The 55,494-nt window shown below is 48.7% G+C and carries 64 protein-coding genes and 2 pseudogenes (2 of these 66 only partly in view); 54 read left to right on the top strand and 12 right to left on the bottom strand.

All coding sequences use genetic code 11. The features are described from left to right. The 15 genes in view from cobT to HJV72_RS05260 are tightly spaced (at most 33 nt apart) and all read left to right on the top strand, a layout consistent with a single transcriptional unit that may run on beyond the window. A protein-coding gene (gene cobT, locus HJV72_RS05330) for a nicotinate-nucleotide--dimethylbenzimidazole phosphoribosyltransferase (protein WP_208069311.1) crosses the window boundary here: on the top strand, positions 1-674 show its 3' portion. The gene continues 424 nt to the left of window position 1, outside the view; 674 of the gene's 1,098 nt are visible here — the last part of the coding sequence; the start codon falls outside the window, past its left edge; its stop codon occupies positions 672-674. Positions 675-684: 10 nt separating this feature from the next. Beyond that, positions 685-1,446 carry an adenosylcobinamide-GDP ribazoletransferase gene (locus HJV72_RS05325; protein ID WP_208069309.1) on the top strand — a complete coding sequence of 254 codons (762 nt, stop codon included), beginning with the start codon at positions 685-687 and terminating at the stop codon, positions 1,444-1,446. Next, positions 1,443-2,048, top strand: a complete 606-nt coding sequence (locus HJV72_RS05320; protein WP_208069307.1) for a histidine phosphatase family protein — start codon at positions 1,443-1,445, stop codon at positions 2,046-2,048. Before HJV72_RS05325 ends, HJV72_RS05320 begins: the two co-directional genes overlap by 4 nt. Beyond that, positions 2,045-3,010, top strand: coding sequence for an adenosylcobinamide-phosphate synthase CbiB (gene cbiB, locus HJV72_RS05315; RefSeq protein WP_208069305.1), 966 nt, complete (start codon positions 2,045-2,047; stop codon positions 3,008-3,010). The genes HJV72_RS05320 and cbiB overlap by 4 nt, the downstream gene beginning before the upstream one ends. A 27-nt stretch (positions 3,011-3,037) precedes the next feature. Next, a complete protein-coding gene (locus HJV72_RS05310) occupies positions 3,038-4,105 on the top strand; it encodes a pyridoxal phosphate-dependent aminotransferase (RefSeq protein WP_208069303.1) in 1,068 nt (355 codons plus the stop codon). A gap of 3 nt (positions 4,106-4,108) precedes the next feature. After that, the gene (locus tag HJV72_RS05305; protein ID WP_208069301.1) at positions 4,109-5,635 is read left to right on the top strand and encodes a cobyric acid synthase; all 1,527 of its coding nucleotides are present in this window, start codon (positions 4,109-4,111) and stop codon (positions 5,633-5,635) included. After that, positions 5,623-6,498, top strand: a complete 876-nt coding sequence (gene hemC, locus HJV72_RS05300) for a hydroxymethylbilane synthase (protein ID WP_208069299.1) — start codon at positions 5,623-5,625, stop codon at positions 6,496-6,498. The genes HJV72_RS05305 and hemC overlap by 13 nt, the downstream gene beginning before the upstream one ends. A 4-nt stretch (positions 6,499-6,502) precedes the next feature. After that, complete coding sequence (cobA, locus tag HJV72_RS05295) at positions 6,503-8,044, top strand: uroporphyrinogen-III C-methyltransferase (RefSeq protein ID WP_208069297.1); 1,542 nt, start codon at positions 6,503-6,505, stop codon at positions 8,042-8,044. A gap of 33 nt (positions 8,045-8,077) precedes the next feature. Further along, positions 8,078-8,998, top strand: coding sequence for an ABC transporter permease (locus HJV72_RS05290; protein ID WP_208069295.1), 921 nt, complete (start codon positions 8,078-8,080; stop codon positions 8,996-8,998). Next, positions 8,995-9,822, top strand: coding sequence for an ABC transporter permease (locus tag HJV72_RS05285; RefSeq protein WP_243765525.1), 828 nt, complete (start codon positions 8,995-8,997; stop codon positions 9,820-9,822). Before HJV72_RS05290 ends, HJV72_RS05285 begins: the two co-directional genes overlap by 4 nt. Position 9,823: 1 nt before the next feature. Then, positions 9,824-11,647, top strand: coding sequence for an ABC transporter ATP-binding protein (locus tag HJV72_RS05280; protein ID WP_208069291.1), 1,824 nt, complete (start codon positions 9,824-9,826; stop codon positions 11,645-11,647). 11 nt (positions 11,648-11,658) lie between these two features. Further along, positions 11,659-13,305, top strand: coding sequence for a peptide ABC transporter substrate-binding protein (locus HJV72_RS05275; protein WP_208069289.1), 1,647 nt, complete (start codon positions 11,659-11,661; stop codon positions 13,303-13,305). Positions 13,306-13,309: 4 nt separating this feature from the next. Then, complete coding sequence (locus HJV72_RS05270) at positions 13,310-14,290, top strand: bifunctional adenosylcobinamide kinase/adenosylcobinamide-phosphate guanylyltransferase (RefSeq protein WP_208069287.1); 981 nt, start codon at positions 13,310-13,312, stop codon at positions 14,288-14,290. Beyond that, the gene (locus HJV72_RS05265) at positions 14,287-14,946 is read left to right on the top strand and encodes a precorrin-8X methylmutase (protein ID WP_208069284.1); all 660 of its coding nucleotides are present in this window, start codon (positions 14,287-14,289) and stop codon (positions 14,944-14,946) included. The genes HJV72_RS05270 and HJV72_RS05265 overlap by 4 nt, the downstream gene beginning before the upstream one ends. Beyond that, complete coding sequence (locus HJV72_RS05260; protein WP_208069282.1) at positions 14,939-15,409, top strand: precorrin-2 dehydrogenase/sirohydrochlorin ferrochelatase family protein; 471 nt, start codon at positions 14,939-14,941, stop codon at positions 15,407-15,409. Before HJV72_RS05265 ends, HJV72_RS05260 begins: the two co-directional genes overlap by 8 nt. A 20-nt stretch (positions 15,410-15,429) precedes the next feature. Here HJV72_RS05260 and HJV72_RS05255 read toward each other — a convergent pair whose 3' ends face one another. Next, complete coding sequence (locus HJV72_RS05255) at positions 15,430-15,795, bottom strand: ACT domain-containing protein (RefSeq protein WP_117770902.1); 366 nt, start codon at positions 15,793-15,795, stop codon at positions 15,430-15,432. 196 nt (positions 15,796-15,991) lie between these two features. Between HJV72_RS05255 and HJV72_RS05250 the strand changes: the two genes are divergently transcribed. Genes HJV72_RS05250 through HJV72_RS05230 form a run of 5 tightly spaced genes read left to right on the top strand, consistent with a single transcriptional unit; the run spans position 15,992 to position 20,609 of the window. Further along, complete coding sequence (locus HJV72_RS05250; protein WP_208069280.1) at positions 15,992-16,468, top strand: hypothetical protein; 477 nt, start codon at positions 15,992-15,994, stop codon at positions 16,466-16,468. Continuing rightward, positions 16,465-17,805 carry a TrkH family potassium uptake protein gene (locus HJV72_RS05245; RefSeq protein ID WP_208069279.1) on the top strand — a complete coding sequence of 447 codons (1,341 nt, stop codon included), beginning with the start codon at positions 16,465-16,467 and terminating at the stop codon, positions 17,803-17,805. The genes HJV72_RS05250 and HJV72_RS05245 overlap by 4 nt, the downstream gene beginning before the upstream one ends. Before the next feature lie 16 nt (positions 17,806-17,821). Further along, complete coding sequence (locus HJV72_RS05240) at positions 17,822-18,475, top strand: potassium channel family protein (RefSeq protein WP_208069278.1); 654 nt, start codon at positions 17,822-17,824, stop codon at positions 18,473-18,475. A 17-nt stretch (positions 18,476-18,492) separates the two neighbouring features. Beyond that, positions 18,493-19,920 carry a sensor histidine kinase gene (locus HJV72_RS05235; protein ID WP_208069277.1) on the top strand — a complete coding sequence of 476 codons (1,428 nt, stop codon included), beginning with the start codon at positions 18,493-18,495 and terminating at the stop codon, positions 19,918-19,920. Beyond that, positions 19,917-20,609, top strand: a complete 693-nt coding sequence (locus HJV72_RS05230) for a response regulator (RefSeq protein WP_208069276.1) — start codon at positions 19,917-19,919, stop codon at positions 20,607-20,609. Before HJV72_RS05235 ends, HJV72_RS05230 begins: the two co-directional genes overlap by 4 nt. Positions 20,610-20,638: 29 nt before the next feature. Here the strand turns inward: HJV72_RS05230 and HJV72_RS05225 are convergent, their stop codons facing one another. From HJV72_RS05225 to HJV72_RS05205, 5 genes are read right to left on the bottom strand one after another with little or no spacing between them, the layout of a single operon-like run. Beyond that, positions 20,639-21,376, bottom strand: coding sequence for a PHP domain-containing protein (locus HJV72_RS05225; protein WP_208069275.1), 738 nt, complete (start codon positions 21,374-21,376; stop codon positions 20,639-20,641). Continuing rightward, positions 21,373-21,702 carry a hypothetical protein gene (locus HJV72_RS05220; RefSeq protein WP_208069274.1) on the bottom strand — a complete coding sequence of 110 codons (330 nt, stop codon included), beginning with the start codon at positions 21,700-21,702 and terminating at the stop codon, positions 21,373-21,375. The genes HJV72_RS05225 and HJV72_RS05220 overlap by 4 nt, the downstream gene beginning before the upstream one ends. A 2-nt stretch (positions 21,703-21,704) precedes the next feature. Continuing rightward, positions 21,705-23,087 (bottom strand): [Fe-Fe] hydrogenase large subunit C-terminal domain-containing protein, encoded by a 1,383-nt coding sequence (locus HJV72_RS05215; protein ID WP_208069272.1) that lies wholly within the window; start codon positions 23,085-23,087, stop codon positions 21,705-21,707. 21 nt (positions 23,088-23,108) lie between these two features. After that, positions 23,109-23,531: an ATP-binding protein gene (locus HJV72_RS05210; RefSeq protein WP_049727308.1), complete on the bottom strand. Its 423-nt coding sequence runs from the start codon at positions 23,529-23,531 to the stop codon at positions 23,109-23,111. A 3-nt stretch (positions 23,532-23,534) separates the two neighbouring features. Continuing rightward, a complete protein-coding gene (locus tag HJV72_RS05205) occupies positions 23,535-23,879 on the bottom strand; it encodes a DRTGG domain-containing protein (protein ID WP_208069270.1) in 345 nt (114 codons plus the stop codon). A 276-nt stretch (positions 23,880-24,155) separates the two neighbouring features. On the opposite strand from HJV72_RS05205, the gene HJV72_RS05200 reads away from it, so the two are divergent. The 11 genes from HJV72_RS05200 to guaA all read left to right on the top strand — a co-directional run bounded on the left by HJV72_RS05200 (position 24,156) and on the right by guaA (position 35,675). Continuing rightward, positions 24,156-24,650 (top strand): NADH-quinone oxidoreductase subunit NuoE family protein, encoded by a 495-nt coding sequence (locus HJV72_RS05200; protein ID WP_006442449.1) that lies wholly within the window; start codon positions 24,156-24,158, stop codon positions 24,648-24,650. Between the two features lie 2 nt (positions 24,651-24,652). Continuing rightward, the gene (locus tag HJV72_RS05195) at positions 24,653-25,210 is read left to right on the top strand and encodes a sensor histidine kinase (protein ID WP_208069268.1); all 558 of its coding nucleotides are present in this window, start codon (positions 24,653-24,655) and stop codon (positions 25,208-25,210) included. A 22-nt stretch (positions 25,211-25,232) separates the two neighbouring features. Beyond that, positions 25,233-25,607, top strand: a complete 375-nt coding sequence (locus HJV72_RS05190; RefSeq protein ID WP_049727311.1) for a (2Fe-2S) ferredoxin domain-containing protein — start codon at positions 25,233-25,235, stop codon at positions 25,605-25,607. A 20-nt stretch (positions 25,608-25,627) separates the two neighbouring features. Beyond that, positions 25,628-27,415, top strand: coding sequence for an NADH-quinone oxidoreductase subunit NuoF (gene nuoF / locus HJV72_RS05185; protein WP_208069266.1), 1,788 nt, complete (start codon positions 25,628-25,630; stop codon positions 27,413-27,415). Between the two features lie 15 nt (positions 27,416-27,430). Continuing rightward, positions 27,431-29,173: an NADH-dependent [FeFe] hydrogenase, group A6 gene (locus HJV72_RS05180; protein ID WP_208069264.1), complete on the top strand. Its 1,743-nt coding sequence runs from the start codon at positions 27,431-27,433 to the stop codon at positions 29,171-29,173. Positions 29,174-29,343: 170 nt separating this feature from the next. Continuing rightward, positions 29,344-30,438 (top strand): glycerol dehydrogenase, encoded by a 1,095-nt coding sequence (locus HJV72_RS05175; protein ID WP_208069262.1) that lies wholly within the window; start codon positions 29,344-29,346, stop codon positions 30,436-30,438. Between the two features lie 14 nt (positions 30,439-30,452). Beyond that, positions 30,453-31,100, top strand: a complete 648-nt coding sequence (locus tag HJV72_RS05170) for an HAD family hydrolase (protein WP_208069260.1) — start codon at positions 30,453-30,455, stop codon at positions 31,098-31,100. A gap of 146 nt (positions 31,101-31,246) precedes the next feature. Then, positions 31,247-32,125, top strand: a complete 879-nt coding sequence (locus tag HJV72_RS05165) for a helix-turn-helix domain-containing protein (RefSeq protein WP_256435905.1) — start codon at positions 31,247-31,249, stop codon at positions 32,123-32,125. A gap of 352 nt (positions 32,126-32,477) precedes the next feature. Then, a complete protein-coding gene (locus HJV72_RS05160; protein WP_208069258.1) occupies positions 32,478-33,674 on the top strand; it encodes a coenzyme F420-0:L-glutamate ligase in 1,197 nt (398 codons plus the stop codon). Between the two features lie 51 nt (positions 33,675-33,725). Next, positions 33,726-34,334, top strand: a complete 609-nt coding sequence (locus HJV72_RS05155) for a hypothetical protein (RefSeq protein WP_208069257.1) — start codon at positions 33,726-33,728, stop codon at positions 34,332-34,334. Between the two features lie 48 nt (positions 34,335-34,382). Next, entirely contained in the window at positions 34,383-35,675 is a 1,293-nt protein-coding gene (gene guaA, locus HJV72_RS05150) for a glutamine-hydrolyzing GMP synthase (protein ID WP_208069256.1), read from the top strand. Positions 35,676-35,880: 205 nt separating this feature from the next. Here the strand turns inward: guaA and HJV72_RS05145 are convergent, their stop codons facing one another. Further along, on the bottom strand, positions 35,881-36,399 hold the full coding sequence (locus HJV72_RS05145; RefSeq protein WP_208069255.1) for a helix-turn-helix domain-containing protein: 519 nt from the start codon (positions 36,397-36,399) through the stop codon (positions 35,881-35,883). A gap of 234 nt (positions 36,400-36,633) precedes the next feature. Between HJV72_RS05145 and HJV72_RS05140 the strand changes: the two genes are divergently transcribed. The 8 genes and pseudogenes from HJV72_RS05140 (at position 36,634) to HJV72_RS05110 (ending at position 41,782) form a co-directional block, all read left to right on the top strand. Next, positions 36,634-36,828, top strand: coding sequence for a DNA-binding protein (locus HJV72_RS05140; protein ID WP_208069254.1), 195 nt, complete (start codon positions 36,634-36,636; stop codon positions 36,826-36,828). A 2-nt stretch (positions 36,829-36,830) separates the two neighbouring features. After that, a complete protein-coding gene (locus HJV72_RS05135) occupies positions 36,831-37,952 on the top strand; it encodes a site-specific integrase (protein WP_208069253.1) in 1,122 nt (373 codons plus the stop codon). Beyond that, complete coding sequence (locus tag HJV72_RS05130) at positions 37,943-38,266, top strand: plasmid mobilization protein (RefSeq protein WP_208069252.1); 324 nt, start codon at positions 37,943-37,945, stop codon at positions 38,264-38,266. The genes HJV72_RS05135 and HJV72_RS05130 overlap by 10 nt, the downstream gene beginning before the upstream one ends. A 107-nt stretch (positions 38,267-38,373) precedes the next feature. After that, a complete protein-coding gene (locus HJV72_RS05125; RefSeq protein ID WP_208069250.1) occupies positions 38,374-39,387 on the top strand; it encodes an AAA family ATPase in 1,014 nt (337 codons plus the stop codon). Between the two features lie 66 nt (positions 39,388-39,453). Beyond that, on the top strand, positions 39,454-39,687 hold the full coding sequence (locus tag HJV72_RS05120; RefSeq protein ID WP_208069248.1) for a complexin-2: 234 nt from the start codon (positions 39,454-39,456) through the stop codon (positions 39,685-39,687). Between the two features lie 319 nt (positions 39,688-40,006). Continuing rightward, positions 40,007-40,687, top strand: a pseudogene (locus HJV72_RS19730) (plasmid recombination protein); the annotation flags it as partial. A gap of 348 nt (positions 40,688-41,035) precedes the next feature. Continuing rightward, positions 41,036-41,386 carry a hypothetical protein gene (locus HJV72_RS19725; protein WP_243765524.1) on the top strand — a complete coding sequence of 117 codons (351 nt, stop codon included), beginning with the start codon at positions 41,036-41,038 and terminating at the stop codon, positions 41,384-41,386. A gap of 9 nt (positions 41,387-41,395) precedes the next feature. Beyond that, complete coding sequence (locus HJV72_RS05110; protein ID WP_208069246.1) at positions 41,396-41,782, top strand: TnpV protein; 387 nt, start codon at positions 41,396-41,398, stop codon at positions 41,780-41,782. 68 nt (positions 41,783-41,850) lie between these two features. On the opposite strand, the gene HJV72_RS05105 is transcribed toward HJV72_RS05110, so the two are convergent. Next, on the bottom strand, positions 41,851-42,105 hold the full coding sequence (locus HJV72_RS05105; RefSeq protein WP_208069244.1) for a helix-turn-helix domain-containing protein: 255 nt from the start codon (positions 42,103-42,105) through the stop codon (positions 41,851-41,853). Positions 42,106-42,220: 115 nt separating this feature from the next. Between HJV72_RS05105 and HJV72_RS05100 the strand changes: the two genes are divergently transcribed. From HJV72_RS05100 to HJV72_RS05050, 11 genes are all read left to right on the top strand, one after another. After that, on the top strand, positions 42,221-42,451 hold the full coding sequence (locus tag HJV72_RS05100; protein WP_208069242.1) for a sporulation initiation factor Spo0A C-terminal domain-containing protein: 231 nt from the start codon (positions 42,221-42,223) through the stop codon (positions 42,449-42,451). 144 nt (positions 42,452-42,595) lie between these two features. Further along, on the top strand, positions 42,596-42,919 hold the full coding sequence (locus HJV72_RS05095) for a helix-turn-helix domain-containing protein (protein ID WP_208069240.1): 324 nt from the start codon (positions 42,596-42,598) through the stop codon (positions 42,917-42,919). Positions 42,920-42,966: 47 nt separating this feature from the next. Then, positions 42,967-43,341: a hypothetical protein gene (locus tag HJV72_RS05090; protein WP_243765523.1), complete on the top strand. Its 375-nt coding sequence runs from the start codon at positions 42,967-42,969 to the stop codon at positions 43,339-43,341. Between the two features lie 212 nt (positions 43,342-43,553). After that, a complete protein-coding gene (locus HJV72_RS05085) occupies positions 43,554-44,729 on the top strand; it encodes a DUF262 domain-containing protein (RefSeq protein WP_243765522.1) in 1,176 nt (391 codons plus the stop codon). Positions 44,730-44,814: 85 nt separating this feature from the next. After that, positions 44,815-45,261, top strand: a complete 447-nt coding sequence (locus HJV72_RS05080) for a hypothetical protein (protein ID WP_208069238.1) — start codon at positions 44,815-44,817, stop codon at positions 45,259-45,261. Then, positions 45,258-46,058 carry a hypothetical protein gene (locus tag HJV72_RS05075; RefSeq protein WP_208069237.1) on the top strand — a complete coding sequence of 267 codons (801 nt, stop codon included), beginning with the start codon at positions 45,258-45,260 and terminating at the stop codon, positions 46,056-46,058. The genes HJV72_RS05080 and HJV72_RS05075 overlap by 4 nt, the downstream gene beginning before the upstream one ends. Positions 46,059-46,415: 357 nt before the next feature. Continuing rightward, on the top strand, positions 46,416-47,495 hold the full coding sequence (locus tag HJV72_RS05070; RefSeq protein WP_208069236.1) for a PDDEXK nuclease domain-containing protein: 1,080 nt from the start codon (positions 46,416-46,418) through the stop codon (positions 47,493-47,495). 452 nt (positions 47,496-47,947) lie between these two features. Continuing rightward, a complete protein-coding gene (locus HJV72_RS05065) occupies positions 47,948-48,160 on the top strand; it encodes a hypothetical protein (protein WP_208069230.1) in 213 nt (70 codons plus the stop codon). Positions 48,161-48,456: 296 nt separating this feature from the next. After that, the gene (locus tag HJV72_RS05060) at positions 48,457-48,705 is read left to right on the top strand and encodes a type II toxin-antitoxin system prevent-host-death family antitoxin (protein WP_208069228.1); all 249 of its coding nucleotides are present in this window, start codon (positions 48,457-48,459) and stop codon (positions 48,703-48,705) included. Positions 48,706-48,711: 6 nt separating this feature from the next. Then, positions 48,712-49,008: a type II toxin-antitoxin system RelE/ParE family toxin gene (locus tag HJV72_RS05055; protein ID WP_066578682.1), complete on the top strand. Its 297-nt coding sequence runs from the start codon at positions 48,712-48,714 to the stop codon at positions 49,006-49,008. Between the two features lie 296 nt (positions 49,009-49,304). Next, entirely contained in the window at positions 49,305-50,006 is a 702-nt protein-coding gene (locus tag HJV72_RS05050) for a collagen-like protein (RefSeq protein ID WP_208069226.1), read from the top strand. 262 nt (positions 50,007-50,268) lie between these two features. On the opposite strand, the pseudogene HJV72_RS20305 reads toward HJV72_RS05050, so the two are convergent. The 3 genes and pseudogenes from HJV72_RS20305 to HJV72_RS05040 form a co-directional block, all read right to left on the bottom strand. Then, positions 50,269-50,372, bottom strand: a pseudogene (locus tag HJV72_RS20305) (helix-turn-helix domain-containing protein); the annotation flags it as partial. 292 nt (positions 50,373-50,664) lie between these two features. After that, positions 50,665-50,832, bottom strand: coding sequence for an HD domain-containing protein (locus HJV72_RS05045; RefSeq protein ID WP_243765521.1), 168 nt, complete (start codon positions 50,830-50,832; stop codon positions 50,665-50,667). Between the two features lie 26 nt (positions 50,833-50,858). Further along, a complete protein-coding gene (locus HJV72_RS05040; protein WP_066578673.1) occupies positions 50,859-51,377 on the bottom strand; it encodes a nitroreductase family protein in 519 nt (172 codons plus the stop codon). 126 nt (positions 51,378-51,503) lie between these two features. Here HJV72_RS05040 and HJV72_RS05035 point away from each other — a divergent pair, with 126 nt between their 5' ends. Next, positions 51,504-51,833, top strand: coding sequence for a winged helix-turn-helix transcriptional regulator (locus HJV72_RS05035; RefSeq protein WP_208069225.1), 330 nt, complete (start codon positions 51,504-51,506; stop codon positions 51,831-51,833). 52 nt (positions 51,834-51,885) lie between these two features. Continuing rightward, a complete protein-coding gene (locus HJV72_RS05030; RefSeq protein WP_208069224.1) occupies positions 51,886-52,230 on the top strand; it encodes a transporter in 345 nt (114 codons plus the stop codon). An 87-nt stretch (positions 52,231-52,317) separates the two neighbouring features. Here HJV72_RS05030 and HJV72_RS05025 read toward each other — a convergent pair whose 3' ends face one another. Next, positions 52,318-52,902 (bottom strand): TetR/AcrR family transcriptional regulator, encoded by a 585-nt coding sequence (locus HJV72_RS05025; RefSeq protein ID WP_208069223.1) that lies wholly within the window; start codon positions 52,900-52,902, stop codon positions 52,318-52,320. A 197-nt stretch (positions 52,903-53,099) separates the two neighbouring features. Here HJV72_RS05025 and HJV72_RS05020 point away from each other — a divergent pair, with 197 nt between their 5' ends. Both HJV72_RS05020 and HJV72_RS05015 read left to right on the top strand, forming a co-directional pair. Then, positions 53,100-54,422, top strand: coding sequence for a GntP family permease (locus HJV72_RS05020; RefSeq protein WP_208069222.1), 1,323 nt, complete (start codon positions 53,100-53,102; stop codon positions 54,420-54,422). A 17-nt stretch (positions 54,423-54,439) separates the two neighbouring features. After that, a protein-coding gene (locus HJV72_RS05015; RefSeq protein ID WP_208069221.1) for an NAD(P)/FAD-dependent oxidoreductase crosses the window boundary here: on the top strand, positions 54,440-55,494 show its 5' portion. 895 nt of this gene lie beyond the right edge of the window; the window shows 1,055 of its 1,950 coding nt (coding positions 1-1,055); the start codon lies at positions 54,440-54,442; its stop codon lies off the right edge, out of view.

Genomic DNA, 55,494 nt, shown 5'->3' with positions numbered 1-55,494 from the left:
TGGCATACGGGACGAAAAATATGCGGAAAGAACCGGCCATGACACGGGACCAGGCCTGGCAGGCCGTATTGACAGGGATACGTATGGTATCCCGGCTGAAAGCGGAAGGATATGACATTGCCGCCACCGGAGAGATGGGTATCGGCAATACGACGACGAGCAGCGCCGTAGCATCCGTGCTGTTGGAGAAACCGGTGGAAGATGTGACCGGGAAGGGAGCCGGGTTAAGCAGTGAAGGGCTGGAGCAAAAGATAGCAGTAATCAGGCAGGCAGTCCGTCTGCACCACCCGGATAAGGATGACGTGCTGGACGTGCTGTCAAAAGTAGGTGGGCTGGATATCGCGGGCCTGACGGGCGTGTACCTCGGCGGCGCGCTGATGCACATGCCGGTTGTGGTGGACGGGTTCATATCTGCCGTCGCGGCGCTCTGCGCGGTGCGCCTCGTACCCGACGCAAGGGATTATATGCTGCCCTCCCACGTATCAAGAGAGCCGGCAGGGCAGATGCTGCTGGATGCCCTTGGCATGTCGCCGTATCTGACGTGCGACATGAACCTCGGGGAAGGGAGCGGGGCAGTGGCGGTGCTTCCACTGCTCGATATGGGGCTGCAGGTATACAGCCGGATGAGCACCTTCGACGAAATCAATGTAGAACAATACGAGATGTTGAGATAAGGGAACCGATATGTATCTATATGAATCATTCATCATTGCATTATCCATGTATTCGAAGATTCCCGTTCCACGGGTGGAGTGGAATGAGAAAAATATGAAGTATGCTATCTGCTTTTTCCCTGTAGTCGGGGTTGTGACGGGGATTCTTGTGATGGGCATCGGGAGGCTTCTGCTGCAGGCAGGCGCAGGTTCCCTTCTGTTTGCAGCTGTCATGACGCTGCTTCCTGTCCTCGTGACAGGCGGCATCCACATGGACGGCTTTATGGACACGCTGGATGCGCTTGGCTCTTATGGCGGCAGGGAGAAGAAGCTGGAGATTCTGAAGGATCCGCACGCCGGCGCGTTTGCCGTCCTTGGCCTGGGCTGCTATCTGCTGTGGAGCGTGGCGGTCTGGAGCGAAGCGGACGCAGACATGCTTCCCGTCATCGGCTGTAGCTATGTGATTTCCAGAGCGTTCAGCGGCTTCTCCGTCGTCACCTTCCAGGCGGCCAGAGATACCGGACTTGCCAGGACGTTTCAGGACGGGGCGGTCAGGAAGACCGTCGGCATCGTGATGCTGATCGTGCTCCTATCGTCTGTCGTCCTTTCGCTTCGACTGGACGTCAGGATGGGGGCCGCGTCGGCAGCGGCGGGCCTATTGAGCTTCTGCTGCTACAAAGCGGTATGCTACAGGCAGTTTGGAGGCATGACGGGAGACCTGGCCGGATATTTCCTTCAGATCTGTGAACTGGCTATGCTCACCGGCATCGTACTGGCAGGGAGGCTGTTATGAAAGTGATATTGATCCGCCACTTTGAGACGCCGGGCAACAGGGAGAGGCGTTACATAGGGCGCACAGACGAGGCGCTTGAAGAAGCAGGGCTGATAATGCGTGTCGATGAGGTGCGCAGCCGTCTGGAAATAATAGACCCTGTGGAAGAGGTAGCCGCAAGCCCTATGAAGCGGTGCGTTCAGACAGCGGCGCTGCTCTTTCCGGACAAGAAGCCGCTGCTGCTCGATGAGCTGAAGGAATGTGATTTCGGGTTGTTTGAAGGCCGCAATTATGAGGAGCTGAAAGAGTTGCCTGCATACCGTAACTGGCTTGGTTCCCGGGGAACGCTTCCCTTTCCCGGCGGTGAGGGGCGTGCGGCATTCCAGTCCCGCTGCGTCCGCGGATTTGATATGGCGGCAGATGCTTTTATCAGAGATAAGTGCGGCTGTGCCGCCATCGTCGCCCACGGCGGCACGGTCATGTCCGTCCTGTCTTGTTATGCCCCCGGACAGAGTGAATTTTATGACTGGCAGCCCGGCAATGGCAGCGGCTATGTCGTTACTTTGGATGCAGAGGAATGGAAAAAAGGCAAGAAAGGATTCACGGAGATAGAAGTGTTATGATTGCATGGATGGCCTGTATGACAGGATTTATACTTGACTTGATATTCGGGGACCCGGTATGGCTGTACCATCCGGTCAGGCTCATCGGCCGGCTCATTACCCGTCTGGAACAGCTGGCCAGAAAGGTATGCCGTGACAGGGACCGCTGGCTCCTGACTGCCGGCGTACTGATGTGGGTGGCTGTGTGCGCGGTATCGGCAGCAATTCCGTGGGTGCTGCTGTACGGGGCGCAAAGCGTTCATCCCGCGGTCTGTTATATGGTGGAGAGCTTCTGGTGCTACCAGCTTCTTGCCGCCAGGTCGCTTGGCCGGGAGAGCAGGAAGGTATACAGGGAGCTGACGGAAGAAAGCCTGCCCGGGGCAAGGAAGGCTGTCTCGATGATAGTGGGAAGGGATACGGCAGCACTTGATGAAGCCGGAGTCATAAAAGCCGCGGTCGAGACCGTGGCGGAGAACACGTCAGACGGGGTGACAGCCCCGCTGTTCTACATGATGCTCGGAGGCGCTCCCCTTGGCTTTTTCTATAAAGCGGTCAACACGATGGATTCCATGATCGGATATAAGGATGAGAGATATCTCTGCCTGGGCAGATGTGCCGCCAAGATGGATGATGTGCTGAACTATATCCCGGCACGTCTGTCGGCACTTTTGATGACAGCGGCGGCGTTCCTGCTTGGTATGGACGGACGCGGAGCATGGAAGATATACCGCCGGGACAGAAGAAAGCATGCGAGCCCGAACGCGGCGCAGACAGAAGCGGTGTGTGCAGGGGCGCTGCAGATACGTCTTGCGGGGGACGCGTGGTACTTTGGCAGACGGTATGCGAAGGAATACATCGGTGATGACATAAGGCCGGTGGAAGCGGAGGACATCGTAAGGGCCGGTAAGCTTATGTATGGTACGGCCTTGCTTGCGCTTCTGCTGTTCAGTGCATGGAAAGCGATAGCCATATGGATGCTGTGACGTGGCAGATGGCAGGAGGAGGACAGGATGGAATATTTACATGGCGGTGATATCTATACATATGAGGGCATGATTGACTTTTCCGTCAATATCAACCCTTTCGGCCCGGATGATAAGGTGCTGGAAGCAGTGCAGAGGGCCTCTGCACATATCGGGGAATATCCGGACAGCAGATGCAGGAAACTCAGGAGCGCTCTGACCGGAATACATGGCATTCCCGAAGATATGCTCATATTCGGGAACGGTGCGGCAGAACTTATATTTTCCGTCGCCTTTGCCGAGCGGCCGCGCAAGGCGCTTCTTACTGCGCCGTCCTTCGCGGAGTATGCCCAGGCGCTGAAAGCAGCCGGCTGCGAAATCGTATACCATTATCTGAAAGAGGAAGACCGCTTTCAGCTGACAGAGGGATATTTGGAAGAATTGACCGACGACATAGATATGATCTTCCTCTGCACACCGGACAACCCTTCCGGACAGGTAATCGACATGCCGCTGCTTCGCCGCATCGTGGACAGATGTGGCGAACGCGGCATACGGGTCGTGATAGATGAATGCTTTTATGAATTTCTGGAACATCCGGAAGATATATTGTCAGTAGAGGCCATACTCGATAAGCCGTGGGTCCTGCTGCTCCGGGCGTTTACGAAGATGCATGCGTTACCCGGCCTGCGGCTCGGGTACGGCATCAGTTCCGACAGAGCCCTTCTTGAAAGGATGGAAGGTGTCACGCAGCCGTGGAACGTGTCCGTGGCGGCGCAGGCCGCGGGGCTTGCCGCCCTCTCGACCACCGGGAGAGCCGGAATGACGAGAGATTATGTGGCACGGGAGCGCAGACGCATGGAGCTTGAGCTGGATCGTATCGAGATCACGTATTACCCGTCTGCCGTGAACTATATACTGATGTACAGCGATTACGATCTGTCCTCGCTTCTGAAGGAGAGGGGCATATTGATCCGGGACTGTTCCAATTATGAGGGACTGAAGAAAGGATATTACCGAACTGCGGTAAAGACCCATGATGAAAATAATCTACTGCTTCAGGCGCTGCAGGAAATCTGCGGGCAGGCATCACGATGCCGGACAGGGAGGAGATAAAGCATGGCGAGATGCATTATGATACAAGGCACGATGTCCAATGCGGGGAAGAGCATACTGACAGGAGGCCTGTGCCGGATATTCGCCCAGGACGGGCTGAAGACGGCGCCATTTAAATCGCAGAACATGGCACTCAATTCCTATATCACAAGAGACGGGCTTGAGATGGGCAGGGCGCAGGTGATGCAGGCGGAGGCCGCCGGCGTGGAACCGTCTGTCCTTATGAATCCCGTCCTGCTGAAGCCGACCAGCGATAGGGGCTCTCAGGTTATCGTTAACGGGGAGGTGGCAGGGGTGATGTCGGCGGCAGAATATTACCGCCGGAAGAAGGAGCTCATACCACATATATTAGATGCATATAACCGGCTGGCAGACGCATATGATGTCATCGTCATAGAGGGCGCCGGGAGTCCTGCGGAGATCAACCTGAGAAGCGGTGATATCGTGAACATGGGGCTGGCCAAGCTTGTGGACGCACCTGTGCTTCTCGTGGGAGATATCGACAGGGGAGGCGTGTTCGCACAGCTTGTCGGTACGATGGAGCTTCTGGAAGCAAAGGAAAAGCAGAGGATAAAAGGGATGATTATCAATAAGTTCCGGGGAGACCGGGAGATCCTCCTTCCGGGCCTTCGGATGCTGGAGGAGAGGACCGGTGTCCCCGTGCGGGGCGTGGTGCCGTATTTCCATCTGGACATCGATGAGGAGGACAGCCTGACGGAACGTTTTCAGAAGAGGGAGGCAGGCGGACTTATCGATATAGCCGTCATCCGGTTGCCGCGTATCTCTAATTTTACTGATTTTATGGCGCTGGAATGTATGGAGGAAGTGTCCGTGCGCTACGTCACATCCCCGGGGGAGTTCGGTACTCCGGACGCGGTCCTTCTGCCTGGAAGCAAGAACACGATAGAAGATCTGCTCTGGATGAGGCAGAGCGGGCTGGAGGCGAAGGTCATCCGCCATGGAATGGCTGGTAAGGCCGTATTTGGCATCTGCGGCGGCTATCAGATGCTCGGACAGGAAATCTGCGATCCGGCAGGTATAGAACGGAAAGGTACGGTGAAGGGAATGGGGCTTCTGCCGGTACGTACGGTATTTGAACCGGGCAAGACGAGGACGAGGGTACAAGGGTGCTTCTGCGATACAGGCGGTATCCTGGGACGCTTGAGCGGGCTTTTGGCGGAAGGCTATGAGATTCATATGGGAACCACTTCTGCAATCGGAGAGGTACAGCCCCTCCTGAAGCTTACGGATGAGAAGACAGGCGTGGAGAAGTCGGATGGTGCCGTATGTGGGAATGCATATGGCTGTTATGTACATGGCATCTTTGACCGGCAGGAGATATCCACGGGCTTCATCGCTTCGCTGCTAGGAGCAAAAGGGATTGGCCCGGATGCGGTGAAGGCGCAAGATTACGCGGCCTACAAGGAAGAGCAGTATGACAAGCTGGCGGAGATTATGAGGAAAAGCCTCGATATGGACGCCGTCTATGACATTCTTGAGAAAGGAAATGAGGCATCATGCAGTCTATAATTAAGATAGGGAGCCGGGAGAGCCGGCTGGCCGTGAGACAGGCGGAGATTGTGAAGGAGGCGGTGGAAAGCAGCTGCCCGGGAGTCAAGGCAGAGATCGTGACGATGAAGACGAAGGGCGACAGAATACTAGATCAGAGTCTGGAGCTGATTGGGGGCAAAGGACTGTTCGTCAAGGAACTGGAGAAAGCACTGCTGGAAGGAAGCATCGATATCTCCGTCCACAGCCTGAAGGATATGCCCATGGAAGTGCCGGAGGACCTACCCATTGTCGCTTATAGCGAAAGGGATGACCCAAGGGATGTGCTCGTCTATAAGCCGGGGCATACGTCTGTACGTGAAGGAGGCGTCATCGGCACATCCAGCAGACGCCGGACGCTTCAGATGAAGAAGCTGTATCCGTCCTGCGAGTTCCGGGGAATCCGCGGCAATGTACAGACAAGGCTGCGCCGGCTCGAAGAGGAAGCGTTTGACGGGACGGTGCTTGCGGCGGCAGGACTCAGGCGGCTTCATATGGAAGCGGTGATTGGAAGAGTGTTCAGCGTGGAAGAAGTGGTTCCTGCCGCAGGGCAGGGGATACTGGCTGTCCAGGGCAGGAAGGGCGAAGATTATTCCTGGCTGGCCGCTTATGACTGTAAAAAGAGCCGAGCCGAGGCGGAGGCTGAACGTGCATTTACAGCTGCGCTCGGGGGCGGATGTACGTCCCCGATAGCGGCACATGCACAGATGGCAGGAACAGAGATTCGGCTCACCGGCCTGTATTACGCAGGAGATGATATGTACTGGACGCAGACGAAGTCAGGGGATGCCGGGAAGGCGAGACAGATCGGCCTGGCGCTGGCAGAAGAGATGAGACGGAGGTGACAGGATGGACGGGACAGGAAAGGTATGGCTTGCGGGGGCAGGGCCGGGAGATGCAGGGCTGCTTACCGTCAAGACGAGAGAATTGATAGAGACGGCGGATACCATCGTCTATGATGCATTGATCAGTGCGGAGATACTGAGTCTCATACCGCCGGAAAAAGAAGTGGTCAATGTGGGCAAACGTGCGGGCCGTCATCCCGTGCCGCAGCATGAGATCAATGAGATCCTGCTCAGGGAGGCCAAAAAGGGCAGAAAGGTGCTTCGTCTCAAAGGAGGGGACCCCTTTGTATTCGGGCGTGGGGGAGAAGAGCTGGAGCTTCTCACAGAGCATCAGATTCCGTTTGAAATCGTACCGGGAATCACATCGGCGGCTGCAGTTCCCGCCTATGCCGGAATTCCGGTCACCCACCGGGACTATGCGTCTTCCCTCCATATCGTCACCGGACATCCGAGACAGGGCGGTTCAGAGACGATAGACTATGCCTCCCTCGTGAAAGGGAAGGGTACGCTCGTCTTTCTCATGGGCATCACAGCCATGGAGGCAATCTTGAACGGTCTGATGGATGCGGGGCTGGATAGGGATACGCCGGCCGCGGTGATAGAAAACGGAACGCTCGCCGGGCAGTGCCGCATCGTCTCTGTCGCGGGCCGTCTGGCAGACGAGGCCCGCAGAGCCGGTGTCAAACCGCCTGCGGTAATCGTCGTAGGGGATGTATGCATGCTGTCGGACCGTTTCCACTGGGCCGAAGACCGCCCGCTTGGAGGAAAGCAGATACTGGTTACCCGTCCCCGGCAGAGCAGTTCTGCTCTTGCAGGCAAGCTCAGGGCACTCGGCGCACAGGTCATAGAGCTCCCTTCTATAGCTGCAAAGGTGATATCCCCGAATACCGCACTGCAGCGTGGGATGAAGCAGTTTGGAACCCGGGCCGCGCAGGAGTGGCTTCTGTTCACAAGCCCGGCAGGCGTCCGTATCTTTTTTGAGCAGATGACAGATCTTAAGATGGACATGAGGCAGGTACTCGGCGGTCCTGCACAGGTGAAGGTCGGCGCCATCGGCTCTGCTACCGAGAGGGCACTTAAGGAATACGGCATATTGGCGGATATCGTGCCGGATGTATATTGCGCGGCGCGACTCGCAGAAGCCGTCGCCGCACATGCGATGCCGGGGAGCAAGGTGACGGTCGTCCGTGCGCTGTCCGGCTCGGAAGAGCTTCTCCCGCCTCTTTTAAACGCAGGGCTTGATGTGGACGACATCCCATTGTATGAGACCGTATATGAAGCACATGAGCAGATGAAGGAGAAGATAGTTGATCTGTTTGAACAAGACCAGATTGACGCGGTTACATTTACGAGCGTGTCTACGGTCAAAGGCTTTGTACATACGATGGACCGACTGGACTTCCATAAGATACATGCGGTCTGTATCGGAGAACAGACGGCGGCAGAAGCCGAAAAGTACAGGATGCATATCACCGTGGCCCAAGAGGCGTCCATCGAGAGCATGACAGCGTGCATCCTGGAGAACCTGGGGACGAAGGAAAGATAAGCACAGGCACAACGTACGAAAGGAGGAAACCGAATGGGAAGATACGTATTAAAGAGGGTACTGGTCGGATTCCTTGGCCTATTCGTGCTCGTCACCGTATCCTTTTTCCTGACAAGGATAATGCCGGGCAGTCCGTTCCAGAGCGGAACGGTGTCGGAGCAGGTACTTTCTGCGCTGGAAGAAGAATACGGCCTTGATAAGCCGCCGGCCGAGCAGTATATGGTCTATCTCGGCAACCTCCTACACGGCGACTTCGGGATGTCTTATAAAAAGCCGGGGGTATCTGTAGCCGCGGTGATTGGCCGTGCATGGCCGGTGACCGCCGTCCTTGGTATACTTGCCATACTCCTTGCCGCAGTGCTCGGGACGGCAGCAGGCATATGGCAGGCGACGACGGAAAAGAGAGTGGTCAGGGGCGGGATATTTCTGGGCACCATGCTTGGCACAGGCATCCCTAATTTCGCCATCGCACTTCTGCTCGCGCTGCTGTTTGGCGTAAAATTGAAACTTCTTCCCATAACGGGGATATCAGGGGCGGCGAATTATGTGCTTCCGGTAGTGTCCCTGGCACTGTACCCGGCTTCTATAATCACCAGGATGATTCAGAATACATTGCGTGATGAAATGGGGCGGGACTATGTGGCGCTGGCCCGGGCAAAGGGGCTTGGACGGCAGCGGATCCTTCTGACACATGTATTGAAGAACGCCTGGCTGCCGGTTCTGAACTATATCGGTCCCGCAGCCGCCTTTCTGCTGACAGGCAGTTTCGTGGTAGAAAGCATATTTACCATTCCAGGGCTTGGACGTGAGTTTGTCACATCGATTGCGAACCGTGACTACACGCTCATATTAGGGCTTACGACATTTATGGGCGCCGTCGTCATCGGAATCAATATCATTACGGACGTGCTTGGCGCATGGCTGGATCCAAGGATAAGGAGGACATGCAGATGATAACATATTTCAGAAAGAATCCCATGTTAGCCTCCGGTATGCTCTTGCTGGCCGTGATGGCACTGCTCGCGATCTTAATCCCCGCATTGTCCCCTTATTCGGCTACGGCTCAGAATGCAGAACTAAGAAACGCCCCGTCCTCCTTCTCGCACCTTTTCGGCACGGATAAGTTTGGCAGGGATATCTTCGTGCGGGTGTTTGCCGGGACAAGAATCAGCATCTCGGTCGGCATAGGCAGCGCCCTGATCTGCGGCGTGGCCGGCATCCTGTATGGAGGCGCCGCCGGCTATGCGGGAGGGAAGGCCGACATGCTGCTCATGCGCGCGGCAGATGTAATCGACGCGATACCCTCCCTTCTCTATGTCATCCTGATTATGCTCGTCATGGGCGCAAGCATAGGCAGCATGCTGCTCGGCATCTGTATCGGCGGGTGGGTAGGACTGGCACGCGTCGTAAGAGGGGAAGTCATGCGACTGAAATCAGAAGATTTCTGTACGGCTGCCCGCCTCATCGGCGCAGGCAGAGGAAGGCTCCTCTTCATCCATCTCCTGCCCAATGCGGCAGGTCCGATTATCGTGAATGTTACCCTCCTCATACCGAAAGCAATGTTCACAGAAGCATTTCTGAGCTTTGTAGGAGTCGGCATCATGGCGCCGGCGGCAAGCCTTGGGACGCTCATACAAGAAGCGAGGAGTCAGATTCAGGTGGCGCCGTCACAGATGCTATATCCCATCCTCGTATTGTGCATACTGATTCTCTCGGTCAATCTGACAGGCGCGGGCCTTGAGAAGTCCATCATTAGCGCAGAGGAAGGAAGGTGGTAAGATGAGTCTGCTGCGTATACGCGATCTGAACGTACAGTTTCATGACAAAGAGAAAGGACAGGAAGCGGTACGGCATCTGTCCTTCGATGCCGCACCCGGCGAGATCGTGGGCATCATGGGAGAGTCCGGCTCTGGTAAGAGTACGGCCATGCAGGCGGTTCTCGGACTGCTGCCGGACTGCGCAGAGACGGTCTGCGGGGAAATATTGCTTGGGGACGCAGACATCACTCCGCCGCTGCCGGGAGAGAGCAGGAAAGAATATGAACGGAAGATGGATTGCATCCGGGGCGACAAAATCGCCATGGTGTTCCAGAACCCGCAGACGAGCCTGAACCCGACCGTCAAGATTGGCCGCCAGATAGTGGAAACAATACGTGCGCACAGCCATTGCAGCCGTACTGCTGCCAGAAGACGGGCGGCGGAGCTGTTGGATATGGCAGGGATCCATGACGGCGAATCACAGATGGACAAGTATCCGTTCGAACTGTCCGGAGGCATGTGCCAGCGTGTGGAAATAGCCATAGCCCTGTCCTGTGAACCGGAGCTGCTTATCGCCGATGAGCCGACGACTGCCCTCGATGCGACGGTGCAGAAGCAGATGCTGGAGCTGTTCCGGCGAATCGTACAGGAGACGGGCACCGCCGTACTCTTCGTGAGCCATGATCTCGGAGTCATCGCTTCCCTCTGCGACAGAGCCCTCGTCATGCATGACGGTACGCTGGCGGAAGAAGGCCCGGTGGAAGATATCTTTTATAATCCGCAGCATGCATACACGAAGACGCTGCTTGCCCATGCAAAGGAGCTTCAGAAGCTGTCCGCCTGCCGGGTGAATCAGAAGAAGCTCCTGGAAGTGACCCACGTGAGCAGATGCTTTGCCGCACCCGGCAGGCGGGACATGACAGAGGCGGTGCGGGATGTCACCTTTCACATACAGAGAGGCGAGACCTTCGGGCTTGTAGGGGAAAGCGGCTGCGGGAAATCTACGCTGGCCCGTATGGTTACGGGTATCTTAGCGCCTACCTGCGGCACGGTCCTGTATGAGGGCAAGGCACAGTCCGTACGGCCGGGGGAACAGAACCGCCGCGTACAGATGGTTTTTCAGAATCCGTACGCTTCTCTGAATCCTCGGATGACGGTACGGGATATGCTGGAGGAACCGCTCCTCTTAAATACGAACATGACCGAGCAGGAACGAAGAGAAAAGGTAGACCGTATGCTGGCCCTCGTGGGGCTGGAGCCGGAGGAGGCGCAGAGATACCCGCGTGCATTCTCCGGTGGGGAACGGCAGAGGATTGGCATCGCACGCGCGCTTATGCTGGAACCTGGGCTGCTTGTGTGCGATGAGCCGGTATCGGCGCTGGATATGCCCATACAGGAACAGATATTGGAATTGCTGGAAGAGCTTCAGGACAGACGCGGAATTACATGCCTGTTCATCTCCCATGACTTGAATGTCGTTAAGCGGATCAGCGGCAGGATAGGAGTCATGTATGCAGGCAGCATCGTGGAGATGGGACAAACAAAAGATGTATATAATGATCCGTGGCATCCGTATACGAAAGCGCTGCTCTCCTCTGTCCTCGTCCCGGATCCGGTTAAGGCCAGAAGGAAGAAGGGAATGCCGCACAGGGAGGAGCAGAAGGCGGAAGCCTTTGATGCAGAGGGATGTCCGTTCGCGCATAGATGTGGCTATGCGCTGGAGTGCTGCTACACGGACAGGCCGAAGAGCTGCCGGTTCGACGGGCGGGAGGTGGCCTGCTTCCTTTACTCGGAAGAATATACGGGAAAGAGGAGCAGAGATTACAGGATGACATCACAGATATAAGGAGAAAAGCAATGAAGAGAACAGTGAGCGTCCTTGCGGCAATATCCCTTATCGGGATATTGGTGTTTGGAGGATGCACGAAGCAGGAGAAAGAGGAATCAGACAGCACAAAGGAGATAATCGTAGCAATCAACAGTGAGACAGGGGGGCTGGATCCGGCAGGGATGATAGCGCTTACGTATCTGGCATATTCAGTCTCGGCACTGGATGAGCTTCTGACCTTTGATGAAAATGGCGAAATCGAATACAGGGCGGCAGAGTCTTATGAGGTGAATGAAGATTCAACCATATGGACCTTCCATCTGCGAGGAGGCGCGGTCTGGTCGGACGGCACGCCGGTGAGATCCCAAGACTTTTCCAATACGATAGCCAGGGCGTTGAAGCCGGAGAGCGGAAGCGGATATGCCAACTATCTGTTTCCAATCAAGAATGCCGAAGCTGTATATAATGGAGAGGCAGATATCGAGAGTCTGGGAGTCGATACGCCGGATGACGATACGCTTATATTTACACTTGAAAAGCCGTGCGTATATTTTCTGGATCTGCTCAGGCTGCCGGTGTACACGCCTTCCTGCTCGGCGTATGCTCACGATGCGTCGGACGGATGGGACAAGAGCCCGGAGACGAGCGTTGCCAACGGTCCTTATTATCTGGATGAATATGTGCCGGAACAGTATTTTGTCCTGAAGAAGAACACAAGATACTGGAATGCTGACGAGATAAAGCTGGACAAGATTACATACCGCTTTTTTGCCGACCAGCAGTCGATGGCGAATGCCTACGAGACCGGTGAGGTGGATGTGGCGACGGGGCTGCAGTCGTCGGTGATGGAGCTGTATGAAGGAAAAGACGATCTGTATATTACCGATACGATAGCGACGCGATACATATACCCGAATCTGAACGTGAAGCCGCTTGACGACGTGCGGGTGCGTAAAGCGCTCAATCTGGCTATCGACAGGAAAGCGCTCTGCAAGATTGTCGGGGATGACACAGAACCTACGGTAAACTTTATCGCAAGGTATATGAAGGACAGGCAGACAGGCGAATACTTCGTGAACGGGGCCCAAAAGCCATTTGAAGAAAATGTGGAGGAGGCGAGACGGCTGCTCGCAGAAGCAGGGTACCCGGACGGAAAAGGATTCCCGGAGCTCACATATAATTACCCGACGCTTGAAATGGACTCCGATACGGCCCAGGTCATTCAGGAACAGCTGAAGAAAAATCTGAACATAGACATCAAGCTGAACGCGCAGGAACTGCAGGTAAACTATACGGAACGGAGGGCAGGCCGCTTTGACCTGTGCCGGATGAACTGGACAGCTGACTTTGCAGACCCTTATACGTACCTGTCCATGCTCCTGTCCAACAGCACCTATAATTGCAGCGGTATCCGGGACGTGGAATACGATGGTCTGGTGGAACAGTCTGATACAGAGACGGATCCGGTTAAGAGAGCGCAGCTCATGCATGAGGCGGAACAACTGGCCGTGGGAGAGCAGTTCTATATCATACCGCTCTACACGATGAAGAGCTGCAACCTGATTCGTCCGGATATAAAGGGGATTACTCAGATTCCGGCGACAGGAGCGCTGGAATACAGACATGCGTATATCTCAGAAGAGAACGGATCATATACGACAGCAGGGGAGGAATGAAGCGATGCTGCATCTTGTGACCGGAGGAAGCGGGAGCGGAAAATCCGCATTTGCAGAAGATCTCATCTGCCGTCTCCATAGAGAGAAGGTCGGGCAGACACCCGGACCGTTGCTTTATATCGCGACGATGATGCCATACGGAGAAGAGACGGAACAGAAGATCCGGCACCACCGCCTGATGCGGGGGGAGAAAGGATTTGAGACAATCGAATGCTATACGGGAATCCATGCACTGGCAAAAGAGGGACGCCCGGCATATGAAGCGTCTATCAGAGGTGCACGGCCCTGCATTCTGCTGGAATGCATGTCCAACCTGACGGCAAATGAGATGTACAGCCCGGATGGGGCGGGAGTCCGCACGGCAGAAGAGGTGGTACGTGGAATCGAGCTGCTGCATACGATGTGCCGTAACCTTGTAGTCGTGACAAATGACGTCTTTCGCGAGGGAGAGCCGTCCTGTGAGATGCTAAGATACAGGGAGACGCTGGCAAGAATCAATGTGCGGCTTGCACGTATGGCTGCCAGCGTGACAGAAGTCGTATGTGGCATCCCAGCCGAGATAAAGGGAAGCACATACGGGAAAGGGACAGGTGTACATATGATACTGGTTACCGGAGGAGCCTGCCAGGGAAAAACGGCATTTGCGGAGCGGACATACGGCGTGAAAAGCTGGATTGACGGCGGAAGCTGCGGCTTTGATGAGATATATGCATGCACCGCCATCCGCCATTTTGAACGGCTCGTGCGGCGGATGATGGAGGCGGGGGCGTGTACGTCCGATTTGGCCGGCGAACTTGCCGCCCAAAATCCCGATGTAGTCATAACAGCAGATGAGATCGGCTGCGGGCTCGTTCCGGTGGATGCGTTCGAGCGGGCATACAGAGAGCAGGCCGGCCGCATATGTACAGAACTGGCCCAGATAGCGGAACGGGTAGACCGGGTCGTCTGCGGCATTGGGATGACGATAAAAGGAGGAGAGAGATGATGGAGCATATTGGACTGGAACAAGTTCTGCCGACGGAAATCGAGGCGAGAAGCTTTGAAATCATAACAGAAGAACTGGGCAGTACCCCGCTTGTCCCGGGGACGGAACCGATAGTGAAGAGGTGCATCCACACAAGCGCGGATTTTGACTATGCACACAGCCTTGTATTCTCGGACAGGGTGGTTGAACGTGCGCTGGCGGCGCTCAGACAGGGGGCTGACATCGTCACGGACACCGAGATGGGAAGAGCCGGAATCAATAAAAAGAGGCTGGCAAAATACGGGGGAGAAGTGCTCTGCTATATGGCGGATGAGGATGTGGCGCTTGCCGCGGAAAGAAACGGCACGACCCGGGCCGCAGCAAGCATGGACAAAGCCGCCGCCCTTGATAAGAAAGTAATATTTGCGGTGGGCAATGCGCCGACAGCGCTTGTAAGAATCTATGAGCTGGTCAGGGAGGGAGTGCTGAAGCCGGAGGCCGTCATCGCGGTATCGGTGGGATTCGTCAATGTCGTGCGGGCAAAGGAACTCATATTGGAGCTAAAGGAGACGCCGTCCATCGTGGCAAAAGGGAGAAAAGGCGGCAGCAATATAGCGGCATGTATCTGCAACGCGCTTCTGTACATGCTCGAGGAACGGGGGCAGCAGGATGGATAAGGCTTATTTTCCCATGTTTGTAGATATATCAGAAAAGGAAATCGTCGTGGTGGGCGGCGGGAATATTGCAGCGAGGCGCGTAAAGACGCTTCTCCTGTTTACAGATCATATCACGGTCATTGCACCCCGGCTTCACGATTCCCTCGCAGAGCTTGAAGCAGAAAGCAGAATCACCTGCCTGCACAGGGCATACAGGGAAGGTGACATCTATAACGCCCACATCGTACTGGCGGCGACAGACGATGAAGAAGTGAACAGGAATATCGGAGAGGAATGTAATGCCTTCGGGCAGAGATGCGGGAGGAAGATCCTGTTCAATACGGCGGATGACAGGACATTATGTGACTTCTACTTCCCGGCTGTCGTTCAGAGCGATGATATCGTGATAGGGATTAATTCCGGCGGGAAGAATCCTGCGAAAGTAAAAGAAATACGCAGGCGGCTGGGGTCAGGCCCCTTTTAAAAGGGGCCTGACCCCAGCCGCTACACGATCTCATAACCGGCACGTGCCAGCGCCTTCAGCGCATTGCTATAATTCTCTTCTTTCACAAGAATATAATCGGTGTTGTAGGTAGATATGGCGAAGATGCCTATCTTGTTTTCTGCCAGAACGGTAGATATTTCCGAAAGGATGCCGATGAGTGAAAAGTCCAGTTCTCCTTGTATTCTCATGGCTTTCCAACCGTCCTCCCTTTCTGTGGTGTTATCAGGCACCGACTGGGTCAGGCAGACGAGCGACAGCTCTTCGTCTGTCTTGGCGACAAAGGAAAATGTATCCTGAAGATCGACTTTTGAATAATCCTTCACCTTGCAGACAGAGAACGGCTCTTCTATTTTCTTTATTTCCATAGTACAATCCCTCGCTTTTCTTATATTTCAATCTGTCTCATTATACCAGCTGGAAAAAGATATGGACAGCTTTATCATTTGAAACGTATGGCTGCCTTCCTTCATCTAAATACAATCTTAATGCGGGCTCTATGAATATTATCACCGTCTTAACGAAAATTCGTATATGCTAAGGGTAAGAAAAGAAGGTGATGATATGTTGGCTGATATTTTATTAGGATTGATCGTATTGGGAGGCATGGCATACGGAATGTACCTGATGTTCCGTGTGGACTGCTGGACCGCAGAAGAGCGGAAGCTCCAGGAAGAAGAAGATACAAGGGAACCGCTGCCCCAGGCTGTCGTCTTTGGCGGAGGAAGCCACAGGGGACAGGTGGAAAAGTGGCTGACCGGCAGAGGAGTGGAGGCCGTATATATAGAGGACGTCTGCATCAGGGAGAACTGGGAACAGGTACGGTATATTATCGCACTGTCAGAGTCAGATGCAGATAACCTGTCCATCTGCAATCTGATGAAAAAGATGTACGGGACAGAATATCTGTTCAGCGTATGTAATGAAGCGATTAATGAGAGCGTGTACTACAGATTCCACATACGTATCCTTCGTAAGGACGGAAAGATCTGGGAACAGCTTAGTGCACTGCTGGCGGGAAAAGAGGTCTCGATAGCATGAGCGTGATGATGAAAAAACTCACCCATACCCAGATGATCGTGCTTGGGTATCTGATTATTATCCTCTGCGGGACGATGCTTCTTATGACGCCGGCGGCGAGCAGAGACGCGCAGGCGACGCCGATGGTTGATGCCATGTTTACCTCCACCTCTGCGGTCTGTGTGACCGGGCTCGTCATTGCGGATACGTGGGAGAAATGGTCTCTGTTCGGGCAGGTGGTAATCTTGGCCATCATTCAGATCGGCGGGCTTGGATTTATGACCATAGGCGTATTCTTTGCCATCATACTGCGAAGGAAGATCGGGCTGTGGACACGGGGGACGTTGCAGGAGAGTGTCAACATCCTGCAGATCGGCGGTGTCGTGCGGCTGGCTAAGAAGATCATGATTGGGACGCTCGTGTTTGAGGGGACAGGGGCCGTCATCCTGGCACTTCGTTTCCAGAAGGACTTCGGATGGGTCAAAGGCATCTACTACGGCATCTTCCATTCTATCTCCGCATTCTGTAATGCGGGATTCGATCTGATGGGACAGGAGGAGGCTTATTCTTCCTTTACCGGTTATTATGATGACTGGACGGTCAATCTGGTAATCATGCTACTCATCATTATCGGAGGAATCGGATTCTTTGTATGGAATGACATTTCTATACATAAGTGGCATATAAGCAGATACTGCCTGCACACGAAGATTGTCCTGTCTGTGACGGCCATCCTCATATTCGGCGGGGCTGTTCTCCTATACCTGTTTGAAAGGGACAATACGCTTCGGGGGATGGACACTTCAGGACAGATATTGTGCTCCCTGTTCGGCTCGGTAACGGCCAGGACCGCAGGCTTCAACACGGTAGATACGGGTGCGCTGACGGACAGCAGCAAGCTGCTGACGGTGATACTTATGTTCATCGGCGGAAGCCCGGGATCGACGGCAGGCGGCATCAAGACGACTACTTTTGTCGTGCTGCTCGTATATATGAAGGCGAATCTGAGGAACCAGATGTACTGCAACGTATTCGGGAGAAGGCTGGATGACGGGGCCGTCCGCAAGGCAAGCACCGTATTATGTACGAATCTGCTGCTCGTGCTGACTGCAGTGCTGGCTATCATAACGATACAGGCGGAGCCGGCAATAGATGCCGCATTTGAGGTGGTATCCGCCATAGGCACGGTGGGCATGTCCACCGGCATTACAAGAGGTCTTGCAGATGCTTCAAAACTCATCCTGATATTCCTGATGTACTGCGGACGAGTCGGAAGCCTGACGTTTGCCCTCTCTCTCAGGGGCCATAAGACGGAAGCTCCGGTAAAAGAACCGGTGGAACGTATTATTATAGGATAATAAAGGGGAATGGAAAATGAAATCAGTATTGATCATAGGATTGGGAAGATTCGGGCATCATCTCTGTAAAAACATGATAAAGCTTGGCAACGAAGTGATGATCGTAGATAAGGAAGAGAAGAATATAGAAGATCTGCTTCCGGTTGCGACAGCGGCCAAGATAGGAGACTGCACGAATGAAGAAGTGCTGAAAAGTCTCGGGGTTGGCAACTTTGATATCTGCTTCGTGTGTATCGGTTCCAACTTCCAGAGCAGCCTGGAGATTACGAGCCTTGTAAAGGAACTTGGCGCCCGGTATGTCGTAAGTAAGGCCAACAGGGATATCCATGCCAAGTTCCTTTTGAGGAACGGTGCGGACGAAGTCATCTATCCGGACAGGGACATTGCAGAGCGGCTTGCGGTCAAACACAGTGCCAACCACGTATTCGACTACGTGGAGCTGGCGGAAGGATATTCCATCTTCGAGATACCTCCCGTGGCGGCATGGATTGGCAGAAGCATTCAGGAGCTCGCCGTCCGCACGAAATACCATGTAAGCATACTTGGCATCAAATCAGGCGGACATCTGCAGATTCTGCCGCAGGCGGACAGGAAGCTGGAGGCCGAAGACCATCTGATGGTAGTGGGCCTTAAGAAAGACATAGATAAAATATTGGCAAATATCAAGTAGGGTGCTATGATAAGTGCATGGAGAAGATAAAGAAGATAATCAGCAATAAAAAGTTCATATACACGGTCCGGACGATGCTCATTGTGCTGACTGCCAGCATCGTCTGCATCATTCTGAAGAACGTAGGTGTGGAGAAGGAAAATGTGCTTATGGTATTCATGGTCGGCGTGCTGATTATAAGTACATGTACCCAGGGCTATGAGTACGGGATTGCAGGTGCTGTCGTCAGCGTCATGATGTTCAACTATTTTTTTACAGTGCCGGTCCATACCTTTGCCATCATGAATCCGAATGATGTGGCGCTCATGGGCTTCTTCCTCATCGCGGCAGTCATATCATCGAGTCTGACCGTACGGTTTCAGAAGCAGATGCTCATCTCCAAGAAGAATGAAGAGGCGGCGAGACAGCTCTATGAGATGTCAGAGCGGTTCATCAACGTCACCGGCAAGGAGAATATCATAGAGCTCGGTATCGGATATATCTATGAGCACACAGGGTATGAGAGCGTCGTAGAACTGCTCGGAGAAGAAGTGAGGGCAGATGCGGCGAAGGAATACATGTCCAAGGATTATGTGATGTTTCCAATTATCGGCATCGTCAAGCAGATAGGGATATTGAAGGTGTTCAACCACAACCAGGGATTTACCGTAGAGCAAGATCTGCTCGTGAAGACCGCGGCGAACCAGATAGGAATTGCCCTGGACAGGGAGCTTATATACGCGGAGCAGGAGCGGACGAAGGTGGAGATGGAACGAGAACATATGAAGAGCAGCATGCTCAGGAGCATTTCCCATGACTTTCGTACTCCGCTGACCGGAATCCTCGGCGACTGCAGCCTCATCATAGATTCTGAGGAGATGGACAGGGAAGAGGAGAAGCAGCTTCTGAAGGACATCATGGAACAGTCCATGTGGCTGATGAAGATGGTAGTCAATATTCTGAACATGACGAAGATAGAGAGCGGCCAGCAGTTTGTGGAGAAGAGCAAAGAAGTGATTGACGATGTCATAAACGAGGCGGAGCGCCATGTCATCGGACTTGGACAGCGGGACTTCCGCGTCGTGCTCCCGCAGCAGGTCATCATGGCAGAGATAGATGGCAAGATGATTATGCAGGTGCTGGTCAACATACTGGACAATGCTGTCAAGCATACGCAGGAGGGCGGGAAGATTATCCTCGCTGCTTCATTTCACAGAAAACGGGTATATGTGAGCATCGAGGACGACGGCCCTGGCATCGAAGAGGGCATGGAAGAGAAGATATTTGACGAGTTCGTATCACTGTCCGGTGAAAGTATGGATCAGAAGCGGGGAATCGGACTTGGCCTTGCCATATGCCGCCAGGTCATAAGTGCCCACGGCGGAGAGATATGGGCGGAAAACAGAAGTGGGGGAGGGGCCAGATTTGTATTCTGGCTGCCTGCTGAGCAGGCAGATGAACTATGAGTGAAACTATGACGATTATGATTGTAGAGGACGATAAATATATATTGAATTTTATCTCCATGACATTAAAAAAAGAAGGCTACGGATATTTCGTCGCAAGGACGGTGGAGGAGGCACAGAGTCTGTTCTACGCAAACAGGCCGGATATGATTCTTCTGGATCTGGGGCTCCCGGACGGGGACGGCATGGAAGTCATCCGGAACGTGAGGGAAGTGTCGGAGATTCCGATTATCGTCGTCTCAGCCAGACAGGAGGAGCGGGAGAAGATAGAAGCGCTGGACGCGGGGGCGGACGACTACGTGACGAAGCCGTTCTATATGGGCGAGCTTATGGCGCGGGTCCGGGTAGGGATGCGCAAGCTTGGCAGTATCCGTACCGGAGGCACAGATGCCGTATTTGTAAAAGACGGTCTTACAGTTGACTACGAGAAACGTAAAGTGTCGGTGGGAGAAGAGGAAGTACACCTGACGCCCATCGAGTACAAGATACTGCTCCTGCTTATCGCCAACCAGGGCAAAGTGCTCACGCACAACTACATCATAAGGGAAATATGGGGCTATTCCGGCGAGATAGATGCCGGGAACCTGCGGGTATTCATGGCAACCTTAAGAAGGAAGATAGAAAAAGATCCCGCCAATCCTGGATTCATACTGACAGAAATCGGGGTAGGGTACCGGTTCTGTGAATAGAATGGGGCCTACCCCTTTGCCGTTCCGTGTTAAGTATCCCCGGCATCTTGAGGCGGCGCGTGCAGATAGGCCACTACGTCGGCGGCCTCTCGGCCGGCAGGGTATATCTGATATTCTGCCTCGTGTATATCAGGAAGGTAGTGGGCGTCGGAGCTGCTTATCATCCTGCAGTTCAGGAAGTAAGGGTGCTCGCGCCGTATCTGGTGCAGATGCCTGAAGTCGTGTATCTCTGCACATCGGAAGGTGCTGTCCGGTGGCACGAATCCCAAGTTTGAGAGCAGGCTTGTCGTCGTCTTGTCTATGTGGGCCGGATAGGCGGTGCCATGATAGGAGGCAACGAGCCCGAATACGTTGTCAAAGGAGATGTCGGTGGCACTTATGAGCAGCCGTTCGACCGTGCCTGTCACTTCATCTTCTTCGTTCATGATCTGCTGCTTTCCGAAGATTTCCTCCTTATTCTGGATGGGAAGGATATGTTCATATATATATCTGTCAAATGCCATGGCATCACGAAGTGACGGAAAGAGGCAGACGACGTGGACTTCTTCCGCTGTCGTCAGCTCCATGCCTGGGATGACGGTTACACCATAATTCTTACCATGTATGAGCGCTGCGGGACAGTTTTTGCAGGAATTGTGATCCGTAAGGGCGATGACATCCAGCCCTTTTACGGCCGCCATGCCGACGATATTGGCAGGGGTCATGTCGTCATCCCCGCAGGGGGACAGGCAGGAGTGGATGTGGAGGTCGTAGTACAGCCCTTTCATGAGAGCAGTTCCTGTATCTTAAGACCTGCGTCAAATACCGGAAGCTCGGTGGAAAACACTGCAATCTGTTCCCTCCTTGCACATTCCAGCTCTTCGTCCTGGAACCGGATGCCTTCTGCCAGGACGATGCAGGAGATGTCCGCCAGCGACGCCACCGCCAGTGTGTTCTTGTTGCCCATGACGGTAACCCAGGCACCATTTTCAGGCGCTTTGCCCATGGCGATGCTCAGCAGGTCACAGCAGAATACCTTGCTGATGGACCTGGAAATGCTTCCGGGCACCTCTACTTTAAACAGGCCGGATTCGATCAATGTCTGAACTGTCATAATTACCGCTCCTTTCGCTCTAATTCCGTTGTAAGCTTCTTGATATAATCTTCCAGTATCTTCATCGAATCATCGTTGCTGCCACAGGACAGGTTCAGAGACTGTGTGAGGAAGCCGATCTCCTTTGACAGGTTGTTGATGTATTCATGGAAGGCATAGATACAGTCGTTCCGCGTCGCCTCGCCTCTGACGATATCCTCAGCAAGCGCTCTGCACGTAGGCGCTCCGCAGGAGCCGCAGTCCAGTCCCGGTAGCTGTTCGGTGATGTCTTCTACCGTTCCCATCAGTTCCAGGCTCTCCCGGAAAGATTTGCCGAGACGGAATACCGGTTCATATTCTACATAGGCGGACCAGTGGTATTCAATATTGTCATATGAGCTGGCATGCGTCTGAGCTACAGGCAGATACCGGTGCAGCTTTTTCGTCTTAGCAGTGGCAATGTACGGGTTCTCCACGGTGAGAGGACCGCCGACACAGCCGCCGTTGCACGCATTGAGCTCCACAAACTTCAGTCCGTAGAACTTCTCGTCCTCCAGATCGCTCAGCACTCTGAGTGCGCTCATGATGCCGTCGCAGGCAAGGTAATTGTCTGTTATGAGGCCGGCGGATTCCCCGCCTGCGTTGCTCCATCCGATGCCGATGCGGCCGGAAGCCGCGATAGGTGAGAGCCTGCTCTCGTCGTGCGTCATGTGCTGCAGCAGGACGGGATACACGTCCTTGATGGCAACGACCTTGTCAATCTGGCTCTTCTCCACGCCGAGAGGGGAACGTGCGTAGGTCACCTTGGACGGACATGGGGAGATGAAGAAGATTCCGATATCCTCCGGAGGATAGCCGGTCTTTTCGATTGCTCTTGCACGGGCAATCTCCGCCGCGATTTCCACCGGCGGCTTGAGCGGCAGCAGGCGGGGCAGCAGGGTAGGGTACTTGACCCGTATGATTCTGACGATGGCCGGACAGGCGGTACTGATGAACGGCGCGTCGTCCCGGTGCTCGCTGATGTACTTGCGGGTGGCGTCAGATACCAGTTCCGCTGCGGCACTCACTTCAAATACATCATCAAAGCCCATGGAAATGAATGCATTCAATATGATATCCACATTGGTCAGGTTATTGAACTGTGAATATAAGGATGGTGCAGGGAGCGCGACCGTGTACTTATAGTTCTTGATTTCCTCCAGGGAATCATACAATGCCACCTTCGCGTGGTGCGGGCAGTAACGGATGCACCGTCCGCAGTCCACGCAGAACTCGGGCGTTATCTTGGCCTTGCCGTTGTGGACCCGTATAGCCTGCGTGGGACAGTATTTGATACAATTGATGCAGCCCTTGCACGCATCTTCGTCCAGATGTACGGAATGAAAGAATTTGTCTGATTTATCCAACCGGAACCCCTCCTTGTCAAGTTACATGTGAATGTCCATCGTTACCGTAGTTCCGACTCCCAGTTCAGAGTCAATCTGCATGCAGTCGGTATACTTTTCCATGTTGGGAAGCCCCATGCCCGCGCCGAAACCGAGGGCGCGCACTTCTTCCGGCGCTGTGGAGTATCCTTTCTGCATTGCCTTTTCAACATCCGCGATTCCGGGTCCTTTATCCGCCAGGACGATACGGATATTGTCCTGGGATATGTCGACGGTTATCTCTCCGCCGCCGGCGTGGATAACCATATTAATCTCGCCTTCGTACATGGCGATGGCTGTCCTGCGGATGACGTTATTGTCTGCTCCTATCATCTTGAGCTTGTTCTTTAAATCGCTGCTTGCTTCCCCGGCCCTTGTGAAGTCGTCACCGGATATTATGTAGTGGAAAGTCAGGTTGTCGCCCATGTGTTATGCACCTCCAAGTAGTCCGTTGCTGTATAATAAGCCGCAGGTCGTAAACATGCCCCGTGATGTGGCAAGTATAACGATGCCCCTCTCCTCGGCCAGCCTCAGCATGTTCGGGTCCGGATACTTGCCCCGGACAAATACGATACAGAGAATGTCGAGCATCTCCGCCGTCCTGATTACCTGCGGATTGCACAGGCTCGTGAGCAGGAGAGACTGCTCCTCTGCGTACGCCAGGACATCGCTCATCATATCGGATGAAAAAGCGTAGCTGACGTCTTCGTCCAGATACCCTTCCCCGCACAAAACATCTGCTTCCAGTAAGGATTTTATCTTCCTGATTGTCATATCTTCCTCCTGTACACTTCTTATTTTAATATGAATATAGTATAACATTGAGAAAATGGGAAATCAACATGTATTGTGAAAAACAACTAAAAAACAGGTCTGTAATTTGTGTATTTTTTAACAGGACGTTAGAGGAATAACAAACAAGAATGGTTTTCATTTAACAAAATACACAATAAAAAGGTGTAGATTTTTGTATTTTTGTATGTTAGAATGAAATGGTAATTCAACGTAATAGTCACATGACTAAATAAGACAGTAAAGGGAGGTAAAAAAATGCTTTCTAAGAAAACAACAGTTCAGTTCACCGGAACAGAGGAACAAGAAAAAGAACTGTTAGGAGTAATCAATGAATTGAAAGATGAAAAAGGCGCCCTGATGCCTATACTGCAAAGAGCCCAGGATATCTATGGCTATCTGCCCATCGAGGTTCAGAAGATTATTTCTAATGAGACGGGAATTCCGCTTGAAAAGATATACGGAGTTACCACATTCTATTCCCAGTTCAACTTAAGCCCGAAGGGCAGATACCGCATATCGGTCTGTCTTGGTACGGCCTGCTATGTCAAAGGTTCCGGGGACATCTACAACAAACTCATGGAGAAGCTTGGCATCGTCGGCGGCGAATGCACGCCTGACGGCAAGTTTTCACTGGATGCCTGCCGCTGTGTAGGTGCCTGTGGACTGGCGCCGGTCATGATGATCAATGATGAGGTGTATGGAAGGCTTACGGTAGACGATATCGACGATATTCTGGCTAAGTATGAATAGCCATGATGACGGAAATATCACTGAACGTTCTGGATGTGGCGGAGAATTCCATCCGCGCGGGAGCGGATTACATAACAATCGAAGTGCTCATCAGCACGGAGGCAAATACGCTGACGGTGGTAATTGATGACAATGGATGCGGTATGGATGAAGAGCAGGTGAAGCGTGTTACAGACCCGTTCTATACGACAAGGACTACCCGGAAGGTAGGGCTTGGCATCCCATTTTTCAAGCAGGCTGCTGAGAGCACGGGCGGAAGGTTTGGCATTACATCCGGAAAAGGAATTGGCACAAGAGTAGAAGCAGTTTTTGGATTATCCCATATAGACAGAATGCCGTTAGGTGATATTAATACGACAATGCATACGCTCATCGTATTCAATGAGCCTGTCGACTTTCATTATAGATATGCTTATGACGAGAAGGAATTTGTGCTGGATACGAAAGAAATGAAAGAGATATTAGGCGGCGTGTCCTTTAAGGATGCGGAAGTGTCCGGATTCATCAAGGAGTATCTGGATGCGAACAAAGAAGAAACAGACGATGGTAAATCAGTTTAAATAGCAGGAATGGAGGATGCATATGAAGTCTCTGGAAGAACTGAAGGCAATAAGAGAGAAGAATGAAAGCAAAGTCGGCGTACGGTCTGAGAGTGCATCACAGACGAGAGTGGTTGTCGGCATGGCAACATGCGGGATTGCCAGCGGGGCAAGACCTGTCCTCACCGCACTTTCCAATGCGGTCCAGGAGGAGCACCTGGCTGAAAAGATCAGCGTGACACCTACCGGATGTATCGGGCTGTGCCAGTATGAGCCGATTGTAGAAGTATTGGAACCAGGCAAAGAAAAAGTGACGTATGTAAAGATGACACCTGAAAAGGCAATGGAAGTATTCAGACTCCATCTGAAAGAAGGCCAGGTAGTCGCGAAATATACATTAGGCGCTGTACAAAAATAGAAAAGGGAGGTATACGAATTATGTATCGTTCACACGTATTGGTTTGTGGTGGAACCGGATGTACTTCCTCAGGCAGCCAGAAGATCAGGGAAAGGCTGGAAGCGGAAATCAAAAGGAACGGGCTGGAAGAAGAAGTCGGCGTAGTGAAGACCGGATGTTTCGGACTATGCGCCCTCGGCCCGATTATGATTGTCTATCCGGAAGGTTCTTTCTATGCGATGGTCAAAGAAGAAGATATCCCGGAAATCGTATCAGAACATCTGTTAAAAGGAAGGGTTGTTACCCGGCTTCTCTATGATGAGACAGTAAAGAACGAAGAGATCCTGCCATTGCAGGAGACGAACTTCTATAAGAAGCAGCACAGGGTTGCGCTGCGTAACTGCGGTGTCATCAATCCTGAGAATATAGAAGAATACATAGGAACACGCGGATATGAGGCACTGGGCACCGTGCTTACAAGCATGAAGCCGGAAGAAGTCATCCAGATTATCTTGGACAGCGGCCTTCGCGGGCGTGGCGGAGCCGGTTTCCCGACAGGTCTGAAGTGGAAGTTCGCGGCCGCCAATGCGGCTGACCAGAAATATGTCTGCTGTAATGCCGACGAAGGTGACCCGGGAGCGTTCATGGACCGTTCCGTACTGGAAGGCGACCCTCACGTCGTACTGGAGGCGATGGCTATCGCCGGATATGCGATTGGCGCTTCACAGGGCTATATCTATGTGCGTGCAGAATATCCGATTGCCGTTGAGCGTCTGAATATCGCTATTAACCAGGCAAGAGAATACGGCCTGTTAGGCAAGAATATTTTTGATACGGGATTTGATTTTGATATTGATATCAGGCTTGGAGCCGGAGCTTTCGTCTGTGGCGAGGAGACGGCACTCATGACTTCCATCGAAGGAAACAGAGGCGAACCGCGTCCGCGTCCGCCGTTCCCGGCACTTAAGGGCCTGTTCCAGAAGCCTACGATTCTGAACAACGTCGAGACGCTGGCCAACATACCGCAGATCATCCTCAACGGAGCGGAATGGTTCTCTTCCATGGGAACAGAGAAGTCCAAGGGGACGAAGGTATTCGCCCTGGGCGGTAAAGTCAATAATACGGGCCTTGTAGAGATTCCGATGGGAACGACGCTTCGTGAAATCGTAGAAGAGATTGGCGGCGGCATCCCGAACGGTAAGAAGTTCAAGGCAGCACAGACAGGCGGGCCGTCCGGCGGATGTATCCCGGCAGAGCACTTTGATGTACCGATTGATTATGACAACCTTATCGCCATCGGTTCTATGATGGGATCCGGCGGGCTGATTGTCATGGATGAAGATAACTGTATGGTCGACATCGCCAAATTCTTCCTGGAATTTACGGTGGATGAGTCGTGTGGCAAATGTACCCCTTGCCGCGTAGGTACAAGACGTATGCTTGAGATACTGGAGAAGATTACGAACGGACAGGGAACGATGGATGACCTGGATAAGCTGGAAGAGCTGGCGGCCCATCTGAAATCCAACTCTCTTTGTGCTCTTGGACAGACGGCACCGAACCCGGTACTGTCAACGATGCGCTACTTCAGAGATGAATATGTGGCGCATATCGTAGACAAGAAGTGTCCGGCCGGTGTCTGTAAGGCGCTTCTCTCTTACAAGATTGACGCCGACAAGTGCAAAGGATGTACGTTATGTGCAAGAACATGCCCGAATGATGCAATCAGCGGAGCGGTCAAAGAACCGCACGTCATCAACCAGGATAAATGTGTCAAGTGTGGAGCATGTATGGAAAAATGCCGTTTCGGTGCTATTTACAAAGAGTAATGGAGGATGGAGAATATGGAAAATATTAATCTTAAAATTAATGGACTCGACGTATCCGCTCCTGCCGGTTCTACTATCCTTGAAGCGGCCCGGCTGGCAGGAATCAAGATTCCGACGCTGTGTTTCCTGAAGGAGATCAACGAAATCGGAGCCTGCCGGATGTGTATCGTAGAGGTAAAGGGAGCAAGAAACCTTGTTGCGGCGTGTGTACACCCGATCAATGAAGGGATGGAAGTATATACGAACACGCCTCAGCTCATTGCATCCAGAAGGAGGACGCTTCAGCTTCTGCTGTCCAACCATGACCAGCAGTGCCTGTCATGCGTACGAAGCGGTGACTGTGAGCTGCAGCAGCTGTGCAAGGAGTATGGCGTGGATGATGCCCACTATTACGAGGGTGAGACGACACACTATGAACTGGATGAAACTGCGGCCCATATGGTACGTGACAATAATAAATGTATCCTTTGCCGCCGCTGTGTTGCAACATGTGAGAAGACCCAGGGAATCGGTGTTATCGGCGCAAATAACCGTGGATTTGACACGATGATCGGCTCTGCCTTCGAGATGGGACTTGGAGATACGAGCTGCGTATCTTGCGGACAGTGTATCGCAGTCTGTCCTACCGGCGCGCTGTATGAGAAGGACTACACGCAGCAGATTCTGGATGCGATTGCCGACCCGGATAAATACGTGGTCGTGCAGACCGCTCCTTCTGTCCGCGCTGGACTTGGCGAAGAATTCGGCTACCCGATGGGGACGGATGTAGAAGGCAAGATGGCAGCAGCGTTAAGGAGAGTCGGTTTTGACAAGGTATTTGATACGGACTGGGCAGCCGACCTTACGATTATGGAAGAAGCCACGGAGCTTCTAGACAGGGTCAAGAACGGCGGAGTGCTGCCGCTTATCACCTCCTGTTCACCGGGATGGATCAAGTATTGCGAGCATTACTTCCCAGATATGACAGAACATCTGTCAAGCTGTAAGTCGCCGCAGCAGATGTTCGGCGCCATGCTGAAGACATACTTTGCTGAAAAAGAAGGCATCGATCCGAAGAAGATCGTATCTGTCAGCGTGATGCCATGTACGGCCAAGAAGTTCGAAATCGGGCGTGATGACCAGGATGCTGCCGGAGTTCCGGATGTGGATATCGCCATCACGACAAGGGAGCTGGCAAGGCTGATCAAACGCAGCGGCATTGAATTTACGATGCTGCCGGATGAGAAGTTCGACGACCCGATGGGAGAATCCACAGGTGCAGCCGTCATCTTCGGCGCTACCGGCGGTGTTATGGAAGCTGCGCTTCGTACGGCGGTTGAAGTCCTCACAGGCGAAGAGCTTGCGAACCTGGACTTCACGGATGTCCGTGGCACGGAAGGTGTAAAAGAGGCATCTTACAACGTGGCAGGCATGGATGTGAAAGTAGCTGTCGCATCCGGACTTGGCAACGCCAGGACACTTCTCGACAAGGTGAAGTCAGGTGAAGCGGATTATCACTTTATTGAAATCATGGGATGTCCGGGCGGATGTGTAAACGGAGGCGGACAGCCACAGGTATCCGGCGATGTGCGTAACTTCACGGATGTAAGAGGAATCCGAGCAAGTGTATTGTATAACAACGACGCGGCCAAACCAATCCGCAAGTCACATGAGAATCCGGCCATCAAGAAGCTTTATGAGGAATATCTTGGTGAACCAGGAAGCCATAAGGCACATGAGACATTACATACAAGCTATGTAAAACGTTCCGTCAATTAGCGGATATAAAAGTTCAGATTACAGAGGATGCCCTGCAGGCCGTGAGAGGCCGGGGCATCCTTTTTTCCAGACGGAAAGCAGATATATATGTGGAGATATTGACAAAGGGTCCAGGTATTGTATAATTAAGACGTGTTAAAAAAATAACAATACAAACGGAGGTACATGACATGGCACAGATTATTGGAAGTCCAAGCAGATATATTCAGGGAAAAGGGGAGCTGAAAAACCTCTGCACATATGCGTCCAACTATGGAAGCAGGTTATTCATCCTCACGAGCGTATCCGGAAGGAAACGAGTAGAGCCGTCTATACAGGCTGGAATGGACGGCACAGGAGTGGAGACCGTGTATGAATCCTTTAATAGAGAGTGCAGCATGAACGAAATCAACCGCGTTATGGAGGCGGCGAAGGAGGCAGAGTGCGATATGATTGCCGGTGTCGGGGGCGGAAAGATACATGACACGGCCAAGGCGGTCGCGCATTATATGGATAAAGCGGTTATCATCGTGCCGACCATTGCGTCTACCGACGCGCCTTGCAGTGCACTCTCGGTCATTTATTCGGACGAAGGTGTGTTTGACAAGTATCTGTTCCTTCCGGCCAGCCCTAACGCAGTACTTGTAGATACGGAAGTGGTAAGCAAAGCACCCACCAGACTTCTCGTGGCCGGAATGGGAGATGCCCTTGCAACATACTTCGAGGCAAGAGCGTGCAGTCAGTCGTCTGCGGTAAACTGCGTAGGAGGCAGGAGTACGCTGGCAGCGATGGCACTCGCCAGACTCTGTTATGAGACGCTTCTGGAGAATGGAGTCAGTGCCGCGCTGGCAGTGACGGAAAATGTATGTACGAAAGCAGTGGAACATGTCATTGAAGCGAACACATACTTATCCGGAATTGGGTTTGAAAGCGGCGGTCTTGCCGGGGCCCATGCCATACATAACGGTCTGACTGCAATAGAGGAGACCCATGCCATGTACCACGGGGAGAAAGTGGCGTTCGGCACACTCGTACAGCTCGTGCTTGAGAATGCGGACTCCAGGGAGATAGAGGATGTAGTTGACTTCTGCAACGCGGTCGGACTGCCGACGACGCTTGCACAGCTCGGAATCAAAGAAGTAAAGGCAGAGCAGATTATGGAAGTGGCAGAACTTGCCGCCGCAGAAGGAGACACACTCGGCAATATGCCATTTGCCGTGACGCCGGAAGATGTATATGCGGCAATTATGGCAGCCGATGCCATAGGCAGAAATTACGCACAATAACAGAGGTGAATCTGATGGATTACAAATATATTTTATTTGACCTGGATGGAACGGTCACAGATCCGGGTATCGGTATTACAAATTCCGTCATGCACGCTTTGAAAAAATTCGGCATAATAGAAGACGACAGAAGAGTGCTGTACAAATTTATCGGGCCTCCGCTATCGGAATCATTTCAGCAATTCTACCAATTCTCCGAGGAAGACGCCCTCCTTGGAATCGAGTATTACCGCGAATATTTCACGGAGAGAGGAATATTTGAGAATGTAGTGTATGAAGGCATGGAAGAGTTGCTGGCTGCTTTGGTGGAGCGCGGAATGGAGCTGATTATAGCGACGTCGAAGCCGGAGGCATTTGCCAGGCAGATACTGGAGCACTTCCGCCTGGACAGGTATTTTGCTTTTATCGCCGGGGCAACGATGGATGAGAAAAGGGTAAAGAAAGCGGAAGTGATTGCGTATGCTCTCAATAGCCGCGGCATTCGTGATTTGTCCAGAGTGCTCATGATAGGGGACAGGAAACACGATGTCATCGGCGCACACAAGACAGGTGTCGATGTCATGGGCGTGTTATATGGATACGGGAGCCGTGAAGAGCTTGAAGAAGCTGGTGCGGATTATATTGCAGAAAATGTTGGAGACATTAAAAAGTTTCTGTCCTGAATTGAAAGAAAACAGTGAAAACCCCGTAAAACCGAGGACGCAAACGCTAGTTGCGGCAGAACTACGCAAACGCAACATGAAATTGCTGGAGGTTTACACCATGCAATCGTATGATAAATCCATAAAAACTGAAGGAGGAATTCAAAATGGGTTTTGCGGAGAATTTACAATTTATGAGGTGGAAAAAAGGATATACGCAGGAACAGATAGCAGAGCAGCTTCAAGTGTCGAGGCAGTCGGTATCAAAGTGGGAGTCGGGAGGGAGCTTTCCTGAGATGGATAAGCTGCTCCAGTTGAGCGAACTGTTCCAGTGCAGCATGGATGTGCTCGTGCAGGGGGATGCAAGAGCTTCATATGTGGAAGAACATGAGGAATACGATAAGCATATGAATGAATACAGCAGGGCAGTCACATCAGGGGTGGGGCTCCTGCTGTTCGGAACGGCGGTGTATGAACTGTTGTCAGGGGTATATGTGGCAGAAAAGTTCTGCGATATGCTCTTTATGTTTTTTGTCGTAGCTGCCGTGCTTATATTTGTCGTCCAAGGTATGAAGCACAGCGCATTCACGAAAAAATACCCGGTCGTAGGAAACGTTTATACGGACAAAGAAACGGATGCGTTTCAAAAGCGGTACATAACCATGTGTGCGGCTGGAATTGGGCTTCTCTTTTGCGGATTCATCTTTGAGCTTGGCATGGACGGCGTAGCCTTGCCGCCCCGGTTCAATGAGGAGGCCGTGCATGGCGTGTTCATGCTCATCGTCACGGCAGCGGCTTCATTGCTCGTGTATGCAGGTATGCAGAAAAAGAAGTACAGCGTAAATGACTATAATGATGAAAATGTGCCGGGCAAAGACAAGAAGCTGATAGGCAGGATCTGCGGTACCATCATGATGGCTGCCGCTATCGTATTTCTGCTTGGAGGGTTTCTTGCCAATGCATGGAACGTATCATGGGTCGCGTTTCCGGTCGGAGGAATCTTGTGCGGCATCGTGAGCACGCTGCTGGTGAGGGAGAGGAAGTAGCTGTCTTATATCTTTTGGAGGATGGCGGCATAACTCAGAGTGCGGATGCCAAACGGCAGAGTGACAAGGGGGACATTGATTTCAATGTTCCTTCTTTCTTTGCATACGTTTTTTATGATTCGGATGAGCAGAGCTTTGCTGACTGTCACATCTACAGCTATTTGATATCTGAAGCCTTCTGTTATCAATTATGCGTCGGATTCTATATTAAATCGGTATAATAGATACCTGCCTGTTCTTTGTCAGGAAATGTCGAAAAAGCGGGGAATGTTGAAAATGTGGTATTGAGCGGGAAAAGAAAATAAGGTACAATAAAAAAAGATGTAGAAAACAAAGTAAGGAGAAAACTGGTATGGAAAGAAGAGTTGGTACTGTATCAAGGGGAATCCGCTGTCCCATCATTCGGGAAGGGGACGACCTTGCACATATTATAGTAGAGAACGTTCTGGGCGCCGCGGAAAGCGAAGGCTTCGCCGTGCACGACAGAGACGTGGTCGCGGTTACAGAGTCTGTCGTTGCGAGAGCGCACGGCAACTACGCTTCTGTAGACGCAATTGCGCAGGATGTAGAAAATAAGCTTGGAGGCGGTACGGTAGGAGTCATCTTTCCGATACTGTCCAGGAACCGTTTTTCCATCTGTCTGAAAGGGATTGCCCGCGGGGCCAAAAAAATTGTGCTTATGCTCAGCTATCCAAGCGATGAGGTTGGTAATGAGCTCGTATCACTGGACCAGCTTGACAAGGCGGGTATCAATCCATATAGCGACGTACTTGATGTAAAGCGCTACAGGGAGCTGTTCGGAGAGAACATCCATCCCTTTACCGGGGTGGATTATGTCCGTTACTACAGTGACCTGATAAAGAGCGAAGGGGCGGAGGCCGAGGTTATATTTGCAAACCATCCAAAAGAGATTCTCGCATATACGAAGAAAGTATTGAACTGCGATATCCACAGCAGGGAGAGGACGAAGAGAATCCTGAAAGAAAATGGCGCGGAAGTTGTGTGCGGCATGGATGATATCCTGACGGCTCCGGTGGATGGAAGCGGTTGTAATGAAGATTATGGGCTGCTCGGATCCAATAAATCTACGGAAGAGGCGGTAAAGCTCTTTCCGAGGACGGGCAGATGTATGGAACTTGTTCTGGATATACAGAAGCAGATTCTTGATAAGACAGGAAAGCATGTAGAAGTCATGGTATATGGAGACGGGGCTTTCAAAGACCCTGTCGGAAAGATATGGGAGCTGGCAGATCCGTGCGTATCTGTCGCCAATACTGAGGGGCTGGAAGGGACACCGAACGAAGTGAAGCTCAAATATCTGGCGGACAATGATTTCAAGGATTTGTCCGGGCAGGCGCTGAAGGATGCCATATCAGAGCGGATTAAGGAGAAGAAGGAGGACCTGGTCGGAGACATGGCGGCACAGGGTACGACGCCGAGACGGCTGACGGACCTGATTGGCTCGCTGTGCGACCTGACAAGCGGTTCAGGAGATAAGGGGACACCGGTAATCCTCGTTCAGGGATATTTTGACAACTATACGTCATAGCCCCTGAAGGATATGAGGTTTTAGTACAAGAAAAGGTAGGGGAGAAGCCGGATGAAAAGATTAGCTGTCGTTCTATGCATACTGATGATGTGTCTGTCTCTTGCAGCCTGCGGTAAAGACTCCGAAGAAGGCGGAACGGGTACAACCGGACATAATTCCTCAGAGGGAAAAGGGAATGATTCTGAGGTAGAAGTAAAAGAGGAAAAGGAAACAGAAGATAAAGATGCAAAAGCCGAAAAAGCCGACAATTCTGTCATATCCGGAACGTCCTGGACAGCGCGTGACGGTTCTTGGATGACATTTGCTGATGAGGAGAATTACGCATGGTATCAGGACAGGACTGTCACGGATGATAATTATTACGCCGGTACATATGAATTCTATATAGGAGAAGGCGCCCTGAAGTATCTGACCGTAGATCTGAAAGATTACGGCGTCACGGAGGCGGAGATGCAGCGCGTATTTGACAGCAATGAAGAGTATTCTCTGGATAATCTGGTATGCATGACGGCGAGGAACCGTTCTTTTATGCTGGACGGTGCGGAGCAGCTTAAAGAGGAGAAGGAAATATCTTATTATGGGTTCATGCTCCAGGATGGCGGCTACCTGGATATCGCCAATATGACGACAGGAACCTATTATGGTTTTACAAAAGAATAGAAAGCAAAAGGCTACAATAATGATGAATGTGAGAGAAGGAGACATAAGATGAGACAGGATATGATTGTGATTCTGGATATGGGAAGTACGGAGAATACCGTGCTGGCGCGGGCAATCCGAGACCTTGGCGTGTACAGCGAGATTCATCCGCATGACATTACGATGGAGGAGCTTGCCAGGCTTGAGAATGTGAAAGGTATCATATTGAACGGTGGCGAGAACCGTATCGTAGACGGACAGCCGGTGGAAGTAAGGCCGGAACTGTATCACTGCGGCTGCCCGGTGATGGCGGCAGACCATCCGACTGCGAAGTGTGAACAGAAGCTCGACGCGCTGCCGGACGAAGAGACGTTGAAAGAATTTGTCTTTGGAAAGTGCAAAGCAGAGGCGAACTGGAACATGAAGAACTTTATCGAAGACCAGGTTGAGCTGATCCGCCGCCAGGTCGGGGATAAGAAGGTTCTGCTCGCGCTGTCAGGCGGCGTCGATTCTTCCGTCGTGGCTGCGATGCTGCTGAAAGCTATCGGCAATCAGCTCACCTGTGTTCATGTAAACCACGGACTGATGCGCAAACATGAATCCGAAGACGTCGTGGAAGTGTTCAAGAACCAGCTTCATGCCAATCTCATATACGTAGACGCGACAGAAAGATTCCTCGGCAAGCTGGACGGCGTAGCCGACCCGGAGCAGAAGCGGAAAATCATAGGCGGTGAATTTATCCGGGTCTTTGAAGAGGAGGCGAGGAAACTGGACGGCATCGAATTCCTCGGCCAGGGCACTATCTATCCCGATATCATCGAGAGCGGCACGAAGACTGCCAAGATGGTCAAATCACATCACAACGTAGGCGGACTGCCGGAGGACCTGCAGTTTGAACTTGTAGAGCCTCTGAAGCAGCTTTTCAAAGACGAAGTCCGTGCCTGCGGCATCGAGCTTGGCCTGCCTGCGGACATGGTATACCGTCAGCCGTTCCCCGGCCCCGGTCTTGGCGTTCGCTGTCTCGGCGCGATTACGAGGGACAGGCTGGAGGCAGTGCGGGAATCTGACGCTATTCTCCGTGAGGAATTTGCCGCAGCCGGCCTGGATGAAAAGGTATGGCAGTATTTTACCGTAGTGCCTGACTTCAAGTCTGTCGGCATGAAGAACCATGAGCGGAGCTTCGACTATATGGTAATCATCCGCGCCATCAATACGATAGACGCTATGACGGCTACAGTGGAGAAGGTGGACTGGGACGTGCTCGAGAAGATAACGGACAGGATACTGGCGGAAGTGGGGAATGTGAACAGGGTGTGCTATGATATGAGCCCGAAGCCGCCGGCGACGATAGAGTTCGAATAAGAAAAATGTTCGTAGAACCCGCATAAACAGGGCGTTTGAAGCGTTTTGTGACTCTATTTGATAACAAATTGATAACACTGGAAAAAATGCATTTACTCAAAAAATGCGTCAGTGGTTAGCAAGAGAAGATATTTTAAACCAACAAAAAAGGTCTTACCGAATTGAGTGAAATCAATTTGGTAAGACCTTTTTTGCGTTGGTAGGTTTATTCGCTGTCATTTTGTGTCTTGGCTTTCCGTTTGGCACGTAAGGCACCGAGGTTTTCCTTAGATTTTGCAGCGTCCATCTGAGGGTAGGTATAACGCCATTGGTCATATTCCTCTTTGGTAATCTCCCCGGCGTTCAGTTTAGCGGACTGCTCTTGCCATGACTGAAACATATCGAACATGGAAAGATAGGTAGTTCCCTTGCTTTTATCCAGCCGGAGGCAAGGCTCTCCGTCAATATTGTCGATGTGCAGACCATAGACGTCTTCTAAAGTAAAGAGTGTGTGCATGAGTCCCACATAGCTGTCAATATCAGGAACCGCCAGTGCCTTAGGCGATACCTCGAAGATTTCAGCCAGTGCGTTCAGATAATTTTCTTTTGGACTGCGGGAACCTTTTTCATATTGTGCGATACGGACATCCGCCTGTACATCGTTAAAGCCGAGCATTTTTCCCAGATACTTCTGCGTGAAGCCGTGTAGAAGCCGGAAGTGGTGGATTCTTTCTCCAATAGCCATAGCAACTCTCCTATCTGTTGATTTAAGCGCACAGCGAGCCGCATAGCTGACAACTTTCTGCGCAATGTTTGATTGATGGATTTAGTATAGCATAAATGTATAGAAACAATCAAGACAAACCCATACAAAAAAGTATAGAAATTTTATCACAACCACTTGAACAATACAGAAATGTATAGTAATATATAACTATACAAATATGTATAGTAAACAAAAAAGAAAGAGAGGGCATCTATGGAGAGAATGTTTATGCGGGTAGAGGAAGTCATGGCGGAGTTAGGTGTTTCGGAGTCGTATGCATACAAATTGATACGCAAATTAAATAAAGAACTTGCCAAAACAGGATGTGTCACCATAGCCGGACGCATTGACCGTAAATTCTTTTATGAACACTTTTACGGAACACAGCAATATGAAGGGAGGGATTAGAAATGCCAGTTTATAAGAATGAGAAAAATGGAACTTGGTATGCTATGGTTCGGTATAAGGACTGGAGAGGGGAGCGGAAACAGAAGTGCCAGCGAGGTTTTGTCACCAAAAGGGAAGCACAGGACTGGGAGCGGCAATTCCAATTACAGAAAAAAGCGGATATTGATATGACGCTGGAAAGTTTCTGTAAGATGTATGAAGCAGATGTGCGTCCCCGGTTGAAGGAGAACACATGGCTGACGAAGGAAAGTATTATCGAGAGCAAGATTCTTCCGTATCTCGGACAGAGAAAGTTATCGGAAATTACGGCAAAGGATGTGATTGACTGGCAGAATGAGATGAGGAGTCAAAAGGGGAAGACTGGGAAGCCGATTTCACCCACTTATCTGAAAACCATTCACGGACAGTTGAGTTCCATTTTTAATCATGCCATCCGCTATTATGATTTGAATATCAATCCGGCGAAGAAAGCGGGAACGATGGGCATGGAGGAAAGTAAAGAAATGTTGTTCTGGACAAAGGAAGAATATTTGAAATTTGCCGAAGCCATGATGGATAAGGATATTTCCTATTATGCGTTTGAACTGCTTTACTGGAGTGGGATTCGTGAGGGTGAACTGCTTGCCCTGACACCAGCGGATTTTGACTTTGCAAACCAGACCGTAACAATTAATAAATCCTATCAGCGGTTGAAGGGAAGGGATGTGATAACCAGTCCAAAAACAAAGAAAAGTAACCGGGTAATTAAAATGCCACGGTTTCTTTCGGAGGAGATGGAGGACTGCATGAAATTGTTTTACAGCCTGAAACCCACGGATCGGCTGTTCCCTGTGACAAAGCATTATTTATGTCATGAGATGGATAGAGGGTGCAAAGCTGCCGGGGTTAAGCGGATTCGTATTCACGATTTGAGGCACAGCCATGTCTCGCTTCTGATTGACAGGGGCTTTACAGCACTGGCAATCGGTGAACGGGTGGGGCATGAGAGTGAAAAAATCACATATCGCTATGCACATTTGTTCCCGTCAAGGCAGACGGAGATGGCGGAGTGTCTCAATTTTGAGAGGACTGGAATAGAAGCAGAAGAAAATACAAGTGATGGAGGGAAAGATGTATGTCAGTAAAAGTTTTAGATCAACAGGGGCGGTGGAGAAATAAGACGGTAGCTTTTAGAGTATCACCAGAGGAGGATGCACAAATTGAAGCAGCAGTAAGGCTGTCAGGTTTGACAAAACAGGATTATATTATCCGACGTCTGCAGGAAAAGGAAGTTGTAGTTGTGGGGAATCCACGGGTGTACAAGGCTCTGAAGAATGAACTGGCGAAGGTGCTTGTGGAATTGCAGCGGATAGATTCAGGCGGTGGAGTTTCCAGAGATTTATTAGATACGATGGAACTGATTACTTTGACAATGCAGGGGATGAAAGATGAGCAGTAAAAAGCCTTTAAGTGTCTGCAAACACCTAAAGGCAGAGACTTGGTGGAATATCCAAAGTCATCTCTATAGGATATTCTACCAAAGTATCCTGACTCTTTCAACCAGAAATGGAGGGGATTTTGAACAATAGAAAAAAGGAACCAGATTTAAAACTGATTAATATGGAGTCGGTGGAGGTAGAGCAGATTCAATGGCTGCTCTATCCATTCATTCCTTATGGAAAGGTTACGATTATCCAAGGCGATCCCGGCGAAGGGAAAACCACAATGGTACTGCAAATTATCGCAAAGCTGACAAGGGGAGAGAAAGTCCTGCCGGACGGTTCGAGGGATGAAGCAGAGTTGTTGGAAGAAAAAGCAGAGCCAGTGAACGTGATTTATCAGACCGCCGAGGATGGATTGGGCGATACGATAAAGCCACGACTTATGGAGGCGGGGGCAGATTGCTCCAGAGTGCTGGTAATTGATGATGGGGAGCAGCCGTTGACGATGTTGGATTCCCGGCTAGAAGAAGCCATTGTGGAGACACAGGCACGTCTGATTGTGTTAGACCCCATACAAGGCTTTCTGGGGGCAGAGGTGGATATGCACCGGGCAAATGAAATCCGCCCGCTGATGAAGCGGGTGTCGGTGCTGGCGGAGAAACACCATTGTGCCATTATCCTGATAGGGCATATGAACAAGAACAGTAGTGGTAAATCTTCCTACCGGGGACTTGGTTCTATTGATTTTCAGGCGGCCGCCAGAAGTGTCCTAGTGGTAGGGCGTATTAAAAATGAGCCAGAAGTCAGAGTGGTGTGCCATGTGAAAAGTTCGCTGGCACCAGAGGGTAAATCCATTGCTTTTCGTCTGGATAAGGATCATGGATTTGAATGGATAGGCGAATATGATATAGGGGCAGATGATTTGTTGAATGGAGATAGCCGGGGACAAAAAACGAGAGAGGCAAAGGCATTTTTGCAAGAGATACTGGCAGATGGACAAGTCATGCAGAGTGAAGTTGTAGAAGAAGCAGAGAGCCGGGGAATTAAAAGTAAGACCCTCTGGAATGCGAAAACCGCATTGAATGTTCAATCTGTTAAGGTTGGTAAACAGTGGGCGTGGGTATTACCAGAGGGATAAAAGAAGATGGCAAGATTCCCTTTTCCTAAAGATAAGGTAACCTTGCCACCTTGAAAGGAGTCGAATTTGAAGAATGTGCAAATACCGTCTGAGTTGTTTATATTATTGATTCGTTATCATTTGATAGAGGATGTGAGCAGTGGAGAAAAGATTCGGATAGGATTGGAGAAGAAGATGGATGTATTGATAGACCGTGAGCTATACACAAAATATAAGACCGCACCAACGGACGAAGAACGGGAAAAAGCCAGAACAGAGTATTTGGACAGAAGTGGTGTGAGGGATAGCTTTCGTTGGTAATTCTTCCTTGACTGTAATAGACAGGAGCGTGTCACGCCCCTGTGGATAGCGGACAAGGAGAATTGCTTGGTTGGATGGCGATATGGTGGGAAGAATCACCGGGAACACAAGCAGTGGGAATTAAACGGCTGGAACAGCCGCATCGTCCGTAGGACGAAAAGCCCCCGGCAGGGCGCAAAGGCAGCTTTTGATGGACGGAACGGCTGTCAAAAGTGCTTTTGCGTTACTTTCGGGAAAGTAACAAAGCCATGCGCCGGATACGGCGCACATTCAAGCAATGAAAGGAGAGAATAGCCTATTGAAAAGAACGATTAGTGTTATGGTGGGGAAAGGTTCCGTCAATCACAACAGCAGAAAATTTCACGCAAAGAATACAGATCCAGAGCGAAGTGGCAGAAACGTGGAATATTGCAATCAAGATATTCAGGATATTTATCACGAGCTGTTTGACGAATCTCTTGTCAGATACAATGATAAGCAGACCAGAAGTGACCGCCGGGTTGATGATTATTATGAAAAAATCTGCTCTGGTAAGCAGGAGAAGCCGTTTCACGAGATTATCCTGCAGATTGGAAATAAAGATAATACGAGTGCAATGACGGAGAACGGAGAGCTTGCCGCAAGGGTGCTGGCTGAATATATGGAAGAATTTCAGGAACGGAATCCCACGTTAAAGGTATTTTCTTCACATCTGCACATGGACGAAGCCACGCCACATTTGCATATCGACTTTGTGCCATTTTCCACTGGGAGCAGGCGTGGGTTAGATACGAGGGTATCTTTAAAACAGGCATTGGCGGCGTTGGGTTTTAAAGGCGGCACAAGAAGCGATACGGAATGGAATCAGTGGGTGGCGGCTGAAAAGGAACAGCTTGCCGCTGTCATGCAAAGGCATGATATTGAGTGGGAGCAGAAAGGTACTCAAGAAAAGCATTTATCCGTTTTGGATTTTGAGAAGAAAGAGCGGCAAAAGGAAGTCACGGTATTGGAGCAGGAAGTTGGCAGTTTGGAATCTGAAAGTGTGGCATTATCGGGAAGAATTGCAGAGAACAAAGCAGAGATACAGGGGTTGGATGAGGTGAGGGAGGAGGCAGAAAAAGTTGCAGAGGAGGCGGTAGAACGGTCAGAAAAGGCAGAGCAACAGGTAAAGGTATATGAAAAAGAACTAGATATTATTAAGCCTGTTATGGAGAGTATTGACCGGGAATTAAAAGAGTTTAGGGGTAAAATCGAGGATACGCTGCCGCCGGCAGCAACACTGGAGAGGGCAGCCAGTTATCGGGAAAACAAGGCGAAGCCATTGTTTATCTAGATGAAAAATAAGATAGCAGCATTGGCGGCAAGGCTGATGGAAACTATGCAAGAATTGAAATCGGTTAAGGCAGAAAATAGAAAGCTGATAGAGGACAATAATTTGCTGTTTTCTGACTGCAACGATTTATTCAAAGAAAATGCCGGTCTGAAGAATATCGCAACTATGTTTGAGCGTGTGGTGCGTGTTCTGGGAGAAGATAAGGTGTTTATGGCTGTCAGGCAGGATGAGGAGAGGGAACGTCTGGAGGCTGAACGAAAGCGGGCAGAACAGATACCAAAAGAAAGAAGTGTACGAAAAAATCTGGAACGTGCAAAAGAAAATGTGGCAGCACGTGAAGCAGGAAAATTAAAGAAAAAATCAAAAAGCAGAGATATGGAAAGGTAGGAAGAGATTATGAAAAAACATATTTATGATGAAAAGAATGGATTGAGTTATACGCTGCAGGGGGATTATTATTTGCCTGATTTGGCATTGCCAGAGGAAGAACCAGCCGCTTATGGGAAATATGGTATGCTGCGCCGGACATTCCTTGAGGAGCATAGAAAGGGGATATACACTACATTGCTCGTTCAGGGGAAACTTGTGGAACATCTGAATCAGACAGACCGAGAAGCAAATGAGCGGATGGAGTTACTTGTGCGGCAGATGGCAGACAATCAGGGAGTGACAGAGCAGTTGAAAGAAGAAAATCAAATGTTATGGGTGGGGTTGATGAATAGTATAAAAAGTGCTGCGGAGGAAATTGTATTGCAAGAACTGATATATTTAGAGGATAATTAGATACGCATAGAATACAAAAATAGAGTTGAACCAAAATGCCCTAGATTGCTGAGATTTTCAATCTAGGGCTATTTGTTATAGGTTAAGCCATTAAACATGGTGTTGTAATCCGTATGGAAAATTTCAGCTAATGCGATTAGTTCGCTGATGCGTATATTATATGTTCCAGATTCTATTTGTGAATAGATACTTCTGGAAATGGAGAAGTTGCGAAGCTGTAATTGTGCGACAACCTGTTCTTGAGTTAAATCAGCATTATTTCGTAACTTTCTTAAATTATCCCCAATAGAAATATCTTGTACTTGCTTTAATTTTTGTGGCATAGGAGGATACCAGCCCTTTCGTTCGACATTTCGTCGGTTTATATTGATTCTAGTATAAAATGCCTGTATAATTGCAATTAATAAATTGCAAAGGAAGGAGCCATGATATTAAATTATGAGAAAAGGGAAGTTTAGCAAAGTGATGGGAACGATTGGACAAGAGGAGGGAATCAGTGCCAAGGAAGTAGAAAGAAAAATCCAGCTTGCCATTGATTCGGGCTTTGATAATCCAGATGAAAAAGTGCAGGCAGAATGGGCAAAGATCCCATTTAAAGGGGAACGCCCGACCCCAGAGGAAGTTATTGAATATATGTGCAAGAAACTGAAACTGAAACAGAATCAATAAAATAGGATGAGGCAATACGCTTATTTTTTTAAATGAATACTACTCAACTAATAAGCAATATACTTCTGTTGATAAAATCTAATAATATCCTGTGATAGCGGGTAAAATGAAAGCAACATATATCGGAAGTGAGGTGTAGGTTGCTTGTTAGATGAGAAGTATATTGCAAACCGTATAAAGGAACTCTGTGATAAGAAGCAGATGACCATGTATGCGTTATCTAAGAAAACGGATATTAGTCAGTCATCTTTATCAAATCTGATGAAAAGGGGAAGTACACCTACTTTTTATACATTGAATCGAATCTGTGACGGATTGGGAATTACACTGGCACAGTTCTTCTCGGATGGTGTTGGAAAGCTGGAACTATCATCGGAGCAAAGGAAAGTATTGGAGATGTGGGAGACCTTGACTGATAAAGAAAAAGAAGCGGTTGAGATTTATGTGAGGGGTATGAAATTAAAGTAAGGGCAGCCTGATGAGGGCTGCTTTTTGCGTTTTTGCCGGAAAGGCAAATGATGAAGAAGGTTATTGTGTTAGGAATGGTGCTGCTGTTGGCAGGATGTGCCCCGGCGGAAGAAAAAGAAGAGGGGCATTCTTCTATGGTTGTCACGGCGGATGGAGAGGTTGTTTCCGCATATCGTGATGGGGAAGATGTGACGGAGGAAAGGAAAGCGCTGGAGGTACAGACGGAAGAGGCAATCAGTTGGTTCCTGAATCGTGACAGGGAGGAATTAGAATTTGATGTGTTCTGTATGTTGGAAGAGGACGGTATGACGATTGAGGTTATGGTGGATGAGGTGTCGTATACGTTTACTTGCAGTATGCAGGGCGATATTATTGGTGTGGGGAGGACAGATGGGAATCGGTTTGATTTGAGGGGGAAATAAACATATAGTGTAGCTTGTAGTGCAAAAGCCATTATTGAAAAGGAGAGTCTATTGTAGTACAACATATTATAGTTGTATGGGAAGCGACAACCTAGAACAGAAAGGTTCACAGACTAATAAATAGAAGCAGCTATTGACAAATATGGAAAAAGTGATAAAATATAATAAAAATATAGAAGCTGCTACTAATAGCAGCTATCAGGAGAATCGAAATGAGAATAAATAAAAACTTAAGTAAAGCTGCTTCATTTAATCCAACTAAAAAAAGCCATCAAATGTCTATTGTAGAAATGTGTCAAAAGATTGAGGAACAGGCTATTTCTTTACCTTTGTATCAGCGTGATTTAAGCTGGACATTGCAAAAGAGTATTGCGTTGTTGAATTATCAACTATTGGGTAAAGCTCCTGTTTCTCCAATATCAATAAACGTAATTTTAAATACACAAGGATGTGTTCCTCAAGTATCTTTTATTGATAGAGAACTATTAGAAGAGATTGAGAGGGGGCAGTATTCAGTAGTTGATGGTCAGCAACGATTATCTACAAATTATAAGGCATACATAAATCATGAAGAGTTTAGGAATGTTATTTTGGATTTAGGTAAAGGCGTTTTTACCGAGAGTCAAGGTGCAATTCGTAATAATCAAGTTCCGGCAGGGATTTTGTTGAACAAAGATGATGCAGTGCTTTTTAACTATATACAAAAAAAATCCACCTTAAAATCTCCAGAGATAACAAGTTTATTACTGCAAATCAAGAGTAAGATAAAAAATTATAATTATACAATAAATTCGGCGGAAGATTTGACAGAAGATGAACAAATTGAATGGTTTGAGGTTTTGAATAACGCTGGAAGTAGAGTTAGTATTGTACAAATGCGATTTTCAAAGTTAAAGGCGCATGGAATTGATATATATACACAATACACAAAATTGTTTTGTAATAAATTAATCGATATTGGATTTGGAGATTTTTTCACACCACAAAAAACCACAGTGTCATATCCAATAGCTGCGCTGAATCCAGCATATGAGGTTTTAATGAAGAAAAATCATTCTAATAATTATGCCCCGATTCCATCAGACACGAAAGAAAATCAATTATGTGGATTGGATCCAGAGGAACTGACAAGTTGTTTTTCGGTAACATTGCAGGCTTTAGATAATGTAATTGATTTTCTCGAAGATAATGAATTAAAAAGACCTAGTCGAATTGATTATATTAATTATTTGATTGGTTTTTGGGTTTTTAATAATTCCAATAATAGTAGTGAGTTTCGAGATTACATAATTAATTGGTATGATAATGTTGATTTTACAAACAAGTCAAATAGCGACAGACGTGAGATTTTTAACGATTTAATAGCTATGAAAGAGCAGTATAGCTAAATGTTATAAAAACATTTATGAACTATGTAAATCGTGAGTGTTTCTATGAAAATTTAGTGATATATTTTGATAAGGAGGTTGGGATATGTCTAAAACTGTTGGAAAAGCAACTTTAGAAGCCGATGAAGATGGTTTAGTTACGCTTCAATGCAATAGATGCAGATCAAGATTTAAAGTAAACTGCACATATTTAAATAATGATTTAGAAGATAAAGAGATTTATTGTCCTGTATGTGGAATATCAGAAGAGTTAAACACTTTTTGGCCTGAAGAGATTATTGAAGAAGCAAAGAAAGTAGCGTTAGTAGAGGCAGAACGAATGATTACAGATGCTTTAAAGGGAATAAATTCAAAATTTATGAAAGTAAAAACAAAACCTGTTCAAAAAGTTGACACCAATATGATATTTAAAAACAAGGATTATGATATGCAAAAGGTAAAAGTACATTGTTGCAATAGAGAAATTGCACTTATGCCAGCAGATGTTACTTCTGGTTTTTACTGTCCATATTGTGGGAGGATTGTAAAATGAGTAATTATACAAGCGAGGAAATACAAGATATTTCTTCAAACTTCAGGAATATTGCACGCCGATTAAGCAGGACGGATTATTCACAATGTGATACAAATTTAATAAGGTTTATGAAAGCTATAGATGAGCAAAAAGCGATAAAGGATTTCGTTGATAGAAATAATACCTGTGAATATGATATTGAAGAAGTAATAAAAACAAGGGATTGGATAGGTCCATTTGAAATTAGTCCAATAGTTCAAGAAGAAATATCGTTGGAATATCAGATGTTAAAATATGCGGTTGACAAATTTGGTGGAGATTTTACTAGATTATATGGAACGCATATTTACACCAGTACAAAATCAACCACAAACGATGAGATGCGCAAATTTATTGAACATATTATTGATCCGCTGATAGATTATATAAGCGAATATTTGAGATCGTGTTATGAGAAGATAGTTCGAGAAGAAGAAAAAAATAAGCCAAGTGCATCAAATGGAATAACTGCAAATTATTCAACGGTTGTAGTTGCAAATAATATTGACGGTACAGTTAATAATAATATTACCATTAATGAAGAAACACAAAACGATGCTATGGAGTTGCTATGTTCGATAAAGGAGATGATGTCATCGAATGATACAGGGGATAAGGATGATATATTAGAAATGTTGAAACAGATAGAATGTGATATAAAAGCAAATAATAAACCGAAAAAAGGATTTCTCGTTGCGCTTAAGAATTTGTGTGGAGGAAGTGCAGCAGCTATTACACTAGTAAATTCGCTTATGAAGTTATTTCAATTTGCATAAATCTAAAAGATATTATTGCTATTAGGAGTTGATAACATTTCCCTGATAACAAATTGATAACACCAGTTGGGATAGACCATAGGAATTAGACAGTTGGAGAAAAATAAAATCAAATAGAACCAAAATGCCCATACAAAATTGTATAGAAATCGTTTTTGCTTTGCGAGTTCGAGTGACATTGAATCTATGCAAATTATTAACGGGTAGCCTTGTAGACAGTAGAGGATGTGTGCGCCAACCTATTATGATAAGTTTCAATGTAGCAAACATAACGATTAGTGGATGTAGAAAAACGGAACTATAATAAAGAGATAACTATGTGAAGAAGGCAAAAAGAAGAATACTGTGGGGCTGATTATGAAAAGAAATGAGATAGGCTTTGTAGTGACCAACGAATATAAGGAATGGCTCACTGCAATTAAAGAAAAAATCCGAAGCAGTCAGATTAAAGCATCTGTAAAAGTGAACCGGGAATTACTGGGATTATATTGGCACATAGGAGCAGATATTGTAGAACGACAGAAAAATGCTAGATGGGGTGATGGATTACTCAAGCAGATGAGTGTCGATTTGAAAAAAGCATTTCCAGATATGACCGGATTTTCAGAAACAAACTTGAAAACAATGCGTTTATGGTATCGGTTTTATGCGGATGTTATAAATGGTCAACAGGTTGTAGACGAAATGACTTCCGAGGAAATCATAAAATTAATAACAAGCATTCCATGGGGACATAATCAGCGTATTATATTCAAGTGTAGCGATGTCAGAGAAGCCATTTTTTATGCGCAGCATACGTTAGAGCATAATTGGAGTCGTGATGTGTTGGTTCATCAGATAGAAGGAAAATTATATGAGCGAAAAGGAAAGGCAATTACAAATTTTAAAGAGAAACTTCCTTCTCCTTCGTCTGATTTGGCTATACAATCACTCAAAAATCCATATAGCTTTGATTTTTTGTCCATGCGGGAAAGTTATGATGAAAAAGATTTAGAAGATGCGCTGGTTAGTCAGATAACACAATTTCTACTAGAACTTGGGACAGGGTTTTCGTATGTTGGTCGTCAGATACATTTGAAGGTTGGAGAGCAGGATTTTTATTTGGATTTACTGTTTTATCATATTAAATTGCATTGTTATGTAGTTGTTGAGTTGAAAACGAAGAAGTTTGAGCCGGAATTTGCCGGAAAATTAAATTTTTATGTTACAGCGGTTAATAAGCAGTTAACTGGCGAAGAAGATAATCCTGCTATTGGCTTGCTGATATGTAAAGACAAAGATAATGTGGTTGCAGAGTATTCGCTTGAAGAGATAGCCCAACCTATTGGCATTGCAGAATATGAACTTGAAACGGTGTTGAAGAAAGAATATCAAAAGAGCTTACCGTCAATAGAGGAATTGGAATTAGAGGTGGCAAAGATGAGAGACGAAAATTAGTCAACAAACTGTAGACTAATTTTAAGCGTGATAACATTTAGCTGATAACAAATTGATAACACCAGTTTGGATAGACCATAGGATTAGGACAGTTTAAATAAGATAAAGTCAAATAGAACCAAAGGGCCTATACAAAATTGTATAGAGTCAACTTTGATTTTGCGAGTTCGAGTGATACAAGTGTATATAATTTATTTTATATGGCAGGTAATCTAAGGATTGCCTGTCATTTGGTATTTTATTACTATTTCAATTTAAAATTTAAAATTTAAAATTATTGTTGCCAAGGAAAAGGTTTTAGAAAAGTGTGTGTTAATTTTAAGATGTGGAAAAACAATATTGAGACATACAGAGGACTTTAAGGAGTGTGTAGAATGATTTATAATGGATAAAAAGAAAGATGTAGCAACAGAAGTAATACGAGTTTTTGCATAAATATATCACATTCATTGATGAAACTTAAAGCAATATTAATTGGACAATTTGGAAGTAACATTAAAAATATGGATACTCCAATGGTTGGAGAAATCAAAAGAGAAATAGAGGATAGTATTAATGAAAAAGCTGGATTTAAAGTAAATAGAAAGTTGTGTAACAATATTCATTATACAAGAATAGATATTATTTCAGAGTTAGAATGGGAAATGGTTAATAAATTCCAATAAATGCGTGAGCTTAAGAAAAAGGAAAAAAGTGAAAGTGATAATAGGGGACATAATGTGTTGCAGGGATAAGATTATAAAAAATAAGTTGCAAAAAATCGCACCAGTGGTGCGAGAAATAAAATCCTTTAAAAGAAATAGAAAAGCACAAGATATAGTACAATGATTAAAATATTCATTGCATGTTCAATTAAATAAGAACATGGATGCTGTAAAATTTTAAGTTGAATTTTACAGCATCTTTTTGTATAGTAAAGATGTAAGCAGAAATAATATGTGTCAGAGAAGGAGATGATGATATGCCCAGTATTTTACCAGTATCTGATTTAAGAAACTATAATGAAGTGCTTAAAAATTGTCAGGTAGGAGAGCCGGTTTTCTTAACGAAAAATGGTAGAGGAAAATTTGTAGTCCTTGATATAGAGGATTATGAAAAAGACAGAGCAGAGAAAAAGTTGTTGGCTAAATTGCTGGAAGCAGAAGAAGCTGTTACAGATGGAAAAGGTTGGATGAGACTTGATGAACTGAAGTCAGCAATGGAGGAATAACGATTAATGAAACTAAGGATTAATCCTCTTGTAGCGGCTGATTTGAAAGCAATTCGGGATTATATCGCAGAGGACAATGCGGAAGCAGCAAGAAAGACAGTAGATGAAATTTACAAAAGCTTTGAAAATCTACAGCAATTCCCGACAATGGGAGCAGATTTGTCAAAGCGAGTAAGCTTCAAAACGGATTATAAGTATCTGATACATGGAAACTATATCACACTTTATCTTATCAAAAAAGATTGTGTTGAGATATATTGTGTGATTGACAGATACCAAGATATTACAAGTATTTTGTTCTGATAAAAGAATTGAATTCTTGCCGGGTTCGCGTAGTCGGCAATTAAAAGATATTTAAACCAACGAAAAAGGTCTTGCCGAATTGAGTGAAATCAATTTGGCAAGACCTTTTTACTCGCAAAATATCAAGGCGGCCTGTTGCCGGTTTTTACCCATTGTCGTTTTACCATTTTCCTATTATATAGATAACAGAACGATTTGCCATCCTGCAGCATAAGATGCTATAGGTACACGTATATCTAAGTATTTTGTGGATCTACTGAACCTACATCATGTTTATACGAAAGGATTGAGTTAATATGAAAAAATATACTGATTGTAACGATTGTGAATGTTATACTAATGAGAGTTGTGCATTTTGCGGCGGTTGTGGTTGTAATCACTGCTGCCGTGGTCCCCAAGGCCCTGCCGGCCCCCAGGGACCTCAAGGACCGGCTGGCCCCCAGGGACCTCAAGGACCGGCTGGTCCCCAGGGACCTCAAGGTCCGGCCGGCCCTGCCGGTGATACAAGCTCTGCCTGTTGTAGCTGTAGTGAGCAACTAAGAAATATAATCCAACAAATCATTACCCTGTATCCAGATAATAATCTGTTTGTCACTTTGAATAGTGGTGATGCAGTTGTTGGCCGTCCCGGCTCTTTGATTACAGGACCAAACGGGCGTACCGGAGTATTTGTAGTAATAAATCCTCAAAATTTTGAGCAATATTTGTCCACCTGCAGCATCGACACAATTCAGATAAACAATGCAATGTATAATGATGCCATTGTTTATCTACCGGAACCGGTTCCCGTTCCGGCAGACTGTTGCGCCGATTGCGAAGCAACGATTCGTTCTCTCCTGCCTGTCGGAACATCTGACGTTGTTATAACCACTAGTACTCAAACTCCATCAACGGGAACAGTTATTAGAAATGAATACGGTATGATTGTACTTGCTAATGAGGCTGAAAACAATATCACCTTTATTTCCTCGTGCAGTATTGATTTATTTTTCAGTTAGAGTATGAAGCGGACGGACATATATGTCTGTCCGCCAGACTGACGGAGGGGGTGAGGTGTCCAGAGAGTTGGTGGAATATTTAAATCAATCGCTACAGGTATTCTACCAAAGTCTCTTGATGCTTTCAACTGGCACTGGAGGAGAAGTCTATTGCTTTCCAGTCGGATAAGGTTAACGGATTTGAGTGAATAGGGGAATAGAATATCTGTGCGGATAATTTGCTAAATGGAAGTAGCCGGGGAAAGAAGATAAAGACATCACGGAATATTTCAGTTAAGGCTTTCAATTCTAAATGAGTTACATATCTTTTGTTTGTTTCTATGCGGGTAATGATATTTTATCCATGTTGAACCCGGCTAATTGCAGTTAGTGGGCAAGGTCATGCTGATAGAAAAGATGTGACGGACGAGAGACATGCGTTGGGAGAACAGACGGAAAAGGTGGGAGTAAGTTCTTGAGCCGGGAAAGGGCGGGCTTAGAGTTTGATATGTTTTGTATGCTAGAGCAGGATGGTATGACGGTGGGAGTTGCCGTGGATAGGGTGCATATTAAGGAATAGAGAGAAGTTGTACTTCTGTACAATTTATAAAAACCTTACTGATTTTCAGCAGTGAAACTGAATATCGGTAAGGTTTTTTCGACAGCTACAAATTACTTTTTAACCCGATTTCCTCTGCTTTTTACAATGCTCTTCCGGAAATTTCTCATAGTCCAAATCGTGCAGCAGACCTGCGGTGCCCCACGCTTCTTCGCCCTCGCCGTCCAGCCTGGCGAAACGGGCCGTGACCGCCTCTACAGCCAGCGCGTGCTTCAGCAGGGCCGGCATATACCCTTGTCAGGGTGATGCTGCATTTATAGTCTTTCATAAGATACCAGTTCCTCTAAAGGAATCCGGGTGGATGAATGGCGGTCCGGGCTTGCCGGTACTCCATCAGCATACCCGACAGCCAGGATATTGACCGGTTCCAGATGCTCAGGGAGCCGGAATTCTTTCTTGATTACATCCGGCTTGAAATAGCAGATCCAGACGGAACCGAGGCCCAGGTCCGCTGCCTCCATCATCATATGGTCGGTCAGTATGGAAGCATCGATATCTGTCGTTCTCATCCCGTCAAAGGGCCGTTCCCATGCCTTTGTCTTGTCCGTGCAGACGATAAGTGCCAGAGGCGCATGGTAGATGTTGGCGGCCTTTGATATCCGGGACAGTCCGTCAGTTTCCCGGACGGCTATGATGTGCACCGGCTGTAGGTTGGCTGCAGTTGGGGCGACATGTGCAGCGGTAAGGATTTTTTGAAGCTTCTCATCCTCCACTGGCTGGTCCGTATAGTTTCTTACAGAATAACGTGATTTTGCAATGTCTAAAAAGTTCATATCTTTCCTCTCCATTTTCCTATTGTGATTCAGGTTAACCTATACTATAATTATAAACAATATAAATGAAAGAGCAAGAACGCACAATTTAGGTAGATAATACCCAAAAGGAAAGTGAGGCAGCTTATGGCTATAACATGCAATAGCTTTACCTGTCCGGTCGAGGCGACAATCCGGCTCATTGGCGGGAAGTACAAGGCAGTAATACTCTGGCATCTTATGAACAGTACGCTGCGGTACAGCGAACTGCACAGGCGGATGCCGAAAGCCACGGACAAGATGCTGGCCCAGCAGCTCAGGGAACTGGAAAAGGATGGTCTGATACATCGGGAAGTTTATCCTGTGGTGCCGCCCAGAACCGAATATTCGCTTACAGATTTCGGAAAGAGTCTGGCGCCTATTCTGGAAGAGATGTGCAACTGGGGAGAACAGTATCTGAAAGATACATTTGGATGAAACAATCTACATAGCATGTGGAACCTTAAATTGTGAAGAGGATACGGAAAGAATGAAAATAGCATATTTTATCTGTGCAGGCTTGTCTGCAGGTATTATCGGCGGCTCTTTGATTGGCAGCATTAAGCTGTTTACAAAAAGGAGTTATCCGGAAGAACGCAGAATCAAAACTAAAAAAATGATGGATAAGGCGGCATCTGTGATTAAATTTTTCACAATGCTTTTACTTGCGTTAGGACTGATATGGTGCATATATTTTTTGATTCTCGGAGCGGTGATGCCGGAGAAGACCGAATATGCCAACAATATGTCTGAGCTGATTGTAGCAGTTCTGACTGTCATATCTATCATCTTCGCCTTTGTAGAATTCCTGAGACGGAACAATGATAAAAAGTAAGTTACATCTGAATACAGATGCAAAGCCCCCTCGCAGCTGATGTGAGGGGGCTTTACATACGGCGGCGCGTTTAACGGGGCCGCCGCATTAATTTCTCGTAAGGTTCTCTATCACAATCGGTAGGAACCTTTCTTTTGTGATATCTTTCAATTCAATCGTACCATCCATCTGAAGCCAGTAAGAGACGCACCCCTGGAACAGTGCCTGCATAAGCCAGGCGGCATCTTCGGCGGAATAGTGTATCTTAAACTGCCCGGCGGCAATCCTTTTTTCCAGAAAAGGGGTAAGGCAGCGCACTCCTGAATATTCGTTATATTCATGGTTGCTCATCCAGATGCTGTTGAACTGGTCGTTGATATTGCGGCAGAGGATATGGCCGGCCTCATCCAGGATAGAAGCCTTATAAGTATAATATTCAGACAGGACTTCTACCGGATCTTCATCCAGGGCGCTGTCATCGAGTATCTGATGTCCTTTCGTGCCGAGAGTCTTGGCATAGTCCAGAAGAAAGCTCGCCTTGTTCTTGTAGTAGTGATAGATAGAGCCGACCGGCACCCCGGCCGCTTCGCATATATCACTGATCTTCGTCTTGTCATATCCTTGTTCCTTGAATAACGTGATAGCTGCGTCGTAAATATGCTGACGGCGCTCAGCAGAATGTTTGTGCTCCATATAAGACCTCATTTGCTAAATAATACCTTTTTTGCAGTCCAAGTATACTACATCAAAAATAATTAGTCAAATAACCGGCAAACTATTACTTTATGCTTGACTAATGTTTCACAATATGATAGATTCAAATAAATAGAATTAGATTCTAGAATTATATTCTAAATGCAACTATTAACAAATTACAAAGGAGAACAGAGATGACATTAGGTATTATTGGATGTCTGCTTGGCTTTATCGTGATGGGCGTCCTGGCTTACAGAGGGTGGCATATTGCAATCGCCTCTATCGCAGGTGCACTGATTGTCGCTTTACTGAACGGTATGCCTGTTACAAATGCCTATCTGGAAGGCTACCTTCCGGGGATGGGAGGCTTTCTGTCCACTTACTTCGGTCAGTTTCTCTTCGGGGCGCTGCTGGCGGAGATATACTCTGCCACCGGCGCAGGCCTGACCGTGGCGCTTGGAATCTCCAGATTCTTTATCCGGGACAGCCTTACGGAGAGCCAGAAGAGGAGGATGGTCCTCTTCGTGCTGATCATCATCAGCGCGGCGCTTGAATTCGCCGGCGTAGGCGCCTCTTTAATCGTGATGGTCATATATCCTGTGGCACTGTCCTTATTCCGGCTGGCCGACATCCCTAAGCGATATATAGTGGCGGCGATACTGGGCGGCTGCCTCGGGTTTGCCAACGACTTGCCGGGAAGCCCGCAGCCGGGCAACACGATTCCGATGAAGATACTGGAAACTTCATCCACCGCCGGTCTGGTTCCGGGAATCATAGGTGCTGTCGTGGAAATCATTGCAATGGTCTTGCTGCTGAGCCTGGTTATCAATCGCGGCATCAAGAGAGGTGAGAGGTTCCATCCGGAGGTTGACATGGACAGGGCTGTTGACGAAGGGAAAAAGCGTCCGTATATGTGGAAGGCGCTGCTTCCCGTGGCAGTATTGTTTGTACTGTTTAATATCATGAAATGGGATATCAATATATCGCTTGCAGTCACCTGTGCTTTCAGCGTTGTGCTGCTATACGGATATTTTCCGGGCAGAGACATAAAAAGCATGGCAGGAAGAGGCATCGCCCAGGGCGTGACAGCGACCATCAGCATCTGCGCTGTTATCGGATTTTCCACTGTCGTACAGGATACGGCGGCTTTCCAGAGCATCGTGGACAGTCTGGTACACCTGGATATGAACCCGTATGTGCTGCTTATCGTATGCGTGTCATTCATGTGTATGCTCTGCGGCGGATCTGCGACGGGACAGGCCATAGCACTCCCGATTATCAGCCCTGCCATAAAAGCAGCCGGGGTATCTGCGGAAGCGGTTCATCGTATCTCATCCTTTGCAGGAGCGATATTAGATACGATGCCATATGCCGGAACGGTAGTGATGGCTCATGCCTATGCGAAGGTGAGGATCAGCGACGGCTACCCGGCCGTGTTCGTGATATCAGTCATAGCGACCGCAATCAGCACGTTTACGGTGACGGCCATATGTGCGTTGTTTCCGGCGCTCGTATAACCAGTAAGGAGGGAAAAATGGAAAATTATGATGTATTGTTTACGCCATATAAGATTGGTGATTTGAAGATACGAAACCGTATCGTCATGTGCCCCATGGGGACGAATGCGGCTTATGGGGACGGCTCGATAGCAGAAAACCGCATTGATTATTATGCACGCAGGGCAAAAGGCGGGGTCGGCATGATAATCCTGGGCTGCCAGTTCATCAGCCCGGAACTGGCGTCCGGCTGTATCGAAGGGACGATAGAGCCCAGCACCTCCCTGCCGCGGCTGTCCGTGTTATGTGAAAAGGTACACCAGTACGGGGCCAAGATCTGTGCACAGTTATCCTGTGGTGTGGGGCGAAATGCGTTTCCGCAACGCTTCAATAAGCCGATAAGTGCATCAGCTATACCGGCGGCACTTGATTCGTCCATCATCTGTCATGAGATGACGAAGGAAGAGATAGCCCAGATGATGGATGCATTCACAACAGCGGCGCGGCATGCGGCCGCAGTCGGGTTCGACGCAATCGAAGTCCACGCCCATGCCGGTTACCTGGTGGACCAGTTCTTATCGCCGCTTTGGAATAAGCGGACAGATGAGTACGGAGGCTCTGTAGAGAACAGGACCCGGTTTGCCAGAGAGATTATCGCAGCAATCCGGAAGGGGATTCCACGGAATATGCCGATACTGTTCCGCATCTCCATGGACCACAGGACGGACGGGGGACGTGACATAGCGGACAGCGTGGAGATAATACGCAGACTGGAGCAGGAGGGCGTGGCGGCGTTTGACGTGGATGCAGGCAGCTATGAGACGATTGATTATATCTTTCCGACGGCATATCTCGGCGACGCATGTATGGCCTATGCCGCACGGGCAGCCAAAGCGGCGGTATCCGTTCCGGTGCTGAACGCGGGCAATCATACGCCTGAGACGGCAAAGCATCTGATAGAAGCCGGTGATGCTGATTTCGCCATGATAGGGCGTGGGCTGATTGCAGATCCGGACCTGCCGAAGAAGCTCCGGGAGAACAGGCGCAGGGAGGTCCGTCCGTGTATCAGATGTAACGAGGACTGTATCGGACG

Source organism: Extibacter sp. GGCC_0201 (genome assembly GCF_017566055.1).
GTDB lineage: Bacteria > Bacillota > Clostridia > Lachnospirales > Lachnospiraceae > Extibacter.
The sequence above is the reverse complement of the archived record's forward strand: the minus strand, read 5'-3'. Positions and strand labels throughout refer to the sequence as shown.

Bases quoted from the DNA above. Each gene is read 5' to 3' on its own strand.
- HJV72_RS05220 (WP_208069274.1), bottom strand. From the start codon at position 21,702: ATGACAGTTCAGACATTGATCGAATCCGGCCTGTTTAAAGTAGAGGTG.
- HJV72_RS05205 (WP_208069270.1), bottom strand. From the start codon at position 23,879: ATGACAATCAGGAAGATAAAATCCTTACTGGAAGCAGATGTTTTGTGC.
- HJV72_RS05280 (WP_208069291.1), top strand. From the start codon at position 9,824: ATGAGTCTGCTGCGTATACGCGATCTGAACGTACAGTTTCATGACAAA.
- HJV72_RS05075 (WP_208069237.1), top strand. From the start codon at position 45,258: ATGAGTAATTATACAAGCGAGGAAATACAAGATATTTCTTCAAACTTC.
- HJV72_RS05170 (WP_208069260.1), top strand. From the start codon at position 30,453: ATGGATTACAAATATATTTTATTTGACCTGGATGGAACGGTCACAGAT.
- HJV72_RS05105 (WP_208069244.1), bottom strand. From the start codon at position 42,105: ATGCCACAAAAATTAAAGCAAGTACAAGATATTTCTATTGGGGATAAT.
- HJV72_RS05265 (WP_208069284.1), top strand. From the start codon at position 14,287: ATGATGGAGCATATTGGACTGGAACAAGTTCTGCCGACGGAAATCGAG.
- HJV72_RS05100 (WP_208069242.1), top strand. From the start codon at position 42,221: ATGAGAAAAGGGAAGTTTAGCAAAGTGATGGGAACGATTGGACAAGAG.
- HJV72_RS05110 (WP_208069246.1), top strand. From the start codon at position 41,396: ATGAAAAAACATATTTATGATGAAAAGAATGGATTGAGTTATACGCTG.
- HJV72_RS05090 (WP_243765523.1), top strand. From the start codon at position 42,967: ATGATGAAGAAGGTTATTGTGTTAGGAATGGTGCTGCTGTTGGCAGGA.
- HJV72_RS05275 (WP_208069289.1), top strand. From the start codon at position 11,659: ATGAAGAGAACAGTGAGCGTCCTTGCGGCAATATCCCTTATCGGGATA.
- HJV72_RS05250 (WP_208069280.1), top strand. From the start codon at position 15,992: ATGTTGGCTGATATTTTATTAGGATTGATCGTATTGGGAGGCATGGCA.
- HJV72_RS05045 (WP_243765521.1), bottom strand. From the start codon at position 50,832: ATGCCGGCCCTGCTGAAGCACGCGCTGGCTGTAGAGGCGGTCACGGCC.
- HJV72_RS05180 (WP_208069264.1), top strand. From the start codon at position 27,431: ATGGAAAATATTAATCTTAAAATTAATGGACTCGACGTATCCGCTCCT.
- HJV72_RS05270 (WP_208069287.1), top strand. From the start codon at position 13,310: ATGCTGCATCTTGTGACCGGAGGAAGCGGGAGCGGAAAATCCGCATTT.
- HJV72_RS05305 (WP_208069301.1), top strand. From the start codon at position 4,109: ATGGCGAGATGCATTATGATACAAGGCACGATGTCCAATGCGGGGAAG.
- HJV72_RS19725 (WP_243765524.1), top strand. From the start codon at position 41,036: ATGGAAACTATGCAAGAATTGAAATCGGTTAAGGCAGAAAATAGAAAG.
- guaA (WP_208069256.1), top strand. From the start codon at position 34,383: ATGAGACAGGATATGATTGTGATTCTGGATATGGGAAGTACGGAGAAT.
- HJV72_RS05135 (WP_208069253.1), top strand. From the start codon at position 36,831: ATGCCAGTTTATAAGAATGAGAAAAATGGAACTTGGTATGCTATGGTT.
- HJV72_RS05200 (WP_006442449.1), top strand. From the start codon at position 24,156: ATGCTTTCTAAGAAAACAACAGTTCAGTTCACCGGAACAGAGGAACAA.
- HJV72_RS05040 (WP_066578673.1), bottom strand. From the start codon at position 51,377: ATGAACTTTTTAGACATTGCAAAATCACGTTATTCTGTAAGAAACTAT.
- HJV72_RS05285 (WP_243765525.1), top strand. From the start codon at position 8,995: ATGATAACATATTTCAGAAAGAATCCCATGTTAGCCTCCGGTATGCTC.
- HJV72_RS05155 (WP_208069257.1), top strand. From the start codon at position 33,726: ATGAAAAGATTAGCTGTCGTTCTATGCATACTGATGATGTGTCTGTCT.
- HJV72_RS05230 (WP_208069276.1), top strand. From the start codon at position 19,917: ATGAGTGAAACTATGACGATTATGATTGTAGAGGACGATAAATATATA.
- HJV72_RS05050 (WP_208069226.1), top strand. From the start codon at position 49,305: ATGAAAAAATATACTGATTGTAACGATTGTGAATGTTATACTAATGAG.
- HJV72_RS05195 (WP_208069268.1), top strand. From the start codon at position 24,653: ATGATGACGGAAATATCACTGAACGTTCTGGATGTGGCGGAGAATTCC.
- HJV72_RS05255 (WP_117770902.1), bottom strand. From the start codon at position 15,795: ATGGAAATAAAGAAAATAGAAGAGCCGTTCTCTGTCTGCAAGGTGAAG.
- HJV72_RS05085 (WP_243765522.1), top strand. From the start codon at position 43,554: ATGAGAATAAATAAAAACTTAAGTAAAGCTGCTTCATTTAATCCAACT.
- HJV72_RS05035 (WP_208069225.1), top strand. From the start codon at position 51,504: ATGGCTATAACATGCAATAGCTTTACCTGTCCGGTCGAGGCGACAATC.
- HJV72_RS05310 (WP_208069303.1), top strand. From the start codon at position 3,038: ATGGAATATTTACATGGCGGTGATATCTATACATATGAGGGCATGATT.
- HJV72_RS05175 (WP_208069262.1), top strand. From the start codon at position 29,344: ATGGCACAGATTATTGGAAGTCCAAGCAGATATATTCAGGGAAAAGGG.
- HJV72_RS05060 (WP_208069228.1), top strand. From the start codon at position 48,457: ATGCCCAGTATTTTACCAGTATCTGATTTAAGAAACTATAATGAAGTG.
- cbiB (WP_208069305.1), top strand. From the start codon at position 2,045: ATGATTGCATGGATGGCCTGTATGACAGGATTTATACTTGACTTGATA.
- HJV72_RS05325 (WP_208069309.1), top strand. From the start codon at position 685: ATGTATCTATATGAATCATTCATCATTGCATTATCCATGTATTCGAAG.
- HJV72_RS05160 (WP_208069258.1), top strand. From the start codon at position 32,478: ATGGAAAGAAGAGTTGGTACTGTATCAAGGGGAATCCGCTGTCCCATC.
- hemC (WP_208069299.1), top strand. From the start codon at position 5,623: ATGCAGTCTATAATTAAGATAGGGAGCCGGGAGAGCCGGCTGGCCGTG.
- nuoF (WP_208069266.1), top strand. From the start codon at position 25,628: ATGTATCGTTCACACGTATTGGTTTGTGGTGGAACCGGATGTACTTCC.
- HJV72_RS05025 (WP_208069223.1), bottom strand. From the start codon at position 52,902: ATGGAGCACAAACATTCTGCTGAGCGCCGTCAGCATATTTACGACGCA.
- HJV72_RS05260 (WP_208069282.1), top strand. From the start codon at position 14,939: ATGGATAAGGCTTATTTTCCCATGTTTGTAGATATATCAGAAAAGGAA.
- cobA (WP_208069297.1), top strand. From the start codon at position 6,503: ATGGACGGGACAGGAAAGGTATGGCTTGCGGGGGCAGGGCCGGGAGAT.
- HJV72_RS05165 (WP_256435905.1), top strand. From the start codon at position 31,247: ATGGGTTTTGCGGAGAATTTACAATTTATGAGGTGGAAAAAAGGATAT.
- HJV72_RS05290 (WP_208069295.1), top strand. From the start codon at position 8,078: ATGGGAAGATACGTATTAAAGAGGGTACTGGTCGGATTCCTTGGCCTA.
- HJV72_RS05225 (WP_208069275.1), bottom strand. From the start codon at position 21,376: ATGAAAGGGCTGTACTACGACCTCCACATCCACTCCTGCCTGTCCCCC.
- HJV72_RS05030 (WP_208069224.1), top strand. From the start codon at position 51,886: ATGAAAATAGCATATTTTATCTGTGCAGGCTTGTCTGCAGGTATTATC.
- HJV72_RS05320 (WP_208069307.1), top strand. From the start codon at position 1,443: ATGAAAGTGATATTGATCCGCCACTTTGAGACGCCGGGCAACAGGGAG.
- HJV72_RS05235 (WP_208069277.1), top strand. From the start codon at position 18,493: ATGGAGAAGATAAAGAAGATAATCAGCAATAAAAAGTTCATATACACG.
- HJV72_RS05125 (WP_208069250.1), top strand. From the start codon at position 38,374: ATGGAGGGGATTTTGAACAATAGAAAAAAGGAACCAGATTTAAAACTG.
- HJV72_RS05130 (WP_208069252.1), top strand. From the start codon at position 37,943: ATGTCAGTAAAAGTTTTAGATCAACAGGGGCGGTGGAGAAATAAGACG.
- HJV72_RS05065 (WP_208069230.1), top strand. From the start codon at position 47,948: ATGAAACTTAAAGCAATATTAATTGGACAATTTGGAAGTAACATTAAA.
- HJV72_RS05190 (WP_049727311.1), top strand. From the start codon at position 25,233: ATGAAGTCTCTGGAAGAACTGAAGGCAATAAGAGAGAAGAATGAAAGC.
- HJV72_RS05080 (WP_208069238.1), top strand. From the start codon at position 44,815: ATGTCTAAAACTGTTGGAAAAGCAACTTTAGAAGCCGATGAAGATGGT.
- HJV72_RS05070 (WP_208069236.1), top strand. From the start codon at position 46,416: ATGAAAAGAAATGAGATAGGCTTTGTAGTGACCAACGAATATAAGGAA.
- HJV72_RS05140 (WP_208069254.1), top strand. From the start codon at position 36,634: ATGGAGAGAATGTTTATGCGGGTAGAGGAAGTCATGGCGGAGTTAGGT.
- HJV72_RS05145 (WP_208069255.1), bottom strand. From the start codon at position 36,399: ATGGCTATTGGAGAAAGAATCCACCACTTCCGGCTTCTACACGGCTTC.
- HJV72_RS05240 (WP_208069278.1), top strand. From the start codon at position 17,822: ATGAAATCAGTATTGATCATAGGATTGGGAAGATTCGGGCATCATCTC.
- HJV72_RS05245 (WP_208069279.1), top strand. From the start codon at position 16,465: ATGAGCGTGATGATGAAAAAACTCACCCATACCCAGATGATCGTGCTT.
- HJV72_RS05210 (WP_049727308.1), bottom strand. From the start codon at position 23,531: ATGGGCGACAACCTGACTTTCCACTACATAATATCCGGTGACGACTTC.
- HJV72_RS05020 (WP_208069222.1), top strand. From the start codon at position 53,100: ATGACATTAGGTATTATTGGATGTCTGCTTGGCTTTATCGTGATGGGC.
- HJV72_RS05055 (WP_066578682.1), top strand. From the start codon at position 48,712: ATGAAACTAAGGATTAATCCTCTTGTAGCGGCTGATTTGAAAGCAATT.